The organism is Vibrio sp. Vb1729, assembly GCF_033338655.1.
GTDB lineage: Bacteria > Pseudomonadota > Gammaproteobacteria > Enterobacterales > Vibrionaceae > Vibrio > Vibrio alginolyticus.
The window spans coordinates 52,582-109,105 of sequence record NZ_JAWOTB010000048.1 but is presented as its reverse complement, the minus strand read 5'-3'; the positions used below and the strand labels follow the sequence as shown (position 1 = coordinate 109,105).

Genomic DNA, 56,524 nt, shown 5'->3' with positions numbered 1-56,524 from the left:
CATGCGGTCCATTTTTATTTGTTTGCGGCGAGGTGACGTTTTTATTACTCTAAAGCACTAAATGTATCTAGCTTACTTTTCGTTACCTAGATTAGGTGCGTATCTTGAGGTGTATTGTGGAAAGCAGAATCAGTGTAGATAGCAAAGGTCGTAAGTCAGTGGCGAACGTATGTGCGGAGCCATGTGCTATCGAGAAAGGGATGCGTCTAATTGGTGGTAAATGGAAAGGTTCTCTGATTTATCATTTGAAAGACGGCCCAGTTCGTTTCAATGACTTAGCACGCATGCTAGGCGGTGCAAGTAAAAAGATGATCGACCAACGTCTTAAAGAGCTAGAAGCGGAAGGTATGGTGGTGCGTAAAGTGATCAGCGACCGCCCAATTGCAGTCAGCTATGAACTAACAGAGTTCGGCCGTACCGCACTTAAGATTCTTGATGATTTGCGAATTTGGTCTGAAAAGCATCAAATTGAGCTTCGTTAAGACCAAAGTAGTTAATCGCAAACGTCACTCTCTTTTGAAAGCTGATTAACAATACATCGCCGTTTATACCCAAGTAACTTAGATGTGCTTCATTAAAATCGTAATTTGTTTCGTAAAACAACGTACTCTTTCGAGTCAGGCATATCGAAGCTACTTGAGCATAATCGTACTTTTTAAGTTTTTGATTTTTAGTTATTATTTTATCATACTTAATAAGTTGTAGAATAAATCATTCACTTCAGTTGAATTTAAAAAAGCACTATTTAATTCCAGTTTCTTTTCAAAATCGGAATATTTATCGAATTCCTCTTTCTCAACTAAACCTATTGGTGAGTTGTCGTTAACGTGGCTTTCATATTTTTTGATGGTATATAATTTAGACTTTTCGTCAAAATATTGAATTATCTTAATGTTAACGTCAGGTCTCTCCGTATTATACGTGATCGTAATTTTTTCATAATCTTTATTAATCGGAGTCGTAAGTCCTGTAGGGTAGATGATTTTAAACCCATTAATGTCATTCTTCTTCGTGCTTTTATAATGTTTTGAGTATGAAAAGTTTTCAATTGCACTTTTAGTGACGATAATTGACTCACCTTTCTTTAAACCGTATTCGGTACATTCATAATCGTCAACAACCGTAGAATTTCTTTTCTTTTCAATTAGGTAGGACATGCTTGCAGATGTCCCTCCGTGTTCCAGTTTTTGTTGGTTTACAGAACAATAGAAATGACCTTTGTCCACCGTCATTGCGTTGATTTGTTCCGGATTTGAAATGGTGGGATGTATATCTTTTGCTGGATCGTTGTCGCTTCCTCCTGAACCGCATCCAACTAATCCGATACAAACGGCCATATAAAGCAAAGAGATTTTATTCATACTGTATTTCTCAATTAAGATGTGTGATTGCAAATAACGATTAATTATATTTATATAAAGTGAAAATTTTTTATTTTTAATTGAACGGTGTTTTATTGATAATTTAATCGTTTGCTTTTATTTTGTCTCTTACGGTATCTATGTTTTCATTTATGGTATGAATTATTAGAATTGCACAATTGTGAGTTGCAATAGGATAATAATCGCTAGCCAACTACTTGTGTAGGTACCGTTATGATTTATATATCCGTTAAGTCTAAGTTTTTAGTCTTAATTTCATGTATTTATCGTGAAAGTGACTTAGAAGTAAATACTTAACGTCGTTTGAGGGGAGCCTGGACTTCACTGATCTTGTTTTTCATCAAGGCGTTGTATAATGAACAAGGACTCTATTTCCAACTTGTTGATACATATCAGATCTCACGGATCTGATATGCATTCCAAGTTATTCTCACTAAGGCAAGAATCCTAACTTATTTAAGGATAGAAAGTTTACTTGGGTGTAGAAGATGTTAGTAATCCAACGTGCCACGGATAGGGTAGTTATTGTTTGGATCGCGAATCCATGCCAATCCGCGTGATAGCGCGCCAAGCTCAGGGCGAACAAACGGGTTGTTTGAAATATCCACCACGTGTAAGTCGCCGTGTTCATTCACCACAAACAGACCTGGTTCTGCGAAATTATGATCGGTTTCCTGTTCAGATCGAGGAATAGATACATACAAGCCTAGCGTTTTCATTTGTTCTTCGGTCAGGCCGTAAGCGATAGGGAAGCTGATTTCGAGTTTCTCTAGATGCCCCTCTAGCTGTGCTTTTGAATCGCCAGAAACGGCAAGAATATCGACGCCAGCATCAGCGAAAGCCTGTTTGTAACTCTCAAGCTCGTTGAGGTACTTAGTACAAAGAGGGCAGTGTTTACCACGATAAACGAATACTGCTTGCCAAGTCGCATCACCTTGCGGCTGACCCAACGTTACGCTTGAACCATCTAGCAAAGTGGCTTGAAGATGAGGGAAGCTGTCGCCCGCTTTAAGTTTCACTGAAGTTGCCATATTGACTCCCGAATTGGTGGTGTATATCCATGAATGCCCCTTTCTCAACAAAGCGATTGGGGGATGAGACTTCAATGTAGACTCTGTTTTGCGGTGTTTCAACTAGTTAACTTTTAGTAACCACAAAAACTGCAATGGAGCTTTAAGGTGTAATTTGACTTAGCTTAGGGTGATAAACTACTAGCTTACCTGTTACCTTCAAAACGAGTTAGGTTTAAAGGTAAACCTTCTCATAAAACAATGAGTTTAGAGCCTTAAGGAATGACGATAAGTTAGCGGTTATCATTGAATTAAATGTTGAAGTTGGAGAGGTGCGGAGGAATAGGCATTTAAATCTATTGATTTAGGTAAAGTGTTACACCTTATCTACGTGGAAGTTATACGATTGAAATTACCTTTAATTTTCGATGGAAAGGACAAAAACTAAGACTTTTAGTGATTTTGATGTTCAAAGCACATGCTTGACATGCATAATCACTAAATTATTAGAGTTTTAGTTCTTTCTGCAAGTTCCTAATATACATTTTTTATGTTTATTATTATATTAACTCTATTTTTTAAGTGATCTCTTCATTCTTTTTTATATTTGTGAAAGTAAATAATCACGATGAATGAAATTAATTAGCAACCGATAATAATGAATAAATTTAAAATAGAAATTAAAAATGGAACATTAAATATTGATTTATTTAAGCAGATGATGCCATTTGAGGATCTATTAGACTTCGCTTCAAGAGAGAACCCTAAAAGAGGTTTTTTATTTGTTTCTAAAGTTTTAGGTAAACATATTTCAGTAAAACCAAGTACGATGAGAGATACTTATGATTTACTTGTTTCGCAGATTAATAATGATCTAGGCAGTTTTGTGATTGGTATGGCTGAGACCGCGACGGGCTTTGGTGCTGGTGTTGCGGATAGTCTAGCTAGGGCACAAAGCAGAGAAGTTTACTATCAGCATACCACTCGTTACAAGTGCGACCTGCCAATCTGGTTTACGTTAGATGAAAATCATAGTCACGCTATTGATCATATTTTGTATCAACCAAAGATAGAACTATTAGAACCTATTTCTAATTGTCAGCGTCTTATACTCGTTGATGATGAGATTTCAACTGGTCGTACGCTAAAGTTACTCGGTGATAAGATTTTACCAAAGATGCGATTTGTGAAAGAGGTTGTAATAGTCTCATTAGTCAACTGGTTAAGCGAAGAAAATCGCGCTCAGTATGAAGAGTGGGATGTTACAGTTACTCATGTTTCATTAATTGATGGTCAGTTTGACTTTCAGGCAAAGCCTAACTTAAATCTTTCTCTCCCAGAAAAAGTTGATGGAGACCTTGTCAAAAAGCCTTGTAGGGATGATTTAGGGCGATTTGCTATGAAAATGCCATTCTGTGGTCATATACCTGTATTAGATATTACTTTTCCGAGAACTGTTATCGGAGATGGAGAGCACCTATATTTGCCTTTCCTAGCTGCGGAGCTAGCAGAGAGTCGAGGAGGAGATGTGATCTTTCAATCTACAACTCGTTCCCCGATTTTGGTGGGAAATGCAATTAATACGAAAGAAGCTTTTCAGGTGGATAGCCGGGATGTAGAGCATTACATTTATAACCTTCAAGAGAATGAGAGGCTACCAGTGCTCTTTTTAGAAGACGAATCACTTAGATCTGAGCACCAATTAGCCCAGCGTTTTTCTCCACTTGAGAGAGAGTAGTTATCATGCGTACTGTGCTTTTTACAGATATTGATGATTGTTTTATGGCAACTAAAAGGAAGTTTTCAGAAAGCGATAGTCTTTCTATAGCGTCATTAGATATTGACGGCCAAGCTCGTTCATTTATGTCAGAGAAACAGCGGACTCTTTTGGAGTTATTTATTGACACTAGATCTACAATTATTCCGGTAACTGGACGGAGTTATAACACGCTCAAAAGGGTTCAAGTAAGTTCATTATTTAAGTCGTGGATGGTCGTTTCTCATGGTGCTTTAATTATTGAACCTAACGGAAAGAAGTGCAACGCCTGGGTTGAGCATATTAAAAATAAATTTCCACTTGGATTATGGTCTGATAAATTGAATTTAATAAATGAAGAATTAAAAGAATTTATACTTTCTAAAGGGTTTAATGCACAAAGTTATATTGTTTCCGAGGATGATATTGATTGTTATGTTTGTGTAAAATGCACTGAAGGTATAGATTATGATTTTATATTCGATTCAATACTTTCACAAATCAGTATAGATTTAAATGATATAAAAATACATATTAATGGCCGAAATATGGCACTTTTGCCACCTTATACCCAGAAAAAATTAGCTGTTGATTATATAATACGTCAGCTAGATGAAAAGTCATTAATTTTAACCATGGGCGATAGCCTATCTGATATCCCATTTATGAAACTTTCTGATTTTGCTTTGATGCCCACTAAAAGCCAGATCGCAGATTCATTATCTTGGTAATAATATTATGAGCTTATCTATATCTCCAATAATCGGTAGTTATAATGAGAACGACTGTCAGTTCCTCTTAGAGGTTGTCAAGTGTCAGTTCTTTTCAATTAATGAAAAAGAAAATCTAATCCAGTCTGAAGGGGTTCATTACTCTGAATTATTGAACAAAGAATCAAAACCATCAATTAAATATCAAAGACTGTTCTTTGAATTTACCGATAAGTATAAAAACAAACTAGCAAAACACATTTTTTCTCTCGCTGAAAAGATTAATAATAATCAATTGGGAGATATCACTCTGGTTTCTTTAGCTAGAGCAGGAACACCAATTGGCGTTTTAATAAAGAGAGCGTTAGAGTATTATTTTAATAGAAAAGTTTGTCATTATAGTATTAGCATTATTCGGGATAGAGGTATTGATTCGGTTGCTCTTGATTACTTGTTGAAAATTAAAAGATATGATTCCTCTTCCTTAGTATTCATTGACGGCTGGACTGCAAAAGGAGTAATCACTAAGGAATTAAAGCGATCTATTTTCTCTTATAACAAAAGAAATAATACTGATATAAAACCGCACCTTTATGTTGTCAGTGATACAGGTGGGGTTGCCGATTATTGTGCCACGAAAGAAGACTATCCAATACCTTCGTCTATGTTGAATTCTACAGTATCAGGTTTGATTTCGCGAAGTTTATGGCAAGATCCTAAAAAACAAAAATTCCATGGCTGCGTAATCAATAATCACCTAAAAGAATTTGACTATTCCCACTGGTTTGTGGAAAAGATAGCAGAATGTTTTTTGAAAGAAAACTTTAAAGATGAACCTTTTGAGCAACATGAGACAATTGTCGATTTAGATAACACTAAAGATCAAATAAAAAGATTTATATCCTCATTGACCATTAAATATTCTATTAAAGATGTAAACTATATTAAGCCTGGGATAGCCGAAGCAACTAGAGTCATGCTAAGACGTGTTCCTTCTTTACTTATTGTTCGCTCAATAGACAGCAATAAAGTCAAACATTTATTAATGTTAGCAGATGAAAAAGGAGTCAAAGTAGAAGAAGAACCAACCTTGCTATTTGAAGCATGTGCACTTATTAAGCCACTTAATATAGAGGCAATAAAATGAACATCTCTAGCTACTTCTCTTTGGGAGCAACATTGTATACTCCGTGTAATCACCCGAATCTAAAAATGTTAATGAAAGAAGGATTGGGATCAAAGAGTATGGTTTTTTGTACTGAAGATGCCATTTCTGAAGGTGAATTGAATCAATCACTTAAGAATTTGAGTGTTGCGATCGATGGATTAGATAGTTCAAATACACAGTTCAAAAGGTTTATTCGTCCCAGAAGCCCAGAAGTTCTTGAAAATATATTGTATTTTAGAGGGATTGAAAAAATAGATGGTTTTGTTCTCCCTAAATATGATCTAAAAACAAATGATGATTATCATAGAGTATTAAAATGTCACTCTATTAAGTTTAAACTAATGCCTACCTTAGAATCTCTTGATGTAATTGATGCGTTTAAATTACCAGAGATTAGAAGAAGTTTACAAAATATCTATGGAGATATAACTTGCCTTCGTATAGGAGGTAACGATTTATTCAATCTTCTGGGTATAAAACGTATGACAGGCCAAACAATTTATGAAACCCCCTTACGTTCGGTGATAGAGAATTTAATTATCGCTTTTAGGCCATACGGTTATGAGCTTTCTGCGCCTGTGTTTGATATGATCGATGACCATAAAACGTTGATAAGGGAACTTGCTATGGATGTTAACTATGGCCTTTTTGGAAAAACTGCTATTCATCCTCAACAAGTTAAAATAATTGAAGGTTTTTTTAAAAGTTATTCAAATACACATATTGTTCAAGCTGAGTCAGTTTTGGCAGATTCTTCCCCGGCAGTTTATAAAATGAATGGACAAATGATGGAAGTAGCATGCCACAGTAATTGGGCTAAACGAACTAAATTTTTGGCTAATTCATTTTAGACAACTTATGACCTCAAATTGATAATTATTATTGAGGAAGTTTTGATTTAATATCATAGTGCGAAAAGTAATGATAAAAACATTTCATCATAAAGATTTAGATCCAACTCATGTTAATGAACTTCCTGAAAATGAAGAAAAACATGAATTAGCTGTCAAGAAATTTAGCCATATAAAGTCTAATAGAAGTCTTGTATCCGAAGAGAGTTTTGAACACCTTCAGAGTGAAAAATATTGGAAAAACATAAAATATAATAATAAGAAAAAACCTTCTGTTTTATTTAGCAATAAAATAAAGTCAATTCAAAGTGACTTAGTTAATGTTGAAGAAGATTTTAAAATTGAAGTTGACAAACTGTGTAGAAGAGAGTTTAAAAATGTCAATTTAAATAATGGAGACTATTTGGTTATAATTAACATTTACAATTCTATTATTTTCAATGATCCTATGTATCAAATAGAATTTGGAAATGTAGAGTCAAAAAAATTCCAACAATTACAAGGGTTTTTGTCCGATTATGCTAAGTTAAGTAAGGTAGATAAAATTTTAGGATTAGGACAGATCATTATTAAATTGGCAAAAAGTATAGATATTGATATTTTCAATCCACATAAATTTGGTACGAAGCTATCTAAACTTTTTGGTAACCATAATCAAAAAATAAGAAAGATTAAATATGACTTTGATTATGTAAGTGATAATATTGACGAAAGAATAAATCGAGTATTTGATAACCTAGCTGAAATGCGAACGCATCTCGAAAAGTTTCAGTATTGGTCTATAGAGTTACAAAGCTTGAATAAAAACCTTATATTCAAAATTTTAGCATTGATACTAAGGATGGATAAAGAAAAAAAATCAATTCAACAAGAAAGTATTAATCTTTCTGACTCTTTTAAAAAAAACGGATTTGATTCAATTAAAAGATGGGAAAGGAAAGTACAAACTTTGCTTTCTCTAAAACAATCGATAGATTTGACTTTCCCCCAAATAGAATTATATAGCTCTAATTTGTTAGGTAGCTTTGAACAGTTAGAAAAAATTAAAGTAGATATTATTCAAGTCTGGAAACAGCAATTTTTAACAGTTATTGCTATCGACGAATCAAACGATTCAATACTTTACTATGAGCTGAACGACATTCAGGAACAATTGATTCGAAATATAGAGGAGCTGAGATAAATGGTATTCCAACCGAAGACTTTTACATCCAAAAATGTTAATTCTAGCAATATAGAAAATTCATCTAATACTAATGTTGTAAAAACAATAGAAAACTCACTAATAGTTGAAGGCACTACAGATATCTCTAAACTTCCGACGATTAAAGGACAAAATGTTAAAAGTATATACAGTTGTGTTGAAAAATCCATTGAAGTTTATCAAGCTGATCTGAACGAAGCGAACTTAAACCCGAGAGAAGCATTTCAACGTATAGTTACTCAACTTAATCAGATTGATATCTATTCGTCACGAGGTATTAGTACTCTCGGTCATGAGTCAGCTGAGAAAATAGCTGAATATTCTGACTCTATGTTGAATCAAGTTCGGACTAAAGATCTGGAAGAAATGGGAGAGAACCTAAATCAAGTTGTGGGCTTGGCTAAAGGAGTTGATTTAAGTGGGCTAATGGGGAAAGACAGCTTTTTTGGAAAGTTGATATCTAGATTCAAATATTCTAAAGAGGCTATTTTAGCTCAGTTTAACTCGGTAAGCACTCAGCTCGACAGGGTAGTAAAAGAGATTAATTCGCAGCAAGTGCGTCTCCAGGAGCGTTCTGTTCAGCTCGAAACTGTTTTTTCTCAAAACATAGCGCAGTATAAGGCGTTAACAGAAGCCATAATATACGGAGAATCAAGGCGTTTGCTCATAAAAGGTAAAGCAGAAGTCTTAGCAAAAGAGCTTGAAGATGAAAACTCTCCTTTAAAAGCGCAAGAATTAAGCGACTTACAGTCCTTTCACAATCGTATTGAAAAACGTGTTCACGACTTAAGGTCATTGCAAATGCTTGCGTTACAAACGGCTCCAATGATTCGGATGGTACAGACTAACAATATCACTTTGATTGAGAAGTTCGACAATATTAAGACATTAACGATCCCATCGTGGAAGAAGCAATTTACGCTTGCTATTTCTATGTTAGAGCAGAGAAAGTCGCTAGAACTTGCGGGCAAAATTGACAATGCTACAAATGACTTAATTAAGAGAAATGCAGATTTATTAAGACAAAATACGTTGCAAACAGCAAGAGCGAATCAACGTTCAGTTATAGATCTGGAAACACTGGAGCACGTGCAAAATACTCTGATTACCACATTGCAAGATGTTGTTTCCATTGAACAGGAGGGAGCTAGAAATCGCGAGATCGCTGATGAGAGAATGGTTAATATGAAAAAAGAATTATCTAAGCTATTAAAAAATAAGGAATAATTAATGTCGATTAATTTAGAAAAAGGTAATGCAATAAACTTAACGAAAGCTGAGCCTGCGTTGCGTAAGTTGAGGCTTGGGCTTGGTTGGGATCTAATACCCACAGAACCACCAATTGACATTGATTGCTGTATATTTATTTGCTCTTACGATGCACAAGATCAGCCTAAACTTTTGTCTGATCAGCACTTTGTTTTTTACAATAATCTGGAGTGCCCCCAGGGAGCAGTGGTACACCATGGTGATAACCGCACCGGTGCTGGCGATGGTGATGATGAGGTCATCAACATAGATCTGCAATCAATTGACCTAAGAGCAGCTGAGTTATCTATTTTTGTTACGATTCATAACGATACACGTGGTTTTTCACATGTAAATACCAGCTACATTAGGCTTTACAATGACGTAACTGGGAGCTTGATTGCTGAGTACAAACTAGGTCAAGAGTTTGCAAACGAATCTGCTGTGCAAGTAGGTTCGTTAGTTAAAAGTGGTAACGAGTGGGAGTTCCATGCAGTTGGAGCTGGCTACCAACTAGGTCTCGGCGACATTGTGGCTGGTTATCAATAAGGTAAGATTATGTCTATTAATTTATCAAAGAACTCAACGATATCGCTTACTAAAGAAGTTGAAAAATTATCTAGTATTACTGTTGGTTTAGGTTGGGACGTAGCTAAATCGAAAGGTTTCCTTGCTTCTATTTTCGGTACCGCTTCAATTGACTTAGATGCATCCTGCCTATTGATTGATGAAAATTTAAATGTACTAGATTCTGTTTGGTACGCTCAGTTGAAATCAAAGTGTAAGTCTGTTATCCACCAAGGAGATAATTTGACAGGCAAAGGTGATGGTGACGATGAGAAAATTACTATTAACCTGACAAAGTTGCCTAATTCTGTTAAATACATTGCTGTTACAGTTAACAGTTTTAGAGGACAAACTTTCGATAAAGTCGAAAACGCTTTTTGCCGTATTTTGGATCAATCTTCAAATGAGATTTGTCGCTTCACTTTAAATGAACAAGGGAGTCATACAGGAATTTATATTGGCCTTTTGACTTATAAAAATAAAGAGTGGAACTTTACTTCTAAAGGGGTTAACGCTAATGGAAGTAATGTGAATCAGATTGCAAGCACGGTTTTGCAACATATATATTAATTAGTTTATATGATATTTTAAATTTAAAATAAACAAAGCCTAACTGTTAATTTTTGTTAGGCTTTTTTAATGGTGAATTATATTTGCTAATGTTGTTTATAATGAAATGTAAAATTTAAACGATATTAAAAATTTAATATTACTTAACTTTTCTTACCAAATTCGTCTGTGCTGAGTAATTTGATGTAACTAAATAAATAAGTTGCGATTTGATAGGCTGCACTAGTTAATAACCATAACCTTATGCGTAAACCTCGTTAGAAAACCACTAAATAATGCCTTCATTAACCGGGGCTTACCCACTTTTGGGGTTGATGAATAAACCATAAGCGAATAGAAGCAAAGCAAATCGAACAAGCGTACTATGTCTCGTCGGATCTGAGACCTAGCTATTACTACCGCACTGGTGGTAAAGGGCGTTTTCTCTATACCGTTGGGCTTAGGACATTAAGCTTTCATTTAAAGCAACACTAGGAGCGCAATAGAGTATCTGGCGCAAGTTATATTTAGCCGTAGATACCAGCGCGTGCGAAATAGTCGCAGTAGCTCTGAGTTTATCTAAATAACTGGTGCCGAAGTATTGCCCCATTTACTTAGGCAGACACATTAAACGGTCCTAGAAGTATCAGATGATGACACTTATGGCACAAGAAAATGCCATGAATGTCATACGAATAAAGAGAGCAGTTCCTATCATTTAGCCAAGGGAAGGATCGGCCTTTTAGGAGCGTGGATACCTTCGTAATCTGGCTTTAGGATGTAAGACATTCTACGGTATATAAAGGAGGTCAAGAAAGAGCTCAGATGTGCACTCTCCGAAAAAGCTATGTATCGAGTGAAGCAGTTGCTGGGTTAGAAACTATAACTAAGAAACTACCACGCTCAAGTTGGTGAAACTTACACCATGATTAAAAGTGCTCAACAAGCTTAGAGGGTTTGGCATGCCTGAAGCTCAGTGTTTTATATCAAAATCATTTCTCTTTAGGCTGTTTAGCCTCTTGTAAGAATTTTGCAACAACGCTAATAGTGCATGAAATAATACTATTTCAAATAGTCAACTTTTAGTAACCTGCAATAAGGTATTGGAGTGCAAAAGATGAAAAAGCAGAACTTAAGATACAACGAAGTGGGGGTATAGTATCAGGAGCTAAGTTCTGCTTGAGGTTAGGCTATGACCACTGGAACATATCGTTAAGATAAACCAGAGTCATCACTTCTATTTTATTACTCGATTGAGCTAGGCGTTGCTGAAAAAAGTACGCCATCATTGGCTTCTTCATTTTTTTCTCCTTTAGCTGACGAGTAAATTATGTGTATAAAAGGGGATATAAAAAAGAGAGTGCTTTTGTTGGCTTTTTTCCTAATAACGTAAATATATGGGGCTTTAAAGCCGAATTTGGAGGTTAATTGTGGAAAAGGGGAACAGATAATTAGGAAGTTTTCTTATTTTATTCCCGCCAACTTAAGTAAACTATTCCTATCCACAAACTTCACAGATCTAAGGTTGATTCAGTGTCTGATCTCAATTTGTTTCGCTATTACCAACGATTACTCTCGTTTAGCGTTGGTGATGAAACAAAAACCACGTTACAGGACATTGCCGACATCATGTTCACTTCTTCTCGGCATGCTCGTAGCCTGCTAACGCAGATGCAGCAGAAGGCGTGGTTGAGCTGGCACCCGAAAGCTGGGCGGAACCAACGATCGACTCTTATTCTGAATATGGAGTTAGACGTTTTAAAAGAGAGCTTGGCTCTTGAACGTATCAAGTTAGGCAAGTATGAAAAAGCACTGGCGATATTAGATGAAGACGAAGTGGCATTTGGCCGTTTGTTAAAAACAACGTCTGGTGCTTCTGTGCAAGAAGGACAGCTCAATATTCAATTAACCTATAAGCGAATGTTTGAGCGCGTCGTTCCACATCAACTTCAGCGTAGCAGCGAACGTTTCTTATTAAGGCAAATCTATTGTTGCTTAGTTTCGAGTGATAACAATGGGAAAGTGCAACCAGAACTCGCACATCACTGGCGTTATGACGAAGACACCTACGAATGGACTTTCTACCTTCGTCCAGGTCTGACTTTTCATAATGGTAATTCCATTGATGCAGAAACAGTGGTTAGCTTGTTTGCAAAGTTGAGTTCACTACAGTACTACGAAAAAGAGTTGGCACATGTTGCTAACATTACTGCGCCAACGCCTTTGAAAGTTGTTTTTAAGCTTAATCGAGCTGACTTGGGCTTTGCTGGACTTATTTCTGGAGTGAAATACGGCATTCAACCAGTAAGCCAAGTTAACGTAGCGAATAACAAGCTGGTGGTCGGAAGTGGCCCATTCTCTGTTGTCGAGCACAATGAAAGTCGTTTAAAACTGCAAGCATTTAATGGTTACTATGCATGTAGAGTTCTAACGGATTTGGTGACTATCTGGATTGTTAATGACGAGCAAATGGAGAACCCGTCATTGGCAGCAAATACGTTGCAAAGGGATGCTTCGCCCGAGGAGGATTTGTGTGGACACTATATGTCGACGCAAAACCGAGAAAACTCATCGGCGAGCAAGCGTAGTCGAATAGAAGATGGTTGCTTATTCGCCTTATTTAATCAGCACGCTAAGCACAAACTCTCTTTAGCGCAGCGCCGTTATATTAGTGAGCTAATTCAACCTGAGCACTTGGCCGAAGTGATGCGCCGCGAGAATATTGTATTTGGGAGTATACCCGCTTATAACCTGCTACCAGGTTGGAAGCCAGTGCTCCGTCCGTTCAGTGAGCCGCTTAAGTTACCTAAACACATTACGATAGCCGGATATAACTATACCGCGTTGCGTCGCTGTGCGCGGGCTATTTCTAATCGTTTGGTGAGTGTTGGCAGTAAAGTAGAAATTGTTATGTATTCCTATCGTGAGCTGAACGAGAAAGCTAAGAATGGTGAGCTAAATGAGACGATGGTCGTGACGAACATAAACCTAGATGATAATCGTCATGCCTCAGCGTTCACGAACTTCTTCAGCAACGCTGTGCTATTCCACACTTTGGGAGAGAAGAACGCACAATGGTTAGATGAACAACTACAGAGAGTCAGATCTTTCGTTCCACTTGAGGACTACCTTAATGCATTGGAGCCAATTGCATCGACGTTGATCAGCGAATACTGGATTGCACCCATGTTCCACCATACACAAACTTTGCGTTTCCAAGGTGTTTTAGAAGACGTCGCTCTTACTAACTGGGGTTGGCCAGATATTCGCTCGGTGTGGTCTGCGGATTAACTGCCTTAGTTATATAGCAAAGTGCTGCTTCACGAATTCAATGAAGGCTCTGGTTTTCGCCGATTGATAGATAAGTTGTGGGTACACCAAGTACACCGCGTTGTGCTGGTGGTCGGTTTCTTCCGATAAAACCTGCACTAGACGGCCGTGCTCAACGTCTTGTTCGACAAAGTAACTTGCTAACCGAGCAATGCCATTGCCAGACAGGGCTGATTCTTTGAGTAAGCGGTTTTCATTGCTTGAAAGCCAACCTTGGGTTTGAACTGTTCCCGTTTTTAACGGCCACTCTTTTTGATGCAATGTGGTTAAGCATTGATGCTGTTTTAAATCCGCTAACGTCTCTGGCGTACCTTCTTCTTGCAGATACAGAGGTGAGGCAACCAGCCAGTGGTGGTAGTCCAAAAGGTGATGCGCAATCATATTCTCGGGCGGCGTTCTTGTTGCTCGAAACGCAAAGTCGACGCTGGTTTCCGTCAGATTAAACGCTTGATAGCTAGAAAGAATCTCGAACTCTACGTTTGGATGTAAAGCGCGAAACGCCACACACAAATCATGCAGCACCGCTTCGGCAAACATCTTGGGAGCAGTAAGACGAATCAGGCCGTCTATTTGCTCAGATTGTTGACTTAAACTCTTTTCCATTTCCATTACGCGGCGTTTGAGATCTTCCGCTTGTGCAAAGATCGACTCACCCTCTGCCGTCAATCTCACGCTGCGTGTGGTTCGAACAATCAAAGGCGTGGCGAGTTCCGATTCCAATCGCTTGATTTGTTCCGACAGGTAACTTTTAGAAATGCCAAGTTGCTCCGCTGCCCTAGAAAAGTTGAGTGTTTGAGCCACTTCGGCAAACAGCATCAGTTTTTCGATTCTTTTGTAATCTGCCATCTTGATTGTTCGTTAACAAGGATAATGAATTCGATTTTACGGTATTAAACTAATTATTACGAACGGTAAGATGGTTAGAGTTAACTTAAGAAATTGAAAACGCAGAAATCGGGAAAAGTGAGAATAACGATGAACAATCCAACATTACCGCTCGCCAAAACCTTACCTAACGTTAGCCGCTTGGTCTTCGGCTGCATGGGACTTGGAGGGGAGTGGAATCGCAACCCATTAACCGCCCAAGATGAAAACCAAGCTTATGCCGCTGTAGAGGCAGCATTAGAGGTTGGCATCAATCTCTTTGATCATGCGGATATCTACAAATTCGGTAAGGCAGAAGAAGTGTTTGGGTGCATCTTAGCCAATGACTCAACCTTACGAGAGCGAATTTATCTGCAATCCAAGTGCGGCATCCGTCTAGGAGATGAGCAAGGTGTTAAGCAGTATGACTTCTCTGCCAAATGGGTGACGGCTTCTGTTGAGGGCATTCTTGAGCGCCTTGGCGTGGAAAACCTTGATGTTTTGATGCTGCATCGTCCTGATCCTCTGGTTGAATTTGAAGAACTGGGCACAGCGCTCCAAGCACTGAAACAAGCTGGCAAAGTTAACCACTTCGGTGTTTCTAACATGAACAGTGCTCAAATTGATCTTCTTCAACAAGCAACGGGCGAAGTTGTTGTGGCGAACCAGTTGGAAATGAGTCTGGCTAAGTCTGACTTCTTCAAGCAAGGTATGGGGCTTCCTTCGTCGGCATCTGACTACGTTGCGGGAACATTGGAACATGCCCGTAAGCACAATATCCAACTGCAAGCGTGGGGCAGTATGGCGCAAGGAAGATTCTCAGAGCGTGGCTTACATTCTGATGATCACAACACCAGACAGACGGCGGAGATGGTGATGGCGCTAGCAGCTGAATATGGCGTGTCGTCTGAGGCGATTGTTTTAGCCTTCCTGACGCGTCACCCAAACCAAATTCAGCCTGTTATTGGTACTGCAAACCCACAGCGTATTCGCGCTTGTGCTCAAGTAGAGAACGTCACGCTATCACGCAGCCATTGGTATGGATTGTTCGAGAAAACTCTTGGTCATGAGATCCCTTAGGAGAGAAAAATGAAATACGTACAAGTTCAAACTCTGATTCAAACGGCATTGGAAATTGCTGCTGTTCGCAAGCAAAACATTGCGATTGCCGTGGTTGATACGCATGGTGAATTGCTCGGTTTTGCCCGAATGGATGATGTGAGCGTACAAGCAGGTTTGTTGGCACAGAACAAAGCTTACACCTCGGCTAGAGACCGTCAGCCTAGCGGCAATCTGGGTGCTTGGGCTCGTGAGACGGGTAAGCAGTTGAGTTATTGGACTGACCCGAAGATCACAGGCTTTATGGGTGGTGTGCCTATAGAACAAGAGGGGAAAATCGTCGGTGCAATTGGCATTAGCGGTTTGGCTGAGCAAGATGATGAAGCACTTGCGATGGAAGTATTAAACGCGCGTTGAGTATAACGTTTATCAGTAGGTGTGATGCTTTGTCCAGCTTTGTACTCACTGTAGGGACTCAAGTTCACAGGCTTCGTCGAGTCACAATGCTATCTAATAGCCTGAAGTAAGCAGAAGTTGAAATCGCGAACTATGATTAATTTATTTGAAAGCTTTGAGGCCTAAATATGTTTCATAAGGTATTCGTTTCGCTATTTTTTGTTCTCCTCTCAGGCTGTGGTACGAGTGACAGCGCGTTAAAAGAGAGCGGTTATGATGAAGCTTATATCCAAGGCTTTCATGACGGTCGGCATAGTGGTATGCAAGAGGCAGGGAATGATTTTGAACACTATATTAAGGACGAAACAAGGTATCAAACCGACTCAGATTATCGGCAAGGCTGGGATGCTGGTGAGGTAGAGGGTAACAAGTTACAAAAGCAGGCAACCGCGATAGGACAAGGCATGATTGATAATTCATATGAAGAACGTGATGTCTTTGATCCTGATAAAGTGGCGAAAGATGCAATAAAAGGCGTTGATACATCGGAATTGAAAAGCCTAGAGTAACGGACTGATATAAAGAATAAAACTCGTCATTTGACGAGTTTTATTTTTGTCTAAACGATTCATGTTTCAACGCTCAACAGGGCATTCATCGTTTGGGTATGAGCAATGTCGTTAATCACCTTTCTTGTTCTTTTGTTCAAGGACTAACGATAATAGGCGAACGAGCAGGGACTGAGCTTCCGGTGAGAGTAATCTCGCCACGGCCGTTAGGTCATTTGCTGTGACATGCTGAACATCACGTACATCTAAAGCAATATCTAGGTCAGTCAAATGAAGCGAACGCAATATGGCACGATATTGTGAGAGTTTAAGATCGGACTCTCCGCGCTCGATCCTTTGATATGTTTTTACGCTCATTCCAGCGATGTTTGCCATTTGCTCACGGGAGAGGCCATTCGATTTTCGTCTTGCGATCAGTGCTTGAATTATAGGGTCTACCTGCATGTGCTCTCCTGAAAGGACAGTTTTGACCTGAACGTAGCAAGAAGTGGACCAGTTTAACCACCACATATTTACCTGCTTTGCAATCAGTATAAAAATAACTGTCTTATAAAAACGTAAATATTTTAGTCAGTTATTAACTCAATGGAAAAGTATCAATCATACAAATCAATAGAAACGAAAGCTTCTATTCGCAAAATGCAACGCATTTTAGATCATTTATTTAGTGAAATTGATCAGCAACATCGTGAGACTAAAGAGAATGTTGTGACACTGATTCAACAGTCACAACAGCGATTGATGAACTACAAAGAGCTTTACCTTCACAAAGAATCGATAAGTGAAGTAGAGCTGCGGATCGCGCATGAAAATATGAGTGAGACTGAGAAGCAGGTCGCCGATATGGGTATTCCAGTGTTAACTTATATCATTGGCGCGCTAGATAAAGCGTATTAACACAGTCGTAAAGTCGGGCGATACAAGATTTACGCAATTTCGATCAATTGATGACATCTAAAAGAAAGGATGCAAATGCTGGGGAACCACACCCAGCATTCGGACACTCATTTACCTATATTTTCGAACCGTAAATCAGTGTTTAGAGGTATGTGAACCGAACAGTGTCGGTACGCAGCGAATAATAGCGATATTGTCCGATCTAGGCTACGTCCTTGGAATCTAACACCTTCACTTAAACTGTAAATTAATCTGTACACCCAGCCAAATTGAGCCATTGAGCACGTTCTTCCTTCTCTTTAAGCGATAAAAGACTAATTAGTGACGAAAAAAACAACACATCTTAGGTAAAAGATAAGAGTTGTTAAAATATATCGCTATAAGATTGACCTTTTGCTTTTCAATCGTCCTGCTTATGCCTTACAATCTTTTCGAACCAAATCCATTCATAACGAATGGGGTTGATGAATTAAGATGAACAATTTTGCTTCGAACCCAAAGTTGCGCACATTTCATCAACGATGACATCGCCAAAAACGACTCTCAAGTGTTCATGTGCAAATGATTAACCACCTTTTGTTGCGTGTTTTCTTAGCCATACAGGGCTCTTGTAACATAGTGCTCTTGTAACCAAATTTTGACTAAGTCGGAGCGTTTTGTTGTGTGCTTTAGATAAAGCACAACTGGCGAGAAATTAACGGATTGAATTTAGAGGTATTAACCGTGAACCTAAAACTTGTCGGCAGCTCCCTGATCGTTGCAGGTACTGCTCTTGGCGCTGGTATGCTTGCTATACCAATGGTGCTTGCTCAATTTGGCCTCCTTTGGGGCACTCTTCTTATGTTGTTCATCTGGGCTGGAACGACTTATGCTGCGCTGCTCCTTCTTGAAGCCAGTTGCAAAGTAGGTGGTGGTGTGAGCATGAATGCAATTGCTCGCGAAACGCTTGGTAAAGGAGGCCAGTTGGTAACCAACAGCTTGCTTTACGCCCTGTTAGTTTGTCTATTAATGGCTTACATCATTGGTGCGGGTGATCTGGTACAAAAAGTAACAGCCTCAATTGGGCTTCCAACATCTACGATCTCAAGCCAAGTCGGTTTTACTCTTTTAGTTGGTATCATTGTTTCGGCAGGTACAGGGGTAGTAGATAAGCTGAATCGCGGTTTGTTCCTAGGCATGATCGTAGCGCTGATCCTGACACTTTTTGCGCTTGCACCAAGCGTCTCGTTTGAAGGACTTGATGAGGTTGTGAGCGACGATAAAATGGCACTTATCAAAACCAGTTCGGTGCTTTTCACCAGTTTCGGTTTTATGGTCGTGATCCCATCGCTTGTAACTTACAACAAAGAAGCGAGTAAAACACAGCTGCGTAATATGATTATCGTGGGCTCAACTATTCCGCTTGTTTGTTACCTATTATGGTTGTTAGCGGTTGTCGGCAATCTACCACCTCATGAGCTTGTTCAATACTCCAACGTAACAGAGTTGATCTCGGTACTAGGTCAGCAATACGAGGGCTTAGAGTTCATCCTATCCATGTTTACTGGTTTGGCACTACTAACGTCGTTCTTAGGTGTTGCAATGGCGCTATACGATCAAAATGCAGACCTACTGAAAGCAAGTAGGCCAGTGATTTTTGTTACTACTTTTGTGCTACCACTATTAGGTGCTGTATTTGCGCCAGAACACTTCCTAGCTATTCTTAGCTACGCGGGGATTATTCTTGTGTTTCTCGCGGTCTTTGTTCCATTATCAATGACCATGAAAGTGCGCCGAGTGCCGGTAGAAGATGACAATATTTATGAAGCTGGTGGCGGCGCAATGGGAATGAGCATGATCTTCCTATTCGGCTGTTTCTTGCTGTTTGCCCAAGCAGTATAAAATCACGCTAGCTTATTTAAAAACTGAGCCGCTCGTAGTCAAACGGGCGGCTTTTTTGTATTCATAGCCGAACCCAGGCCACTCGAAGTCATCAGCATTTGTGGTGTTTGACGTTTCTCTGATAATCACGGTTAGCGCTGACTTTTTAGTAAAACTCCTTAGCGAAAGGCTGACATGTACAGTGATTCACCCTTCTATTATATCGATGTTGATATGAATAAGAGGCTCTGTTGTGTCAAAGCAATTATCTTTTGCCATGGTTGGCGTTATGTTGTCTTTAGGTGTGTTGAGTACAGAAGCGGTGGCTGACCCGAAGCATAAGCATGGACATCGGTACGATCACCATCATGCGCATCACCACCATCATAAACACAAGCGCAAGCATAAACACAAACATCGTGACGTTATTTATGTGGAGACCCGACGACCAAGGCGCAGTTACTATTACCATGACCGAATTCCTCGGAATAGTACCTACATAAAGATTGGAGATTTCACTTATCTAAAAGTGGACGACCGTTATTATCGTCGTTCTAATGATCGCTATATCCATGTCGAGTTCAATTAAACTTGAAAGGGTACATAGTCGGCGTTCTTGTAATGTTGAGCTTAATAGCACCAACATGGCACATGTAACATCGACCAATACTAGGGTAGAGGGTTAAAAACAAAAACAGCGAGCCGGTGCTCGCTGTTTTTGCTTAAATGAGTGTTAGACAGTAAATCTATTTAAGATTTGATCTTGTTTATGTACATCTTCTTGTTGCGCCTGCATCGCGTCGTTGGTTCGATTTGCTGATTCGGCGACTTGAGTCGATAGGTCTTTAATATTCACCGTATTGTTGTTGATCTCTTCAGCGACAAGGCTTTGCTCTTCCGCTGCTGAGGCAATTTGCAAGTTCATATCGGAAATACGCTGAATCGCGTCACGAATGCGTTGTAACGCACTATTTGCTAAATCCGCTTTTTCAACGGCCTCTATAGCACTACCTTTGCTTTGATGCATGGCATTTGCCACAGAAGAAGCGCCAGATTGTAGTTGCTCAATCATAGTACGAATCTCTGTTGTCGACTCTTGAGTACGTTGTGCCAGTGTACGGACTTCATCTGCAACAACGGCGAAGCCTCGGCCAGATTCTCCCGCACGTGCAGCCTCGATTGCGGCATTCAACGCGAGTAAGTTCGTTTGGTCCGCAATATCGTTGATGACTTTTAGAATCGTTTCGATATTGGCGGTAGCAGATTCCAACACTTGTACTTCTTCGACTGCAAGGTCAATGCTATCGGAAAGCATGTTTATCGTTTGTGTCGATTCACCAACGATAGAAGACCCCTCAACCGTTGCTTGGTCGGCTTCTTTGGCTGCACTTGCCGCACCTTGCGCATTATTAGCAACCTCTGTCGCGGTGACAGACATCTCATGCATCGCGGTAGCAAGTTGTTCTAGCTCTTGCAGTTGAGTGTGAATTGCGCCTGCCGAGTCTTTTGCGCCCTCAGCGGTGATTTGAGTTCCGTTTAAAATTTGATCAGAAATACGTTTCGACTCAATGATTTGCTGTTGTAAGTTCTCCATGAACGTATTGAAGTTTGTGGCAAGCTCAGAAAACTCTTGGTCAGTATCTGTTTCGAGGCGTTGTGTAAGGTCGCCTTTCCCTGATGCTACATCTTTAATCGCATTGTTTAGCGTGTCCAAAGGACGCATGAGAGTGCGAATCAACAGAGTTAGGGCGATAATAGATGCAATCACGGCAATGATTGAATAAATAATAGCGTTGTTACGAAGCTCTCCTACGGCAGAATAGGCAACAGCTTCATCGATCACCGAACCTACGTACCAGTTCTCGCCAGGAATGTGAGTCAGGTTAACCATGTAGCGGTTGCCATCAATCTCAACATGTTGTGCTGATTGCGTAAGTTCGATTTGCGGGAGGTAGCTACCGACTTTCTCACCGTTGTATTTACTTTGAGGGTGAGCAATGGTTGTGCCATCAGCGGTGACCAGAAATAAGTAACCAGCATCAAACAGATTCACTTGGTTGACCAGATCTGAAAGGGTAGTTAATTCGAGGTCATAAAACATACCGGCTAAAAACTGGCCATTTTCTTTTACTGGTGTACCAACAGAGATGATAACGTTTTTCGAAGACGCATCGACGTACGGATCGGTTACGACCAAATCGCCTTTGCTCTTAGCTGCAATAAACCAAGGACGCTGACGTGGGTCGTAGTCTGGACCCGCATCCCAGCCGTCGTCATTTTCAATCACAAAGCCATTACTTTCATAACCAAAACCGATGGCAAGGAAGCTGCTTTTTGGTGTGGGTCTTTCAAGTATGTTTTGAACATAGCTATGTGAACTGGGGTCAAGCTCAATCACTTCAGTAATGGAGCGAGCGAGATCCTTCTTTGCATTCATTTCTGATTGCACAGTGTTACCAACACTGGTCAATATCTCGTTGACACTTGAGTCGATTTGCTCCTGAGTTTGGGAGCGGATGGTCATAACTTGTTGTGTCGACAATAACGACACGGTAATTAGCAGCAAAAATGAAGAGGCTGTGACAACCTTATGTCTGAATTTCATGAGCTTTCCTCTGATTCTCCCGGTTGGTTCCACTTTGCTTTCGCCTCTTTTAAACCGAGCGAATTGGGCATAAAGAGAAACCTATTGTGTTTGGTTATATTTTTATCGACATCTTTGTCAAAAACATGAACTCATTTGTCGTCTTTTTTAACTAAATTTAAACAAACCGACAATTTACGTTAAAACTTGTGAGTGTGATCATGTTTGCGAGCTAAATTAATGAAATCGTCATAATGAAAAGAATTGCTTAACAAATAGTGGCATTAACTGGCTTTACAGGTGAGGTGATGAAAATTTTGTTGGTGCTGGCAGGTGTTTTGTTTAAGTTTTGTCTTTGTAAATTATAAGCTTTTTACTAAAATCCTAATGTGGACGGAGTTTTAGGTATAAAAAAGGCCCCGACGATGCGGAGCCTTTGTTAATTGACGTCTCGATTTTAGAAAATAATATGAGCAACGCCAGCAATCACAGGTAACGTGATTAGCGTACGTAAAATGAAGATTACGAAGAGCTCTACAATGTTTACTGGAATTTTGCTGCCTAACAGTAGGGCACCTACTTCCGACATGTAGATAAGCTGAGTTACTGACATTGCCGCAATAACAAAACGTGTCATTTCGTTATCGATTGAGGCCGCTAAAATTGCTGGAATAAACATATCCGCAAAGCCAACAACGATTGTCTGTGATGCTGCAACAGCTTCAGGGACTTGCAGTAGCTCTAGGTATGGGATAAACGGTTGACCCAGAATTGCAAATACAGGCGTGTATTCTGCAATCACCAATGCGACGGTACCAAGACCCATAACTACAGGTAGTACGCCAAATACCATGTCGACTGCGTTGTGTACGCCTTCTTTAAATACAGACTGAACCGATGTGACTTGACCAGCACGCTTAAGAGCTAAATCCATACCCCAAGAGAATGTGGTGTGGCCTTCTGGCACTGCATCTGCATCTTTATCTGGGTTGCTGCCGTCAATGTAGCGATCTTTCTTCAGACTAAGCGGAGGCAGGCGAGGAATGATAATCGCAGCTACGATACCAGCTAGACAGATAGCGCCGTAGAAAGGCAAAAATAAGTGCTCTAGTTTTACCTGAGCGATAACAACTAAGCTAAACGTGATCGATACTGCTGAGAAAGTGGTCCCGACAACAGCCGCTTCACGCTGAGTATAAAACTTATTTTCGTATTGCTTGCTGGTTAGCAAGATACCAACACTTCCGTCGCCTAACCAAGATGCCATACAGTCAATTGCACTGCGGCCAGGTAGGTTGAATACCGGACGCATTATTTTACTGAGTAACGCACCAAATAGCTCCAGAAGACCGAAGTTCAAAAGAAGCGGAAGCAGTAAACCCGCGAAAATGAAAACGGCAAACAGAGTAGGTAGGAGACCAGTAAGAACAAGCCCGCCAGTGTTCTCTTCCCAAATTGCTTTTGGACCCACTTGGAAGAACGTCATTAACACGGCAGCGCCGCCGATTAAACGAACAACGAGCCAAAGTGGAGATGGGTTGAAGAGACCGTTTAAAAAACCATTACGTAAAATTGCAGCTGGCTTAAAAATTTTGCAAAGAACAGAAGCAACGGCCATGAAAGCGATGATACTGGTGACGATAGCAATCAAGGTATCGCCTAACACCGCTGGGATGACTTTTGCCATCACTGCAACGGGAATGGTTAGGCCGCCATCGTAAGAGATCGGAGCCATAAAGAGTAGAAGACCAATTAGGGAAGGGATGAAAAACATCCAAAAGTTGCCCTTAGGAGCTTCAGTAGCATTAGTGGTGTTATGCATAGTTGTCTCGTGTTACTACTAGTCAATACTTGCCATTTCCATGACATAAATATTCACTAAACATCCGTATTTAATCACAGTTTTGCGGAGGGTACCCGCAAACTGCATCCATTGCAATACTATTCATTAAATACATCTAGTTATTCAGCCGATTTGTCGGGTAATTGGTCAAATAACGTCTAAGTGTATGCGAATATGTTGCTTGTGTTAGAAAATTGTAGCACGAGAGGCGAATTGCGCAGTGAATTATGGGGCGCATTGTGACAGGAATAATAAAATCGTAAACAAATGTGATTTTGATCTGACTAACTTCTTAGCCAGAAATTCAGTTAGCCTTATCTATTCTAAGGTTTTTAGCAGTGTCAAATTGCCGTTCAGCGTTTCTTGTACCGTTGCAGTGTGAACCTATTGAGCCAAATCCGATTGAAGTATGTCGCTTCAATCGGATCGAAATTTTATGCTTTTTGTTGACGGCTAAGTATGTATAGGTAACTCCAGTAAATCAGAGCTGTAGAAAAAGCCAATATTGCTGGGAAAACCAGCGTATATAAACCATATACTGTAAATAGAGCCGCTCCCGCGACGCCGCCAAACAAAAAGCCAAAGAAAATGAATAGGAATAATTTTGCTTTACGTCGGTCAAATTGACGACCTCTCAAGCTCTCTCCAATCATAATCCCTAGATCGGTGATGATTCCGGTCATATGTGTGGTTCTGACTACTGCACCGCTAAACGTGGTGATCATTGCGTTTTGTAATCCACATGCTGCTGATGCTAGATATTGGCCGTACAAATCCCCTTGCACCAAAAAGCCCAAGCTGAGTAAGAGCAAGCTCCCTTCTATGCACAGTGCAACACCATATCTTCGCCCTAGTTTTAACGCACTGCTTTCAATAAAAAAGCCGCTAAAGGCAGCGCCAATCAAAAAGCTAAATACGATGAAGAGCAAGTGAATGGAGCTATCCACACCTGTTAGCAAGCTGTTCCCTAGCTGAGTTACGGTTCCCGAAAGATGAGTTATCGCTTGGTGTTGAAAGCCGAGAAGACCAACGGCGTTGACGCAGCCCGCGAGAAGAGCTAGTAGAAACGCGCCATATTCCACCCAACGAGGAAGTCTGGAAATCACAATAAACCCCCACCAAATATTAGGAGCCGATTATAACGCTCACACCGAGTTACGAAACCCTTTACAGTAAAACTCGATTGATCATTCTCAAAAAAATCTCACTTATAGGGTGTTTGTCCGAGCCAAAGTAAATATGTGAACGTGGATTGCCCGCTAGCAGATGTGTTCCGTTGTGCATTCGAAACTCACCCACCCGTGTTTCATTTGTTCATAGACTGAAACGGTAGGTTGGTGGAACTCTTTATCGGTAAATAGACCGACGGGAATGATCATGATTTCTGGGTATGCAGCAACGAACAACCTCATTGTCGTGCCGCAGGATGGACAAAAGTCATACTGAACCTCACTGCCATCATCGCCAATTCGGGTATAGCTAGTGACTTCACCGTTTAAAGTGACGTGCTCTTTTTCAAAGCGAGCTTGTACCCCAAAAACACTGCCAGTTCGTTTTTGGCATTCGAAGCAATGGCAGACAGACGTGTGGGTGGGCTCTCCCTTACAACGGATCTCAACTAAACCGCAGGCGCACTCGCATGTATGAATGGTTTTTGTCATCGTGATTACCTATTTGTCCCAATACACCAATAGACTTAGAGCACAGAGCTTGTGTCACTAGCTCGTTATGAGCTCTGGACTTGAAACTATTTGGATATAATCAGTTTAGTTTAATTTTGAAACACTTGAAGAGGTGAAATCATTTGGGTATACAATGGTATACTCGCTTTTCGTTTATACCTTGAAACAAGGAAGCTTTCATGACTCACAAAAAAATCCTGCCGATACCACTTATTCTACTTATTCCAATCGTTTTATTAGTTGTGGTTGTGATCGCAGGTGTTTATCGTTTTAGTTTGTCTGATGACGAGATCATGGCTAAGTTTCCTCAAACAGAAGTAGAAACTAACGTTATTGTGCAAGAGACGCTTGGTATCACTGCACGTAATCCTTGGACGATACAAGTCCCCGAGCAGGGGGCGGTCACTTTTCTTGATGAGTGGGATAAAGAAAACGGCTATTTGATAGGTGACTATGATGCAGGTGCGACGAAAGGTCAGGTACTTGTCCCAACTGCGTCGATTAGTCAGCGTGAGATTGAAGGTGTTTCATGGGTTGTTGCACCGATGATTGTAACGACACAAGGTAGCGGTTCGTTTAACTATGTTGGCTTGTTCAAGTTTGACCCCGTGCCGAGCCGAGTTGTACTTTTAGACAGTATTTTTGTTGGTGACCGCGTGAAATTTACTCAGCTCGAATGGAAAAGTGATACAACTATCACGCTTTCATATTTAGCGCACGGTGACGATCAAGCAATGGCAGACACGCCAAATCAATTCAATTCATCCACATTACAGCGTGTAGGGAATAACTTACATATGCAACAGTGATGAATTTTTTTTGAGTTCTGTAAAAATTCAGTATTTTCTGCGCTAGATCTCGAAATTTCCTAGTGATTTCTTATTCGGGAATGCATAAGCTATGAGCCTTGTTTGAAAGGAGATAGTAATTCCCGTGTCTACAAATGAAATTACAAGACGGTTGCCGAATCTGACAAGTCGTAGAGCGCTGCTGTTATACTCCTTGCCAGTTTTAGTTGCGATTGGTGTTTCTCACTCTCTCAAAGAGTCATCTTTAACCAAAACCATCGCATTGAACCTACCTGAATCTCAGGTCGTTGAAAAAATTCTTGATGCGACAACTGCCGAAGTTGTCACTCCCCCGAACTTCGAATATCAAATCCAAGCAGGTGACAACCTAAGCACTATTTTTAGTCAGCTCGGTTTCGGTTACAGCTCGTTAATGAAAGTAATGGAAACGGATTTGAACTACTTGGCACTTGATACACTTAAGCCGGGCAATACGCTCCGTTTCTGGCGTGATGATGCAACAGGCGAGTTAGCGAAAATGGAACTGCAATTTTCTATTGCAGATAAAGTGGTCTACAAGCTGAATAGTGATGGTAGCTATGACTTTACTGATATTTCCATTCCTGGCGTGTGGAGCCAAGAACCTTTAGTTGGCGTCATTCAAGGCAGTTTTTCTTCTTCTGCGAGTCGTTTAGGTTTAACGTCGGCGGAAGTGAGTCAAGTCGTAAGCTTACTCAAAGAACAACTTAACTTTGGACGTGATCTTCGTGCAGGTGATCGATTTGAAGTTGTTCGCCGCTCACAAAGCATCAATGGTGTACCAACAGGTAAGAACGAAATTGAGGCGATTAAGATTTATAATCGCGGCCGCGAGATCACCGCTTACCTTCATACTGATGGTCAATTCTACAATGCCAAAGGTGAAAGCTTACAGCGCGCATTCCAGCGTTACCCTGTAAGTAGTCGTTGGCGTATCAGTTCTGGCTTCAACCCTAATCGTTTACATCCAGTAACGGGGCGTGTTGCGCCGCACAACGGCACTGACTTTGCTGTACCAACCGGTACACCAGTCGTTTCTACTGGTGATGGTACAGTGATCATGACTCGTAAACACCCATATGCGGGTAACTACGTGGTTGTTGAGCACGGCAGCAAATACAAAACCCGTTACTTACACCTAAGTAAGATTTTGGTGAAGAAAGGGCAAAAGGTTTCTCGAGGCCAGCGTATCGGTCTTTCTGGTAAAACAGGTCGAGTGACTGGGCCACACCTTCACTATGAGTTGATTGAATACGGCCGTCCAGTTAACGCTATGCGAGCAAATATCCCAATGGCGAGTTCTGTTCCTAAGAAAGAGATGGCTACTTTTGTCGCGAACAGAGATGAAATGGATAGACTATTACGCGATAAAGAGAAAGCAGTGCTGTAATAAAGTACTTCGCTTAAAAAACAAAAAGAGACTAAGCATAGCTTGGTCTCTTTTACTTTGTGCATTAACTAGATTTGAATTCTATGACAGCAGTCTGTTCAGTACGTTAGGCACTCCGCACTTCACGTTCATTTATCAGGTGTACGATTTCTTCAACACTGTGTGGACGAGAGTAAAAATAACCTTGGATGTAGTGGCAGCCCATTTCAATTAACTTTTGTAGTGCTCTATCGTCTTCTACGCCTTCGGCAATCAAATCCACATCAAGCAGCTCTGCCAATTGCGCTATCAAAAACACTACTTGTTCAGAGGTTGTATTTGAGAGCATGTTCTGCACAAAGGTAGCATCGATTTTGATGCTATCAATCGGATAATTGTGTATATAGTTCAAGCTTGAGTATCCCGTACCAAAATCATCCAGTGCGACTTTAAAACCCAAGTATCGCAACGAGTTAAGTACCATCTGTTCACGGCCACTTTGTGAGAGTAAGACGGTCTCGGTGAGCTCTATAACAAAGTCTTTTGCTTCGTGCTGATACTTTTCAACCATGTTGGTTAAGTGATTAATATAACGGTTGGAATCAACCAGCTCATACGCTGAGCAATTGATGGAGAGTTTGACTTTATAGCCTAGGTTCGCTTCGAGTTCTTGCTTTGCGATACACGCGAGTTCAATAATCCGTTCACCTAACTCGATAATCAGGCCTGATTGTTCGGCAGCTTCAATGAACTCTGCTGGAGAGATATTTCCATAGATATTGCTATTCCAACGAGTCAAAATTTCAAAGTAATTCCAGCGGTCGCTCGCGATATCGACGATCGGTTGAACCACTACATACAACTCATCGCTGTCTTGTATATCAGTACTTAGCTGGATTCGCATTGCCTCAATAAGCTGCGTCCTACGGTGGTATAAAGCACTAAGGTGTGTGTCGTAATGCTGAATCCGTGTATCGCGGTGTTTTTTACAATCTTTGAGAGCGAGACTGGCATTCAAAATCAGCTCATCGCTGTTCAACATATGTACTGGGGCACGCGCAATCCCAATACTAACGGTGAAAGAAATCCGGTTAGATTTGTCGCTGTAGCCGCTTTCAATTTTGTCGAGTACTTCCTGACACACGGCGACAGGATCTTCGTCGTACGTGATGAAGGCGAATTCATCTCCTGCAACACGGAACGCATTGTTTGGCGACGACAAGCTCTGTTGAATGGCGTTAGCTGTGAACTTAATGATTTGGTCGCCGATATAGTTTCCGTTGATATCATTGATCGATTTGAAATTATCGATATCAAGATACGCCAAACTGAATGGGCGAGTCGCCTGCTGCGTTAATGTCTCCAAGGTATCAGCTAAACAGCTACGGTTGAGCAGTCCAGTTAGGTTATCATGCGATACCTCATAGCTAAGCTGATTAAGAAGCTTATCTGAACGTTCACTGACCCACTTTTCACGTAAGCTATGAATAATGACATTGGCATAAAATCGGTGGAAGTCGAGGATATCTTGCGCTTCTTTCGCGTGGATGCTTCGGGTAAAGGTAGACAGTAAAATTCCCAGAACTTCGCCATTTTGTGTCTTCAATGGCAGGCCAATGTATGCTTGAATGCCATCTTCTTGAAACATCTTATCTTCAGGAAAACGCTTGTATACCTGGTCTTGATAGAAAATATGTTCGCCAATGTCTTTCGCCACTTTTTCACAGGGGGTGCCTGAAAGGTGGTAGCTTAGATTGTCTGTAATTTTTCCATTGCTGGCGAAGGAAATGGTATGAGCCGAATGCTGAAGATGCGCAACTTCTACAACGCAAGTGCAATGGCTCTGTAAGTGTTGATGAATATCTAGCGTGACTCGGTTTAGCTGAGCCGTGCCGTTTAGCTTCAATATCTCATCAATTTTGTGGAAACTGATTTGTACCTGACCCATCGAGCATTTCACCTAGCGTTGTTATTAACATATCGTGTAAGACACGACGAATTATTATTTGATATGCATCAAATAAACTATCGGTTACTAAGGCAGATTTTTCAAATTTTGTGAACGAACAAATCATTATTTTCATGTTTTTATGCTTGAACTTTTTAAAGGTATAGCGATAAAAACGCTAAGCTAGGCGCGCTTCTCCTCTTCTAATCGTGATTTGAGATAATCGAGGAATAGCTTAGTTCGGGTATGCTGATAATCCAGCTTTGGATAGTAGGCATATACAGTAGCTTTATCCGCTGTGATCTCGGGCAGGATAGGGACTAACGCGCCGGATTTGAGATCATCTTTGATCATGACGTTGTTCGTCATCAAAATACCCATGCCTCTTTTGGCACCATGAAACAGCGCTTCTGGGTTGGTCGTGGCAAAGTTACCGGACAAGTTGATACGCTTACCTCGATTTGTTTTGATTTCTCGTGAGGGTTTTTCACCCCAAATCAGGACATTATGCTCTGTCAGATCCTCAACGCATTGTGGTGTGCCATATTTCTTTAGGTAACTAGGCGCGGCGTAAAACTGGGCTTTATGTTCGAAAAGTGCAGTAGCTTTGAAACTTAGAGAGTTCAGTTGCTCTAATTCCCGGCTAATAAACAGGTCTAAGCTTAGCTCTGGCAATTGGCCTGGTAGCGTTGTTGTTAATTGAAGTGTGATGTCTGGATATTTATCAAGAAAATCATCAAGATAATGAACTAGAAACTTGGAACCAACGGCCAGCGTTGCCCCAATTTTTAATAGTCCCGCTGGTGATTGGTTGACTGAGCGAGTTTCATCTAATACCGATTGCCATGAATCAAGCTGACTTTTTGCTCGTTGATAAAACAGCGCACCAGCTTCAGTTTGGCTAATTGAGCGGGTCGTACGTTTGAGTAGTTGAACGCCAATTTTATCTTCTAGCCATTGAACTCGCTTACTGATAGCTGAGCTGGTGGTATTGAGTTTCCGCGCTGCGGCATTAAAGCTACCTTCTTCGACCACACGAATATAACTCTTCACGCTTTGAATCCAGTCCATTGTATCTCCTTGGGAATTAATTCCTTTCCAACTTAGCTGATTATCATCTTTGAGTATCAAATATACACTGTTTGCCATCAATCTGTCACAAAGTAGGAGGAACGTTTGCGTAAAACACCATTGTTATTAGCGATGATGATCATTGCCACAGGCCAAGTTGGCGTTAGTATTTATCTTCCTTCTTTGCCATTGATTGGTCATGACTTGAATTTGCCGCAACATTCGATTCAGAATCTCGTCACGCTATTTCTCGTTGGCTTCGGTATCTCTCAGCTTTTTTACGGCCCATTGTCTGATGCGATTGGTCGTCGGCCGGTGTTTATTCTGGGGCAAAGTGTATATTTAGTTGGTACGGTTATTTGCATCGCGTTTTCGGACAACATTGTTGCCCTTGAAGCGGGACGGTTACTGCAAGGCCTAGGAGCGGGCAGCGCTTCGGTACTTGGTCGGTCAGTACTGCGTGATAGTTATGACGGTATGCAACTAACCAAAGCGCTATCTTATATTTCAGTCACTGCTTCAGTGATGCCAATTATTGCTCCGCTGTTTGGTGGCTGGATCGCTTTTCACCTGAGTTGGCATGCTGTCTTCGTGTTTGTGCTGATTTACTTAATGGCAATTTTTACACTTGGTTTATTGGTGCTGCCAGAAACGCTGCCTTATCCGAAGAGAAAATTTAAAGTAGGCGAAGTAAGCGCGAACTATTTGCGTCTGTTAACGAATACACAAGTGATTGGTAGTGCGAGCTACAACTGGCTTAGTTATTTATCGGCTCTGGTTACGCTCTCCTTGTATCCATTTTTAATGCAACAAGAGTTAGGATTAACGGCGGCAGATTACGGCTCTTTGATGATCATACCGTCAGTTGGTTTGCTGACGGGTAGCTTAGTGCTGAATTTGATCAATGCTCGTTACAAAGCTCAGCAAATCTTGCTGATGAGTTTCGCGATTGTTGCTGTTGCTGGCTTCATGTTGTTGGTTACCCCCTTCAGTGTATTTTCATTGCTGACGGCATTCACGTGTTTAAGTTTTGCCCAAGGCATGTCATTCCCAGTATCGATCAGTTTGCTACTTTCGCCACATAAGCAACAGGCAGGCGCGGTTTCTGCGTTATCTGGCTCTATTCAAATGTGTTTAGCAGGTTTGTTTGGTGGGTACTTAGTAGACTCATGGGTTACGAATCAGCAGCAGCTTGGGGTGTTTTATTTGTTTATTGCGTTACTTTCTTGCTTTGTTCTTGTACTAAGCCAATTTCGTAAAGTGCCAGAAGGGACGGTTCAAGCAGAAACTTCCATCTGAATATACTTGCAACCAGAAGGTCGGCTTTCTAAAATGCGCAGCTAAATTAAGCTAGGCCTGTTGTGTATACTGAATGACTTGGTTTGAAAGGAAGAGGGCGAACCTTGATACTTCTCTCAAGCTTGGAATACATTTCTGCCCAATGGCTATCCGATCTCTAATCGTTAGGTGAAAGAATGCAACAAAACGAATTTGAAACACTGGTAAAAGAAATTACTCAGCAAGAAAGCATGCCAAAGGCACTTGAAATCTTGAAGGCGTGTGAGGAAGAAGAAGTTGCACAAGCGGCGCAATCCCTAACGGGTCAGTTTGGCCTTGCAGAAGTTGATGGTGAGAAACGTATTTACCATATTACCACTCAAGAAGATGAGTCCGGAGAAGAGCAAGAATACGTAGAGCACGTCATGAATGAAGGCGATCACTTGATCAAGTTTGCTGCGTGGTTCTTTGAAACATTCTTTGAAATCAAACAGAAAGATACGTACGTCGCAGCGGGAAAAACATACCAACAACCTAAGCGATAGACGCTCATTTCAAGAAATCCACGAAAATCAAACTGAAAGTTAATTACAAAATAAATGTGACTGGAGTCTTGTTTTTATCTAATTGTGGTGTAAAATTACAACATAGTTAAGTCAATACATTCAGGAGAAGGTCATGGGTAACGAACTTGGTGGTGCTTATATTGGCCAGATGATTGCAAAAGACGCGATGCACAAAGCGCTTTACGGTAAAGCGAAGAAGAAAAAAGCTTCTGTTTTTGCTCGTGTTATTAAAAAACTGGCGAAATAATTTAAAAAGCCCTGATTGAAAAATCAGGGCTTTTTGCTTTTCTCTGTTTTGTTGTTAGTAAGTAGCCAACATATTGCACAACATTGGCAAAACGCTACTCAAAGACTGATGACATTTAAATCTAGAATTACGCGGATTGGCTTGGTATCTCCACAACATTGTTAGGCACTTTATCTAGCCCCTTTGCTGATAACCACTTTTCTAAATCGTCAGCGCCTCCAATATATTTTCCATCTAACCAGATTTGCGGCACTGTTACCGGTGTTTTTTCGCCAATGATGGCTTTTACTTCAGGAATCATACGGTATAAGGCGGCGCTGTCTTTAACTACATCATGGTACTCATACTGAACGCCAGCCTCGTCAAGTAATTGTTTGGCTTTGACACAGTAAGGGCAAGTTGCTTTACCATAAACAATGTTGCCTTTTAGCTCATCGCGTTTTACCCACTCAGCAATAACAGACTGTACAAGTACACCCCGATTCAATGCTTCTCCTTGGCTGATAACTTTCCCTTCGACAAGAAGAATGGGTGCATGCCAAGCACCAGCTTTTAATGGTTCCCACCAGTGCGATAACCAATCTTTTACTTCAAGTTCAACGGGCACATCGGCTAATTCGTTTTCAAAAGTATCCTTTAAAATATCTTTGGTTAATGTACATTCACCACAAGGAATATTGACTTTGAATGGGCCCCAACTACCAGCCCAGCGATACAGTGTAATTTTGATTGGTTGACTCATATGGGTTCCTCATTTCCTTTCCTGAAAATATAGAACTTTTAAATTAGATTTTTCTTTCAACTAACTTTGTCTTTTTCGCTTCCCAATGCGTAATAAACGCAATAGATGCAATAATAATCGCAGCACCTAACCATAAACGACCAGGTGGCACCCAACCAAACACCAACCAACCAGCAACAACATTCAAAGGCAGTTTGGCGTGATCAAATGGTTGCACAAATGAGGCGTCTGCTACTGCATATGCTTTAACGATAGCCCATTGAGCGAGTGCTGTAAGTGCACCTGCGGCTAAAAGCACACCCCATATCGTCCACGTATCTGGCATAGTAAACGTCGGTATCGCTAACAAGATATTAAATGGTGTTATCAGCAGCAATAAATAGACAACCATGGTTGATGGCGGATCGTTTACCGACATTTTTTTAACCATTAATGAATACGCTGCCCAGAAAAATGCGGCGCCAACAGGGAGCAGGGTCGCCCATGTAAATGAGTCTGCCCAAGGCTCAAGAATGATCATGGCACCAACAAACCCCGTCAATGTAGCGAGCCAGCGTGCAGTACCTACTTTTTCTTTGAGTAACAAGCCAGAACCAACTGTGGCAAATAACGGGGAGGTCATGAGAAGTGCAATACCTTGCCAAATTGGAACTGGGTAAGCGAGAGCCCATAACCAAAGTTGAATCCCGATAACAGAGAGAAAAATGCGGAATGCATGCCAGCCAAAGTGTTGGGTTCTTAAAGAACGTCTAATCCCAAGTGTACGTAGGTAGGGCAGAATAACAAATAAGGCGATTGCATATTGGAATAACGCAAATGTGGTGGAGGAGACACCAAAGTTGATGCTAGCAATTTGGGCGAAGCTGTTCACTATGGCGAATGCCAAGCCAGCTGTTAGCATCCAGGACGCACCTTGAACAGGATGATGATTCAATTGAAAAATTCCAGTTTGATAGAGGTGGCGGGATCATACGTCCTATTGTTTTTCGCGCCAATAAAAAAATGCCTCCCAGAGGGAGGCGACATTACCAATTCAAAGGACGTGCCTGTTATAACAGGTACAAAGAACGAGAAGCACAAACGCTGCCATGCATTTGCATAAATAACATTGCAGAACACGTGCCAACTTTTATGTGTTTGATTTTAAATGGTTTTTTGGTTTTTCTATGTTGTCGATTAGATGAAATGCACTAACTTAGTGATCAATCGCATTAAAAGAGGGCAGAAGTAGGCGTCGTTACGGTCGTTTTTCATTGCTGAGCGATGCTTGGATAGTGTGAAAACTTATCGAGTTATGTTGGGTTACATAAAAAATGGCCAGCAAAGGTGCTGGCCAAGTGGACTCGCTCTTAGGACAAGAGTGAATTAGAAATCGTAACGTACGCCTAGGCGCAGTGTATCTTCGCCTTCTGTTACTAGACCTGTTGTTGCATCTTTTGCTTCATCAAGTTGGTTGATGTAGTAAGACAGGTAAGTACGGAAGTTGCTGTTTAGTTTGTAGTAACCAACAAGCTCGATACCTTCAACGGTGTCGTACTTTGAACCGTTGTCTGGATCATTCTCTTGAGCTGTGTATAGAGCTGCAAGTGTCACTTTGCTTGCTACTTTGTAGCTTGCGACTAGCTCGTAAGCCGTAAAGTCTTCAGAGTCAGTCAGGGAACCTTGAGAATAAGTACCTGCTAGGTAAAGGTTGTCCATCGAGTAAGCGATACCACCTAGAATTTGATCTTCAGAGTTATCTTTATCTACATCGCCACCAGAGTATGCAAGACCAAAGTCGAGGCCCATTGGTAGTGAGTACATTCCAGAGATGCCGTATTTATCTTCGTTATCGCTAGAGTTTGCTTGGTAGGTTGCTTGAAGTTGTAGTGCATCAAACGCACCACGGTATGCGAAAACGCTGTCTTGCTTATCAGAAGACGAATCAATAACTTGCTGAACACCAGAGAATTCAGTGATATCCGTCATGTCAGAGATGATGACGGCAGCCATGTCTTGACGACCTACAGAGAAAGCACCGATATCAGAGTCGACGCCTGCATACATGTAGCGGTTTTTGAATTCACTCTTGCCCGTTTTTTGTTCGGCTTCGTAAACACCGAAAGCAGAAAGGCCGTTGCCGATGTCTGTTTTACCTTTTAGGTTTAGACGAGCACGGCTTTTATCTTCCATGGAACCTTCAACTTCAGCACCGTCTGAACCGATGAAGTCACCACGAAACTCAACGCGGCCGCCAACTTTTAATTCAGTACCGTCGTTTTTGTATACAGTTGCTGCGAATGATGGTGCTGATACCAATGCTGTAAGAATTGCAGTAGTTAGTGCTGCCTTTTTCATTTTCTTATTACCCTAGTTGTAATCGATGGGCTTTCTTGCCCGATGTGTTGATGACGCTAAGGTAAAGGCTGAAAATGAAAGATAGATTTCTGTTAAGTTATGATTTGATTGCACTTTTATTGCTGGAAAGAATAAGTTCCCCTTCTCATACCACTTATAAAAAGAAAGGTTTATCTTTTTTGAGGTTTTTTCCTCTCCGTTAAAGACTGTGTTTTTTTCAAAAAGTTCCTGAATTGCTTCTTGACCCTAAATGTAAGTAAACATTTCAATTTGGCAGGGAAGTTTGGCCTAAAAATAGCGAATCATCAGCTATTTGTGAGCTAACTCTCTCTAAAGCATTTCTTATTGTAAGGTTTTTATTTCTCGATTTCTTAAAGACTAAGTAAACGATTGCTTTTTAGGTTTTGTCTGAGATCTTTTCACTCGGTTGTCAGGAACTAATCAAATAAAGTGTCGGCAGTTGTTACACAAAGGTAAAAGTAATCTGGTGGAAACGATGCCTCGGATAGCCTTTGTATTCCTCTCTTTGTTCATCATTTCGTTTTTACGAAAGTGAACCAAAGCCGGGTCTAAAACTGACTAACCAACTAATAAGTAATGGATTTAGAAATGAATAAAAAATTATTAGCAGCGGCAATCGCGGCAGCAACCTTCGGTACTCAAGCAGTTGCAGTGGAACTATATAATAACGATGGCACAACATTTTCGATGGGCGGCCACGTTTCTGTTAATTTAAATGGATCAGAGCAAGGTGACACGGATGTGGGTACTAACTCTCCTCGTATCAATATCTCTGCGACACAGGATTTGGGTAATGGCTTCACCGCAGACGCACGTGGTGAATGGGCGCTAAACTACTTAGACGGTGGTGAAGAGTCGTTTAAAACTCGTCTAGGTTACTTAGGTATAACACATGAGGTTTATGGTCGTGCAGTAGGTGGTACGCAATGGTCACCTTACTACGATGTCGCAGGTATTGCAGATATGCCAATCGCGTTTGCCAACGACTTCATCTATGACGATCATGGAAACCTTGGCACTGGCCGTGCGGATAAAATGCTTTCTTACCGTAATGCCATCGAGCTGGGTGAAGCGGGTGTGATCAACTTTGGTCTTGGTTGGCAGGGTGCAAACGATGATTACACGCGCAACGATGCTGGAGTTATAACTGGCGGTGCTAAATACGATGACCGTGTGCAAGCTGCGCTTTCTTACTCAATCATGGGCGCTAAAATCGGTTACTCTTACAATGGCGGTGATTTCCAGCACCCTGCATATGCAGGTAAGCACACGGCGGAATCACACGTTGTATCAGCATCTTACGGTGCGTACGGCCAAGGCCTATTCCTTGCTGCAGTTTATGGTTCAAACGAAAACATGAACTTCAGTGCAAAAGGTGACCGTTTAGAAGAAAGTGATGCGTACGAGGCGATCATCGCATACGCTCTGGCGAACAGCCTAAACTTGAGTGTTAACTATGAGATGGTGGAAGGTAAAGAGTTTAAGAACTCTAAAACAGAAACTGCTCGTGAAGAAATGGCACTACAAGCAGAATACAACTTCACGCCTAAATTTGTTGGTTACGCGGGTTACCAGTTTGACCTAAATGACGACAATGGTCGTGAAACTGATGACAAATGGGCGTTAGGTGCTCGTTACTACCTATAATAGGGTTTAGCGAGAACTATTATTCAAGCTCATTGATCTAAAGCCAGCCTCGTGCTGGCTTTTTTGTCTATTTGTTTTACAAATACTTTGCTGTTTCAATTAGATGATACAAAACTCAAAACGGGGTGAATGTCTTATTTTTTACACTAGAGGTTGCTATTTAGTGTCGTTAAGTCAATAGGTTAGATTATGATGGGATTTTTGTTTTGCAGGGAAGAATGATGAGTGTTATTCAAGTTGAAGAAAAGAAAGTAGAAGTGGGTAAAGTGCTTTGTGTTGGACGAAATTACGTTGAACACATTCATGAGCTTAATAATGCAATGCCTGAGCAAATGGTTGTATTTAATAAACCCGCAACTTCCGTATCAACAACTCTGCGTTCATTCCATCAAGAGCCCCTTCATTATGAGGCTGAAATCTGCTTTTTGATCAAGGATGGACGTTATTCAGCGGTTGGTTTGGGATTGGATCTGACCAAGCGTGGTTTGCAATCCTCGCTTAAAAATCAGGGGTTGCCGTGGGAGCGAGCTAAGGCATTTGATGGCTCTGCTGTGTTTAGTCGGTTTGTCTCTTTGGATAACATTGATATCAATGATCTTAACCTTGAGCTCTTAATCAACTGTGTTCGTGTACAAAAAGGTCACGTTAACCAAATGCTCTATCCGCCGCTAACTATCCTGGATGAATTAACCAGTTACACAACACTTCAAGATGGCGATGTAGTGATGACTGGTACACCAAAGGGCGTTGGTGAGGTACATGAAGGTGACATCTTCCTTGGTCGATTAAAGTGTGGCGATGTCACCTTGTTGGAGATTGAGTGGTTGGCGGATTAAAGCCAAATTCGTAGAACGAGAAATACCACCATACTGATAACCGTCGTTAAAAGAACATTTTTAGTAAAATACGCGATTAAAGCAGCCAGTACGGCAGCCAGTAAAAATGGGTTTTGCACATTGACGCTGAGCTCCCCATCGGGAATGAAAACGATCGGTGCCCAGATCGCAGTCAGTACTGCGGGGCTAGCGTAATTGAGTACTTTTTGAGTGCGCGTCCCTAATCGCAATGGTAGCTTGGGTTCTAAAAACAAGTAGCGGCTGGTGAAAACAAGTACCGTCATCAGCAAAATAGCCAACATGATCATTAGCGTTTCTCCTTTACTTGTTCCACAAAGTAACCAGTAAGCATGGCTAAAATGCTCGAAATCATCAAACTTCCCTCAATTTGATAATAGGTTAGGGCAACTGAGCTCACCAAAGCCACAATAACACTCGCGAGCACCGCTGCATTTTTAATGGTGGGTACTACTATCGCGATAAAAGTAGCGGCTACAGCAAATTCCAAACCCATTTCGTTCAGTTCAGGGATTAGACTTCCCGCAATAATGCCCGTCAATGTCGCGACATTCCAAAACAGGTAAAAACTCAGACCAGCCCCAAGTGCATACCAGCGATTAAATTGTTTATCGGAATGGTGGCCTACAATCGCAAACAGCTCGTCAGTAAGTAAGAAGCCGAGTGATAATCGCCATTTTAGAGGGAGCGGTGCAATTTTACTGCGCATCGATACACTGTAGAGGAAGTGTCGAGAGGTGATAAAAAACGTTGTCAGTAACATGGTCACTAGACCTGCTCCCGTTTTAATCATACCCATCGCGACGAGCTGTGCAGAACCTGCGAACAGAATGGCGGATAGTGCTTGTCCTTCCAAAGGGTGAAGCCCAGTATCAATTGCGAATGAGCCTGCGAGTAAGCCCCAAGGGAGCACTGCGATACTCAGAGGCATCATCGCAAGTGTACCTTGCCAAAATAGCGTGGCTTTTGATTCTTTTTGTAACGGCAAAGTGTGGTCCATAGTTTCTTCTTATTTATTCCTAAATCAGATTACCAAGATAGCTCGGTAGTCGCATAACGCCTTGTACAATATTGCTGCTTTAGCTGTGACGGACGTATTGGCCGGGAGTGACGCCCATGGCTTTTTTAAAGTGTCGATGCAGATGGCTTTGATCATGGAAGCCGCATTCTTGTGCCACGTCTGAAATTTTTTGTCCCATTTTTAGTAGCTTCTTCGCCATACGTAAACGTTGCTGAATTTGATAGGCATGAGGCGGAAAGCCAAATTGCTTTTGAAACTCTCTCAGCAGATGAAAAGGGCTTAATCCAGACAGTTTGGCGAGTTCTTCTAGTGAGACGTCCGTTTGTGGAAAGTCTTCCAAAAATTCTCTGACTAGCTGCACTTGTCGCTGAGCTCTGGTTGACTCTTTCAGTGGTGCCCGATGAGTGCTGTGTTTACTGGCTAGCTTGATCAACGTGCCGTAAACCAAAGTTTCTCTCAATAAACGGTTGTCTGATTGTTCTAGTGTTTCAAATACCAATCGTAACTGACTAGCCAGCTCAGGATCGTAAACCACAGGTTGAGGGAAATAGGGCAGAGCTACATTTGGTGAACCAAGCTCTTGTCCTAAAGTTTGAAACTGCTGAGGTACAGGGTACATTGCTTTGTATTCCCAACCGCCTTCCGAGGCTGAATGCCCGTTGTGTACTTCATCTGCATTAACAAGGATGATGCTGTCCTGTGGCGCGATATGATTCCCGCCCGTCCTAAAAAATTGTTGTGCCCCTTTTTCGATGACACCAATAGTGTAACCTTCGTGGCTATGGCGTGAAAAATTCTGCTTCTCATACTTTGCATCGAGAAGTTCTAAACCGCCGAGCTCTTGAGCTATCTTGAAGGTAGCGATTTCCTTATTCTTTTCTTTCATCTTTATCCGGTCTGCTCAAGAAAATCATTTTAGAAGTGTAACGGATCCATCGTGCTTATTTTTGTACAAAATTGCTATTCGATTTTGATAAACAGGCGAATTGATTGCTACTTTTCAACTGGGCAAACTATGATTTTTATTTTTTGACTTATCTTGGCTATTTTGGGCTGGATGATGTTATTTTGTTGGTATAACATTCGCCGCCTTGTTGTAGAAAAGCGGTTCCATCATGATTGATTTATCTGTACTTCCTGTTTATCTCACCGCAGTAGTGGCTTTGTTGCTGTTACCAGGGCCCGATATGTTGCTGATAGCGAGCTCTAGTATGAGTTACGGTAAGAAGGTCGGTCTTTTTGCTAGCTTAGGCAATGCGACGTCTGGTGTTATTCTTACTTTGCTTGCTGCGATGGGAGTATCTACCCTGATTGCCATGAGCCCAATAGCCCTTAAAGTCCTTCATCTACTAGGTGGCGCTTACTTGTTAAAAATGGGTTGGGACTGCTTACGAGCTGAGGCATCTTCGGCTCCAGAGCTTGATGGTCAAAACAAAATGGCATCAACTTATTATCAACGTGCTTTGATGAGTAATTTGCTCAACCCTAAAGCCTTGGTCTTTTTTGTAATGTTTTTGCCGCAGTTTGTCTCAAGCAATATCACGGCATCTTCCGGTGAGCAGATGCTAGCGCTAGGGTTATTGTTGAACGTTCTTGGCTTGTCATTCAATTTATTACTTGTTGGGTTAGCAGGCACATTGGGCAAAGGGCTGCTCGAGAACGAAAAATTCCGCACGTATCAACATAAACTAATGGGGTTAGTGTTTGTTATTCTGGCGTTGTGGATGCTGAGTAGTTTCGCCTTGTAAAGTTATCATATTCCATCAGAAAGCCAGCAATTGCTGGCTTTTTGTTTTAGGATATTGGTGTTTCCTAAGGAGAGGATATATGAAGCTTGAATTTTGTTTAAATCCAGATCAAACAGACCTTGATTTTGTTCGTGAAGGTATTCGATCTTATAACCGACTGCATTTACCTGAAGGGGAAGTGCATGCTGTAGGCTGTTTCGCAAAAGATGAGAATGGCAAGATCATGGGTGGCTTGACTGGCGAAATGTTTAAAAATACGGTGTTTGTTGAGTTTTTGTGGGTAGACGCTGAAAGTCGAACCTCTGGTCTCGGTAGCCAATTAATGTCGATGCTAGAACAAAAAGTAAAGCCTCATGGGGTTACCCATGTTTATTTGGATACCTACAGCTTTCAAGCTCTTGAGTTCTATCTCAAATTGGGTTTTGAGAAAGTGGGGCAGTACTCAGGCTATCCTGCAGAGGGCATCCACAAGTACTTTCTACAAAAGGAAATTGTAGGCTAGGGAAAGCACGGGTTAGCTTGACTTGTTCTAGTGAAAATCAAAAAAGAGGCGCGAATTTGCGCCTCTTGTTGTATCAAATATCTATGTTTCTCTTTGACTTACAAACTTTGCTGGTGCGCGTCGATAAGTTCGTTCATCTTCGCTTCTGCTGCTTGCTGTGCTTGTTCATAGCTCATATCCGCAGGGAAGAGGTTGATGACTTCGTAGTAACATTTTAGTTTTGGCTCAGTACCAGAAGGACGAACAATCACGCGTGATTGATCTTCTAGGTGATAAATCAATACGTCACTTGCTGGTAAGTCAATGGATTCTTCAGAGCCGTCGTCAAACATGCGAACCGATGTTTTAAGATCTTCGGTTACTGCAACTTTTTTACCAGCAATCTCTGTTGGTGGATTGGCTCGGAGTTTGTCGCCGATTGGTGGAGAGTTCGGGTCGAGAGCGATGCTGCGTTGTGCGTTGAAGTAGAAACCGTGCTCGCGGTACAGCTCTTCCAGTTTATCCCACAGTGTTTTGCCTTGCGCTTTAAGCTTGCCTGTTAGCTGTGAAAACGCGACGATTGCAGATAAACCATCTTTATCCCACACCTTGTTACCCACGGTATAACCGAGCGCTTCCTCATAAGCAAACAAGAATGGGTTGGTTTCTGTCTCTTGTTCCATGGCAACGTTAGTAAGCCATTTAAAGCCAGTTAATGTTTGATAGTATTGTGCGCCATGTGCCTTAGCGATGCTGCTCAGCATTCTTGAGGATACGATGGTGTTGCCAACCAAAGCGTTAGGTTGCTGTTCCAGCAAGTAATCGCCAAACAGTGAACCCACTTGGTCGCCGGTTAACATCTGATACTCGCCATCTGGGCGTTTAACTGCCACGGCAAAACGGTCTGCATCTGGATCGTTCGCGCAAGCGATATCGGCATCTACGGACTTACCTAATGCTATCACCATGTCCATTGCACCGGCTTCTTCAGGGTTTGGGAAGTTGACGGTTGGGAAGCTTCCATCAGGTTCGCGCTGTTCCTTAACACTTGCCACTTTTTGGAAGCCTGCGTCGGCAAGTAGCGTTTCCGCCATATTCGCGCCAACGCCATGCATCGCAGTGTAAGCGATAGAAATATCGGTGTTGTTGTCAGGAGTAAGCAGCGCGTTTTCATTCATTGTCTTACGGTAAGTTTGGTAGTAGTCGTCTTCCAACCAAACTAACAAACCGTGCTGTTTTGCATCATCGAGAGACATTAAAGGTAATGGCTTCGTTGTTGCGTCATCAATTTTCGCTGCGATTCCAGAGTCGTGTGGAGGAATAATCTGTGCGCCATTTTCCCAATATACTTTGAAGCCATTGTATTCTGGTGGATTGTGGCTGGCAGTAACAACAACAGCGGCCGCAGCATTCAATGTACGGACACCAAACGCAACAATTGGGGTTGCTGCAACGTCATACGTTAGGTAAACCTTGATACCAAGGGCCGTCAGTACGGATGCGGTATCATGCGCGAATTGTTTTGAATCGGGACGACCGTCGTAGCCAATAACGACACCACGACTCGCGGCATCTTTGACTTGCTCAAGCAAATAGTGCCCTAAACCAGTGGCGGTCTCTTGAATCACCAAGCGGTTCATTCGGTTTGGACCTGCGCCCACTTTGCCACGTAAGCCTGCAGTACCAAAGGCAAGGCGTGAGCCAAAGCGATCAGTAAGTTCTTGTTCATTGTTCGTATCGACGAGGTGTTGTAGCTCTTCACGAGTCTTAGGATCAGGGTCTCGTTCTAGCCATTGAGTAATTAGTGCTGTCATATCAGTCATTCCTTAGTAGGTGGAGCCTACTTTCTTGGACACTTCGTTTGGTAAGTATCTCAATGTTTTCTTTTAAATCAATGTAAATGGTTCTCAATTACATTTCAAAGAGGGCAATCGATAAACCGAATTAATTTTTCTTATCCGAACAAAATTTAATCATATTTAATTTCTTGAAGAACCTTGGAACTATAACTAGCCTTTTAACATAAATATAACAAACCGTGTCGAAATCGTAGTTTTTGTGATTTTTCGTAAAGTTGTTCGATATTTGCATCGGGACGCAAGGAAGCTCGCGTAGGCGCAGCGGCTGAGCAGAGGAGAGATCTTTTGAAAAGATTAACGACTACTCTAGCCTTATCACTGAATGTGATTTTAATCACATTTTCCTCTTTTGGTTGGTCAAAGGAAAATGACTACAACATGACAAAAGGGGTCACAGAGATAAGTGGGCAAGTGTATGAATTACATATGCTGATTTTCTATATCTGCTGTGTAATTGCTTTGATTGTTTTTGGTGTGATGTTCTATTCCATCTTCCGTCATCGCAAGTCAAAAGGAGCAGTTGCCGCACATTTCCATGAAAGTACAAAAGTGGAAATTATTTGGACGGTCATACCCATCATCATTCTTGTCGCTATGGCGATTCCCGCAACAAAAACTCTAGTAGCAATGGAAGATACAAGCCAATCGGATATCACGGTCAAGATCACAGGCTCGCAATGGAAATGGCATTACAGCTATTTTGGCGAAGATGTTGAGTTTTTTAGTTTGCTTGCCACCAGCCAAAAACAAATTGATGGAATCGAAGCTAAAGGCGCACATTACTTACTGGAAGTAGACAATCCTTTGGTGTTGCCTGTGAATCGCAAAGTGCGTTTTTTGATGACTTCTGATGATGTCATTCACTCTTGGTGGGTACCGGACTTTGCCGTCAAGAAAGACACCATTCCAGGTTTTATTAATGAAGCATGGACAAGAATTGATGAGCCAGGCGTATATCGCGGCCAATGTGCGGAGCTATGTGGTCGTGCACACGGATTTATGCCAGTGGTGGTGCATGCGATGGAAGAAGAAAAGTTCGATGAATGGCTAGCGAGTAAGAAGCAAGAACTCGCACTTCAAAAAGCGGCGGCACAAGAAGCGCTCTCTCAAGACTTATCTATGGACGAATTGATGTCGCAAGGCGAATCGATATACACGGCGCGTTGCGCTGTGTGTCATCAGGCAAATGGTGAGGGGATTCCGGGTGCATTTCCCGCGATTAAAGGCAGTCCTATTGCAACCGGAGATGTTACAGAGCACATAGATATTATTGTCAACGGTCGCCCTGGCACCGCAATGCAGGCTTTTTCTAATCAGTTAAGTGACAAAGAAATTGGCGCGGTTATCACATATCAACGAAATGCATGGGGCAACGATACTGGCGATACAGTGCAAGCATCCGATGTGAATGCCTTTAAGGCACAAGGCAGTGCTAAGGAGGAAATATGAGTAAGCCAATAGATAAGGCAGTGAAGTCTGCGCCAGCAGAAGCCAGTGCGAACAGTACGATTGCGATTGATGATGGTCACGAGCATCATGCACCCCAGGGCATCACTCGTTGGTTGTATTCTACAAGCCATAAAGACATAGGCACCCTCTACCTTTGGTTTAGCTTTGCGATGTTTCTAACAGGTGGTGCGATGGCTATGATCATTCGTGCCGAACTGTTCCAGCCAGGGCTACAGCTAGTCGATCCGCAGTTTTTTAATCAAATGACCACGGTACACGGTTTAGTAATGGTATTTGGTGCGGTGATGCCAGCATTTACGGGTCTTGCTAACTGGATGATCCCGATGATGATCGGCGCTCCAGATATGGCGCTGCCGCGTATGAACAACTTGAGCTTTTGGATCTTACCTTTTGCATTTCTTATTTTGTTGAGCTCGTTGTTTTTACCTGGTGGCGGTCCTGATTTTGGTTGGACGTTTTATGCTCCGCTGTCCACGACTTATGGCCCGGATAGCACTGCGCTGTTTGTATTCTCTGTTCATATCATGGGTATCAGCTCCATTATGGGCGCGATCAACGTTATCGTGACGATCGTAAATATGCGAGCTCCGGAAATGACTTGGTTCAAGTTACCAATGTTTGTTTGGACTTGGTTAATTACCGCTTTCTTGTTGATCGCGGTTATGCCGGTATTAGCGGGTGCGGTGACCATGGTTCTTACTGACAAATATTTCGGGACTAGCTTCTTTGACGCAGCTGGTGGTGGTGACCCGGTAATGTTCCAACACATCTTTTGGTTCTTTGGTCACCCAGAAGTGTACATCATGATTTTACCGTCGTTTGGAATCATCTCCGCCATTCTGCCTGCTTTCAGTGGTAAGAAGCTGTTTGGTTATCATTCGATGGTTTACGCGACGTGCAGCATTGCATTGTTATCTTTCCTTGTGTGGGCGCACCACATGTTTACCACGGGGATGCCAGTTTTTGCTGAGCTCTTCTTTATGTATTGCACTATGCTGATTGCGGTACCAACGGGAGTTAAAGTCTTTAACTGGGTTGCCACCATGTGGCGTGGAGCTCTGACATTTGAAACGCCAATGTTGTTTGCCATTGCCTTTATTGTGCTTTTTACTATTGGCGGCTTCTCGGGACTGATGTTGGCGATTGTGCCGGCGGATTTTCAATATCATGACACTTACTTCGTGGTTGCCCATTTCCATTATGTGTTGGTATCTGGTGCGGTATTCTCGATCATGGCAGCGGCATACTACTGGCTACCTAAGTGGACGGGCAATATGTACGACCACAAGCTGAGTTTATGGCATTTCTGGTGCTCAATTATTTCCGTCAATGTCCTGTTTTTCCCAATGCACTTCCTAGGCTTAGCGGGCATGCCAAGACGCATACCGGATTACGCCATTCAGTTTGCTGATGTTAATCAAATAGTATCAATTGGTGGGTTTGCATTCGGGTTGTCACAACTGATCTTCTTATGGTTGGTGATCAAGTGTATTCGTAGCGGGGAGAAGGCTTCTGCAAAACCGTGGGAACGTGCGGAAGGCTTAGAGTGGACAGTGCCAAGCCCTGCGCCGCATCATACGTTTACTACACCGCCTAAGATTGACTAGCAAAGAGTGGGGTGAGTGACATGAAACCGAATCCATCAAACAAGAAGCTCACAGTGAAGTTGCTTTTGGCGACCCTGTTAATGTTTGGCTTCGGCTATGCACTGGTCCCACTTTATGACGTGATGTGCGACGCACTGGGAATCAATGGAAAGACAAGTGAAGTGGCCGCCATTCAACCGACAGGTATGCAACCGGACATGAGCCGAACTATTCGCGTGGAGTTTATGGCGCATGTCAGCCCAGATATGCCTTGGGAGTTTAGACCCAAAGTGATTTCGATGGATGTTCACCCAGGTGAAGTCGTACAAACCGAATACCTTGCATTTAATGAAAGCGGGCAGAAGTTGGTGGGGCAAGCCGTTCCTTCTGTTTCTCCCGGGACTGGGGCTGCTTACTTCAATAAGATTGAGTGTTTTTGTTTTAACCAGCAGCCTCTGGATGGTAAACAGCAAGCTCAAATGCCGTTGATTTTTTATATCGAACCGGACTTGCCGGAGTCTATACACACGTTAACGCTGTCTTACACACTCTATAAACTTCCCCCTCCTACAGGCTCTTAGCCACTCAGGGAGAGAGAGACAGACCAAGGTTGGTCAGTAAGGAGAGAAATTATGAGTAACAAGCCAGGAACATATTATGTTCCCGCTCAAAGTAGCTGGCCGATCATCGGTGCATTTGCTCTGTTTTTGGTTGCTGTTGGCGCGGGCATGACCGTCCAGGGGACACAAAGTGACGGTGCAGTGGGAACCATTGGTGGCATTGTGCTAGCGGTGGGCTTCTTGTTCTTGCTTTACATGTTGGCTGGTTGGTTTAGTAATGTGATTACTGAATCACTGAGTGGAAAATACAGCTCGCAAATTACTCGTTCTTTTCGCCAAGGAATGAGCTGGTTTATCTTTTCTGAAGTGATGTTTTTTGGTGCCTTTTTTGGTGCCTTGTTTTACGCCAGAATGATTTCTGTGCCTTGGTTAGGTGGGGCAGATAATAACTTCATGACCAACGAAGTCCTGTGGCCAACCTTCGAAGCGATGTGGCCACTCACACTGACACCGGGGGGAGAAACAACACAAGCTATGCCGTGGCAGGGCATACCCCTTACCAATACTATCTTGCTGCTATTGTCGTCTATTACGCTACATATGGCGCATATAAGCCTTGAACAAGACAAAAGAACGGCACTGATTGTTTGGTTAGAGATAACCATCGTACTTGCTGGCTTTTTCCTATATTACCAAGCGGTTGAGTATGTTCATGCTTATCAAGACATAGGGCTCACGTTGCAGTCCGGTATTTACGGTAACACGTTCTTCATGTTGACGGGGTTCCACGGTTTACACGTTTGTCTTGGGACTATCTTCTTGATCGTGCTGCTGTTCAGAATCGCTAAAGATCACTTTTCGCCAAAGAACCATTTTGCCTTTCAAGCCGGCAGCTGGTATTGGCATTTCGTGGATGTGGTTTGGTTATGTCTGTTTGTGTTTGTTTACGTACTTTAGGCGCAGTGTGAACTCTTGGTTCGACTAATAAGGGCGAGGGTTTGGTGCTAGCCAACCCGAGCTGAGCGCAATAAGCAAAAGGACGACCACCAAAGCGGAGAACATGACTCGACGGCCTAAGTAATGACTCATGGGTTTGTCTCTTTTTTCAGGATTATCTGGGTCTTCACGAACCATTTCGATAAGCGCTTTTGCGAGGTTGAAGATAATGAAAAGCAGCAAAAGGACAAGCGTCAGTTTGAATAGAAATACGGTGGACATGGCACCTCCGGTTTCATCATTGTTGTTATCAAGACAATTATGGCTATCGAAACGGTTTTGGGTTGCAGTTGGTTTAACTGTGGTTGTGTTTTCTCTTTTGGTCAAACTGGGTTTTTGGCAGTTTGAGAGAGGGCAAGAAAAACAAGCATTGGAACAAGCCATTCTCGCGCGTGCGGATAGTGCGTACCAAGCACTAAGCGTCGTTCTTGAAGACAATGACTGGCGCGAGGAAAGTATCCTCGGGAAAAAAGTGGAAGTTAATGTTGTTCCTCAGGCGTTTCCCGTAATTTTGTTAGACAACCAAACGCATCAAGGCAGTGTGGGATATTTAGCATTTCAGATTGTATTGACGATCGATGAGCCTAGTGCCTATGCGTTATTGGAGCTTGGTTTTGTCGAGGGAAGAGCAGAACGCTCAATGTTACCAACGGTCACCAAACTCGATAATTCGACTTTCATCACAGGACGCCTGTACCGAAAATCTACTAATCCACTGAGTTCAGAGTTAATGCCGGAAGTTGGCGATGTTATTCGCGTGCAAAACCTAAACATCGCGCAATTGAATCAGCTACTGAATATTGAACTTATGCCCGCAGTCTTGCAGCCAGACAATTTAACTCGTTGGCCCTATGACTTTCCTTGGAATCCATTGCCACTCAATAGTGCCAAACATTTTGGCTATTCGATTCAATGGTTTTCGATGGCAGGTGTTTTCTTATTACTGACTTTAATTGTTTTTGTTCGTTGGCAAAAAAAGTTGCGTCACATGGAGGTGAAGCATGACATCTAAAGTAACCAAAGGACGACTAATGTTGATTGCGCTGGTTTGTACGTTCGCGCTTCCCGCTGTCATTGCAAAAGTCATTCTCACACAAGGGTGGTATCAAAGCGGAGTGACCAATAGAGGCGAGTTAGTCGAACCATACACGACGTTAGAGCAACTTGGTCAAGAGTCACCTCTCAAAGACCATGGTTGGCAACTCGCTTATGTATTGCCTAACGAATGCACTGAACAGTGTAAACAGCAGCTTTACCTGCTTCAGCAAAGCCATGTTGCTTTAGGTAAGTATCAAGAGCGAGTAGTGCCAGTCGTTTGGCAGACTGAGCATTCAGATCCCATAGAAGTATCGATGTTAGCGATGCAAATGAATGAATTGGTTACCGCAAAAGTGAAACCTGGGCAAATGTTGATCGTTGATCCTCTTGGGCAACTGGTGATGTCTTACTCGCCGAAACCAAATGAGGACTTAGTCCTATTGAATAAAGGTATGTTGGCGGACTTACGCAAGCTCTTAAAACTGTCACGAGTCGGTTAGAGGAAGTGCATATGAAATTAATTCAGTTGGTTAGATTCAGTTTGCTGCTAACTCTCGTGGTGATCATGTTAGGGGCATATACTCGCCTTTCAGATGCAGGGTTAGGTTGCCCGGATTGGCCTGGTTGTTATGGGCACTTTTCTGTGCCGCATCAAGAAGAAGACGTCATACGTGCTAACCTGAACTTCCCCGAGCGGGCAGTAGAGCATGAGAAAGCATGGCTTGAGATGATTCATCGCTATTTTGCGGGAACGTTAGGTTTAGTCATTTTTGCGATGGCAGCGATATCAGTAAGGTCTGAGCGTGTAAATTCAACCATTCCGATGTTGCTAAGCGTATTGGTGATTGGGCAGGCACTTTTGGGAATGTGGACAGTTACTCTTAAATTAATGCCCGTCATCGTGATGCTTCACTTGCTCGGTGGTTTTGTTTTATTGGCGTTACAGGCGATTTTTTACTGCCAATTAAAAGCGCAAAACAATCTCTATTTCTCTCCATCTTCTAGCTCTCTGAGAGGCTTTTCATTGTTGGTTTTCCTGGTTGTTTTGGTGCAAGTGCTCCTTGGAGGATGGACTTCGTCAAATTATGCTGCGCTGATGTGTACCACACTGCCGATTTGTGAGGGAGACTGGATGAGCCATCTCTCATGGAAAGAAGCGTTTTCTTTCTGGCAAACTGGATTCGAGAATTATGAATTTGGTGTTTTGGAGTATCCGGCAAGAATGACTATACACGTCACTCATCGTATAGGCGCTATTGTTACCGCCACCGTGGTATTGGCTTATAGTATTGGGCTTATGAGGCAAGATTCTCATCATTCACAGAGAATCGGAGGGTGGTTGTTATTCACTCTGGTGTGCCAAATTATGCTGGGTGTAAGCAACGTAGTATTTCAACTTCCTATCTATGTCGCAGTGGCGCACAACCTTGGTGCCGCTGTTATGTTGAGTCTCGTTTGTGTTAGCCAGTTTTACTTGTGGCAGGGTAAAACGGCTTGGAATTACACCGCGAAAGGAGTTCGCTATGAGTAAAGAAATCGCGCTGTCGTTAAATGGGCGAAAGCGACTAAGTTCCGTTTATTTGAAGTTAACGAAACCTAAAGTGGTGGCGTTAATGTTGGTGACGGCAGTAGTAGGGATGAGCTTAGCCCCGGTTGATGATTTCCCCTGGTTGCAGGCGGTAGTTGGCCTAACGGGGATTGGTCTGATGGCAGGGTCTGCGGCAGCGTTTAATCATCTAATTGACCGCCGAATTGATGCGAGAATGGCACGCACACACAAACGACCATTGCCATCGGGTGAGACTAAGCCATCATCGGTGATAGCCTTCGCTACAGTTTTAGGTGTCTTAGGGTTTGTACTTCTCTATGCGATAGTCAACCCGCTGACGGCATGGTTGACTTTGATGAGTTTGCTCGGCTATGCGATGGTATACACAATGTACCTCAAACGTGCTACGCCCCAAAATATCGTCATTGCAGGGATTGCCGGTGCGATGCCGCCTCTTCTCGGTTGGACTGCTGTAACAGGGCAATTACATGCGAATGCTTGGCTGCTCGTGATGATCATTTTTATCTGGACGCCACCACATTTTTGGGCTCTGGCTATTCATCGTGTCGAGGATTACCGCAAGGTAGATATTCCCATGCTGCCAGTGACACACGGCATTGAGTACACCAAAACTTCTATTCTGTTGTATACGGTGCTATTGACTTTGGTTTGTGTCCTACCGGTTTTGGTTGGTATGGTCGGCGTGGTGTATCTTTTTGCCTCGCTACTCCTCAATGCTGGCTTTATGTACCATGCATGGAAGCTAAAATATGCACCAGAGCCAAATACCGCGATGGAGACGTTTAAATTCTCTATCTATCATCTTTTGGCGTTGTTCATTGCATTGCTTTCGGATCACTATATTGGTTTTTAACCTTTCTTAAAACAGAAAACGCCGCGTGGTTCGCGGCGTTTTTGGTTTTGATACTTTGGCTTTAAGACAAAGCTTTCTAGATTTATTGAATTTCTAGCAGTTCAACATCAAAGATCAAAACACTTGCTGGTGGAATTGGGCCAGAGCCACTCTTACCATAGCCAAGCGTGCTTGGTACGAAAAGGCGGATTTTCTCACCTTCTACCATGTATTGTAGACCTTCTTGCCAGCCTTTAATGACTTGGTTAAGACCAAATGAAATCGGCTCACCACGATTAACAGAGCTATCGAATACCGTGCCATCAATCAAGGTGCCGTGGTAGTGTACTTTTACTTTACTTGTTGCCGTTGGGTGAACCTCACCTTCGCCTTTTTCAAGAACCATGTATTGAAGGCCACTTTCTGTTGTGATGACGCCTTCTTTTTTCGCATTTTCTAGTAAGAATGCTTGGCCTTTGGCAAAGTTTTCATCTGCTACTTTATGGTTTGTCCAAGTACGGTAAATGAAAAAGCCCGCCAAAATAAAAATAATAAGAGGAAACAAAAATTTAGACACGTAATCTCCTTGTCTATTTAGGTTGTTTTAGCAAAAAGTTGATGGTTTCTGCCATGGCTTCAACGCTGTCATGACCACCAGTAATTACTTGATATTTTCCGTTTACGATAAAGGCTGGAACGGAGTTAATTTGGCCTCGCGTGGTGATCGCTTCTGCCTTAGTGATGTACTCAAACAGCGCTTTTTGCTGTGCTTCATCTAAATGGTAAGGGCTGATAAGGTTGCGAGACTCAAAGGCTTTCTCAACAGCGATTTGGCGTTCCTCAGCCGTTGCATCGGCACCCATTTGCACAGCAGTAAAAAGATCTGCCATAAACGCTTTATCTGGTGTTGATTCAAGCTGCATTACGGCAGTATAAAAGATGATGGCGCTCACTTGTGCACTTTCATTGAACGTTACATGCATTTTTTCAACGCTTTGATCGGTCAATGATTCAATTTGAGGGACAAACTCTTCCATTGAGCGGCAGTGGCCACAAGTTAAAGAGAATGCTTCAGTCAGGGGAGCTAAATCATATTCTTCAAGGGATACTGGCAAAACTTCGTATTGTTTGCCTTGCTGAGGCTGACTCTTGCCGCTATCGCATGCCGACAAAGCCATTACGGCAACAACAACAGCAAAGCCTTTCGATATGGTTTTTAACATAGTAGTGCTCTAAATGAGAAATTTGCGTTAGTTTATCGGTTAACGATAGTGACTAAAACCATTAAATAACAATAAAGTGAGACCATTGGTAACAGACTTTGCCTGACGTATGGGCTGTAAGGGTAGGGTATTTTAGTGTTGCTTTTTATTTGAGAGATGATTTTGCATTGACTCCAGTGGCATGAACGCTGCATAGACAAACCAATCGGTGGACAAAAGCGCTAAAGATTCGGCGTGTTTTGTCGACACAATGAACAAGAGTTTTTCTACGTTGGTAATGGTATGAAGCATTGGTTTTTAATTGTTTGTGGCATTCTGGCCGGGTGCAGTAGCCTCGATCAAGATATGGTCCCAGGTGGGAACATTTTAGATACAGCTCCTAAATCAAACACTGAGCTGAGACACCCAGAATGGGGATACCCGAGCGCATCCAATGTGGCTTCTTCCCCTCGTTCATATCAAACGGCGAGGGCGTCAGTAAAAAAGTCGCAAAACGTGACCTCTCTGGAAATGTTCCTGAGCAGGCATAACATTCCTCACGAGACGCTCAGTGGTGGTCACCTGATGATACGTTTGAAAGAGCATGTGCATTTTCAAACGGGCTCTGCACGGTTATCTGCTCAATCTCAAGATTGGATTCGAAACATTGGTCACTATCTGGCTGGAAGAACTGATGTTGATGTCGTGATTGATGGTCATGCGGATAGTACGGGAGCTGAAAGTTTCAACGACACGCTATCTGAAAAGCGAGCTCGTGAAGTAGAAAAACAACTATTGGCGACGAGTATTCCACGTCAACGAGTGTTTTCTAGAGGCTTCGGAGAGTATGTACCGAAGTGCAGCAATGCGACAGCAAGTGGTAAAGCTTGCAATCGGCGCGTAGAGCTAACATTGATCGTGGATGAATAACGCAGACGTTGGGCGGTAATCTTCGTTGTGTTGTTCTCGCATACCCGTTATTTGCTTAGTGGAGTTTAAGTTCGGAGTTGAGTAAGAAGACTGAATAAGGAAAGCTCGCACGGCAACATTTAGCTAGAAAAAATAGAAAAGAGGCACCGTTAGGTGCCTCTTTTACATCCGCCAATGTTCATAGGGGGAACTTAGGCAAATTCTTTTTCAACGTAAGCGACGATGTCAGATGACTCGTATAACCACTGTGTCTCGCCATCTTTTTCGATACGAAGACAAGGGACTTTAACTCGCCCACCACCTTGCTCTAGTTCAGCTCGATGAGTCGGGTTATTTTTTGCATCACGTAGCTCAATGTTCACCGATTGACGCTTCATTGCACGGCGGACCTTTACGCAAAAAGGGCAGGCTTCAAATTGGTAAAGTGCGTATTGTTTCGCTTTTTCATCAATACGTTGCTGTTCTTCTGCGGTGCGCTTAATACCACGAGGTGAGAACACCACGTTCAGCAATAAGATAACCTTGCCTAAAATCCAACGGATAAACTTCATAATGATCCCTTGATGTTCATTGGGTAATTGTCCTTTAAGAATGCAATCATGATGCTTGTTGCACTGAGCGTGAAGTCTATCAGTTGTTTGAAATGGATAAAACCATGTATTTTATATGGAAAATAGACGTTTAAACCAACCCCAAAAGCCACTTGCTGAAGCCGGACGGGCCTCTTTACCTTGATAAAAACTTTGCATGAGTTCGGTTCTGAATGCATCAACGTCCATGCGTTTCATGACAAGCTCGTGCTGCAATGTATTTTGAGTCTGCTCGGCATGATCGTGCGCCAAGCTGAAATCCATATTTAAATAGCCTTGCGTGTATAACCAAAGGTGGGTGACTAAGATTAGGTCTTCAGCAGATTGGTTAGTAAACTTATCCGCGTGCTCATTACCCAAGGAGTCAGTCAGAACTTGCTGCATACGCTGGGTAGAGTGAGCATGTTGCTCGTAGTTAGCACTTGCTTCAATATGTGATTTGGTCAAAAGGCCAAGCAGGTGAAGAGTAGGTGCTGTTGTGGGTTTGTTCTCACAAACTTTTGTAAATAGTTGTGACTGTTCTTTTAACCAACGTCGCTTTGCTGCTTTATGTTCTTTAACAAAGGGGATTTCTTCAAATCCCATCTCTTGACTCAGTTCACTAAGAGACGTCATGGTTTTTTAGTTCCTTCACCGTTACTTCGATATGTTGATCATTGATATCAACAAAAATTGAGCTGCCAGTAATCATAACAGAAAGGCTAGTACCTCGGTCAAGGTGCTGACAAATCAAGTCGATAGCGTCATAGTCAAAGCTCTCTACGTTGACGGGAAGCATTGAGAACTTTCCTGACATTTTGTCCCACCAGACAGCCGCTTTGGTGTTATAAGTGTAAACTTTTACATGCTTTGCGAGGCGAGAAGCTTTCTTAATTCTGTCTGGTTCTGGTTCGCCAATTTCAATCCAGTGAGTAATGCTTTGATCATCGCCAACATGCCATAAATCAGGCTCTTCAATCGTAGAGAGTCCTTTTGTAAACTCCAGATTGCTTTGAGCATTTAAACAGTAAGCTAGAATGCGAGCCAACATTCGTTGCGGCTTTTCAGAAGGATGAAGGGCGATAGTTAGATTTTTAGAATCGTAATAGTCATTATTCATATCGGAAATGGCGATACGAAATTTGTAAATGGTTGGTTTAAGAGCCATAGATTTATATCGTTTTGTTGGCAAAATAAGTTTTAGGCAAAAAAATAGCCAGCTTTAAAAGCTGGCTATCGTATCAAATTCTTTAAGAATTAAAGTACTTTGATTTGCTCTGCTTGAGGGCCTTTTTGACCTTGAGAGATAACAAATTCTACTTTCTGGCCTTCAACTAGAGTACGGAAGCCGTCACCAGTGATTGCAGAGAAGTGAGCAAATACGTCAGGACCGTTTTCTTGTTGAATGAAACCGAAGCCTTTAGTTTCGTTGAACCACTTAACTGTGCCAGTAGCTGTGTTAGACATGTCTATTTCCTAAATATCTAAATAATGTAATCTTTCGCCTCAACGGCGCTTATAGCGTGGAAAAATAAATTGCTATTGCGTACCACAGGACGACGGGTTACAAGTAATCCAACGAAATGTGAAAACAAAGAACTTTCTTTCTAGCCGTGTTTGAGTCTAGGTTAATTCCACGAAGAGTCAACATATATTAGTGCTTTATGGACAAATATTTGTATTTAGTCACTATTTAACCAGCATGTTTTTGATTAAATTTCAAATAAATGACGGTGATGTGAAGTTTTTTAGCATAAAATTCAACTAAATCTATAAATTTGACTTATTTATATAATTATTGTCCAATCTGGTTCGACCATTAAGGAGGATTTATGGCAAAGCGTAAAATCAGTCCTCAACCGAGTGGCTCACAACATGAGACCGACTTCGGCAGAGGTGAAATCAAAGACAACGCGTTAAAAGCGGTTGTTACCAGTCAGCTGTTCCAAACACGAGTCGTTAAAGCGAAAAAAGGTAAAGGTAGCTTCAGCCGTAAAATGAAGCATAGAGGCAAAGAGCCCTATTCAAAGTTCTCCCCAAGGTGGATTTTGAATAGGGCTTTTTTATTGGTACTAGGTGTTTGCAAAACTGATGATATTCAATTTTTTAGTACCAGATAAGTTTTCCTAATTTATCATGTACTGCTTCAACTGCTTCAACTGCTTCAACTGCTTCAACTGCTTCAACTGCTTCAACTGCTTCAACTGCTTCAACTGCTTCAACTGC

General features: G+C 42.0%; 59 protein-coding genes and 1 pseudogene. 36 read left to right on the top strand and 24 right to left on the bottom strand.

Going from position 1 to position 56,524, the window contains the following annotated elements:
• Positions 1-116 precede the first annotated feature (116 nt).
• Positions 117-482 (top strand): winged helix-turn-helix transcriptional regulator, encoded by a 366-nt coding sequence (locus R7E29_RS19835; RefSeq protein ID WP_005375456.1) that lies wholly within the window; start codon positions 117-119, stop codon positions 480-482.
• Between the two features lie 195 nt (positions 483-677).
• Here the strand turns inward: R7E29_RS19835 and R7E29_RS19830 are convergent, their stop codons facing one another.
• Both R7E29_RS19830 and R7E29_RS19825 read right to left on the bottom strand, forming a co-directional pair.
• Positions 678-1,361 carry a hypothetical protein gene (locus R7E29_RS19830; RefSeq protein WP_054577095.1) on the bottom strand — a complete coding sequence of 228 codons (684 nt, stop codon included), beginning with the start codon at positions 1,359-1,361 and terminating at the stop codon, positions 678-680.
• A gap of 512 nt (positions 1,362-1,873) precedes the next feature.
• Entirely contained in the window at positions 1,874-2,413 is a 540-nt protein-coding gene (locus R7E29_RS19825) for a redoxin domain-containing protein (protein ID WP_005385152.1), read from the bottom strand.
• Between the two features lie 637 nt (positions 2,414-3,050).
• Here R7E29_RS19825 and R7E29_RS19820 point away from each other — a divergent pair.
• The 10 genes and pseudogenes from R7E29_RS19820 to R7E29_RS19775 all read left to right on the top strand — a co-directional run bounded on the left by R7E29_RS19820 (position 3,051) and on the right by R7E29_RS19775 (position 13,736).
• On the top strand, positions 3,051-4,130 hold the full coding sequence (locus R7E29_RS19820; protein WP_017635225.1) for a phosphoribosyltransferase domain-containing protein: 1,080 nt from the start codon (positions 3,051-3,053) through the stop codon (positions 4,128-4,130).
• 5 nt (positions 4,131-4,135) lie between these two features.
• Complete coding sequence (locus R7E29_RS19815; RefSeq protein ID WP_053303784.1) at positions 4,136-4,879, top strand: HAD family hydrolase; 744 nt, start codon at positions 4,136-4,138, stop codon at positions 4,877-4,879.
• A 7-nt stretch (positions 4,880-4,886) separates the two neighbouring features.
• Positions 4,887-6,005, top strand: a complete 1,119-nt coding sequence (locus R7E29_RS19810; RefSeq protein WP_054577097.1) for a cysteine protease StiP family protein — start codon at positions 4,887-4,889, stop codon at positions 6,003-6,005.
• The gene (locus R7E29_RS19805) at positions 6,002-6,877 is read left to right on the top strand and encodes an HpcH/HpaI aldolase/citrate lyase family protein (RefSeq protein WP_053303782.1); all 876 of its coding nucleotides are present in this window, start codon (positions 6,002-6,004) and stop codon (positions 6,875-6,877) included. Before R7E29_RS19810 ends, R7E29_RS19805 begins: the two co-directional genes overlap by 4 nt.
• Positions 6,878-6,947: 70 nt before the next feature.
• Positions 6,948-8,060: a hypothetical protein gene (locus R7E29_RS19800; protein ID WP_085569300.1), complete on the top strand. Its 1,113-nt coding sequence runs from the start codon at positions 6,948-6,950 to the stop codon at positions 8,058-8,060.
• On the top strand, positions 8,061-9,308 hold the full coding sequence (locus R7E29_RS19795) for a toxic anion resistance protein (RefSeq protein ID WP_054577101.1): 1,248 nt from the start codon (positions 8,061-8,063) through the stop codon (positions 9,306-9,308).
• 3 nt (positions 9,309-9,311) lie between these two features.
• A complete protein-coding gene (locus R7E29_RS19790) occupies positions 9,312-9,878 on the top strand; it encodes a TerD family protein (protein WP_053303780.1) in 567 nt (188 codons plus the stop codon).
• 9 nt (positions 9,879-9,887) lie between these two features.
• Positions 9,888-10,466 (top strand): TerD family protein, encoded by a 579-nt coding sequence (locus tag R7E29_RS19785; RefSeq protein ID WP_017635838.1) that lies wholly within the window; start codon positions 9,888-9,890, stop codon positions 10,464-10,466.
• 488 nt (positions 10,467-10,954) lie between these two features.
• Positions 10,955-11,470, top strand: a pseudogene (locus R7E29_RS19780) (IS5/IS1182 family transposase); the annotation flags it as partial.
• Between the two features lie 508 nt (positions 11,471-11,978).
• Positions 11,979-13,736 (top strand): SgrR family transcriptional regulator, encoded by a 1,758-nt coding sequence (locus R7E29_RS19775; RefSeq protein WP_054577102.1) that lies wholly within the window; start codon positions 11,979-11,981, stop codon positions 13,734-13,736.
• Between the two features lie 9 nt (positions 13,737-13,745).
• On the opposite strand, the gene R7E29_RS19770 is transcribed toward R7E29_RS19775, so the two are convergent.
• Positions 13,746-14,621 carry a LysR family transcriptional regulator gene (locus R7E29_RS19770; protein WP_053350499.1) on the bottom strand — a complete coding sequence of 292 codons (876 nt, stop codon included), beginning with the start codon at positions 14,619-14,621 and terminating at the stop codon, positions 13,746-13,748.
• Between the two features lie 129 nt (positions 14,622-14,750).
• On the opposite strand from R7E29_RS19770, the gene R7E29_RS19765 reads away from it, so the two are divergent.
• The 3 genes from R7E29_RS19765 (at position 14,751) to R7E29_RS19755 (ending at position 16,663) form a co-directional block, all read left to right on the top strand.
• Entirely contained in the window at positions 14,751-15,719 is a 969-nt protein-coding gene (locus tag R7E29_RS19765; protein WP_054577103.1) for an aldo/keto reductase family oxidoreductase, read from the top strand.
• Between the two features lie 9 nt (positions 15,720-15,728).
• Complete coding sequence (locus R7E29_RS19760; RefSeq protein WP_054577104.1) at positions 15,729-16,115, top strand: GlcG/HbpS family heme-binding protein; 387 nt, start codon at positions 15,729-15,731, stop codon at positions 16,113-16,115.
• A gap of 167 nt (positions 16,116-16,282) precedes the next feature.
• Entirely contained in the window at positions 16,283-16,663 is a 381-nt protein-coding gene (locus R7E29_RS19755; RefSeq protein ID WP_005375467.1) for a hypothetical protein, read from the top strand.
• A 111-nt stretch (positions 16,664-16,774) separates the two neighbouring features.
• Here R7E29_RS19755 and R7E29_RS19750 read toward each other — a convergent pair whose 3' ends face one another.
• Entirely contained in the window at positions 16,775-17,107 is a 333-nt protein-coding gene (locus R7E29_RS19750) for a helix-turn-helix transcriptional regulator (RefSeq protein ID WP_031780945.1), read from the bottom strand.
• A 141-nt stretch (positions 17,108-17,248) separates the two neighbouring features.
• Between R7E29_RS19750 and R7E29_RS19745 the strand changes: the two genes are divergently transcribed.
• From R7E29_RS19745 to R7E29_RS19735, 3 genes are all read left to right on the top strand, one after another.
• Positions 17,249-17,560 carry a hypothetical protein gene (locus tag R7E29_RS19745; protein WP_054577105.1) on the top strand — a complete coding sequence of 104 codons (312 nt, stop codon included), beginning with the start codon at positions 17,249-17,251 and terminating at the stop codon, positions 17,558-17,560.
• 723 nt (positions 17,561-18,283) lie between these two features.
• Entirely contained in the window at positions 18,284-19,441 is a 1,158-nt protein-coding gene (locus R7E29_RS19740; RefSeq protein ID WP_053307848.1) for an amino acid permease, read from the top strand.
• 232 nt (positions 19,442-19,673) lie between these two features.
• Positions 19,674-20,009 carry a hypothetical protein gene (locus R7E29_RS19735; RefSeq protein ID WP_080996217.1) on the top strand — a complete coding sequence of 112 codons (336 nt, stop codon included), beginning with the start codon at positions 19,674-19,676 and terminating at the stop codon, positions 20,007-20,009.
• 144 nt (positions 20,010-20,153) lie between these two features.
• On the opposite strand, the gene R7E29_RS19730 is transcribed toward R7E29_RS19735, so the two are convergent.
• From R7E29_RS19730 to R7E29_RS19715, 4 genes are all read right to left on the bottom strand, one after another.
• The gene (locus tag R7E29_RS19730; RefSeq protein ID WP_054574423.1) at positions 20,154-22,025 is read right to left on the bottom strand and encodes a methyl-accepting chemotaxis protein; all 1,872 of its coding nucleotides are present in this window, start codon (positions 22,023-22,025) and stop codon (positions 20,154-20,156) included.
• 436 nt (positions 22,026-22,461) lie between these two features.
• A complete protein-coding gene (locus tag R7E29_RS19725) occupies positions 22,462-23,826 on the bottom strand; it encodes a YjiH family protein (RefSeq protein WP_213872381.1) in 1,365 nt (454 codons plus the stop codon).
• Between the two features lie 455 nt (positions 23,827-24,281).
• Positions 24,282-24,953, bottom strand: coding sequence for a YoaK family protein (locus tag R7E29_RS19720; protein WP_005375484.1), 672 nt, complete (start codon positions 24,951-24,953; stop codon positions 24,282-24,284).
• A 153-nt stretch (positions 24,954-25,106) separates the two neighbouring features.
• Positions 25,107-25,508 (bottom strand): GFA family protein, encoded by a 402-nt coding sequence (locus R7E29_RS19715; RefSeq protein ID WP_025768472.1) that lies wholly within the window; start codon positions 25,506-25,508, stop codon positions 25,107-25,109.
• Between the two features lie 200 nt (positions 25,509-25,708).
• On the opposite strand from R7E29_RS19715, the gene R7E29_RS19710 reads away from it, so the two are divergent.
• Positions 25,709-26,338: a hypothetical protein gene (locus R7E29_RS19710; RefSeq protein WP_017635850.1), complete on the top strand. Its 630-nt coding sequence runs from the start codon at positions 25,709-25,711 to the stop codon at positions 26,336-26,338.
• A gap of 124 nt (positions 26,339-26,462) precedes the next feature.
• Complete coding sequence (locus R7E29_RS19705) at positions 26,463-27,746, top strand: peptidoglycan DD-metalloendopeptidase family protein (RefSeq protein WP_025768471.1); 1,284 nt, start codon at positions 26,463-26,465, stop codon at positions 27,744-27,746.
• 106 nt (positions 27,747-27,852) lie between these two features.
• Here R7E29_RS19705 and R7E29_RS19700 read toward each other — a convergent pair whose 3' ends face one another.
• Positions 27,853-29,673: a putative bifunctional diguanylate cyclase/phosphodiesterase gene (locus R7E29_RS19700; RefSeq protein WP_054577108.1), complete on the bottom strand. Its 1,821-nt coding sequence runs from the start codon at positions 29,671-29,673 to the stop codon at positions 27,853-27,855.
• Positions 29,674-29,856: 183 nt separating this feature from the next.
• Positions 29,857-30,744 (bottom strand): LysR family transcriptional regulator, encoded by an 888-nt coding sequence (locus R7E29_RS19695; protein ID WP_054577109.1) that lies wholly within the window; start codon positions 30,742-30,744, stop codon positions 29,857-29,859.
• Between the two features lie 105 nt (positions 30,745-30,849).
• On the opposite strand from R7E29_RS19695, the gene R7E29_RS19690 reads away from it, so the two are divergent.
• The 3 genes from R7E29_RS19690 to R7E29_RS19680 all read left to right on the top strand — a co-directional run bounded on the left by R7E29_RS19690 (position 30,850) and on the right by R7E29_RS19680 (position 32,835).
• Positions 30,850-32,043, top strand: coding sequence for a multidrug effflux MFS transporter (locus R7E29_RS19690; protein ID WP_017821607.1), 1,194 nt, complete (start codon positions 30,850-30,852; stop codon positions 32,041-32,043).
• A 176-nt stretch (positions 32,044-32,219) separates the two neighbouring features.
• Complete coding sequence (locus tag R7E29_RS19685; protein WP_005375501.1) at positions 32,220-32,567, top strand: hypothetical protein; 348 nt, start codon at positions 32,220-32,222, stop codon at positions 32,565-32,567.
• Between the two features lie 133 nt (positions 32,568-32,700).
• The gene (locus R7E29_RS19680; RefSeq protein ID WP_017635854.1) at positions 32,701-32,835 is read left to right on the top strand and encodes a hypothetical protein; all 135 of its coding nucleotides are present in this window, start codon (positions 32,701-32,703) and stop codon (positions 32,833-32,835) included.
• 127 nt (positions 32,836-32,962) lie between these two features.
• Here R7E29_RS19680 and R7E29_RS19675 read toward each other — a convergent pair whose 3' ends face one another.
• From R7E29_RS19675 to R7E29_RS19665, 3 genes are all read right to left on the bottom strand, one after another.
• Positions 32,963-33,577, bottom strand: coding sequence for a glutaredoxin domain-containing protein (locus tag R7E29_RS19675; RefSeq protein WP_005385185.1), 615 nt, complete (start codon positions 33,575-33,577; stop codon positions 32,963-32,965).
• A 43-nt stretch (positions 33,578-33,620) separates the two neighbouring features.
• Complete coding sequence (locus tag R7E29_RS19670; RefSeq protein ID WP_005375542.1) at positions 33,621-34,478, bottom strand: DMT family transporter; 858 nt, start codon at positions 34,476-34,478, stop codon at positions 33,621-33,623.
• Positions 34,479-34,942: 464 nt separating this feature from the next.
• On the bottom strand, positions 34,943-35,914 hold the full coding sequence (locus R7E29_RS19665) for a porin (protein WP_005375535.1): 972 nt from the start codon (positions 35,912-35,914) through the stop codon (positions 34,943-34,945).
• Between the two features lie 609 nt (positions 35,915-36,523).
• On the opposite strand from R7E29_RS19665, the gene R7E29_RS19660 reads away from it, so the two are divergent.
• A complete protein-coding gene (locus R7E29_RS19660; RefSeq protein ID WP_017821605.1) occupies positions 36,524-37,582 on the top strand; it encodes a porin in 1,059 nt (352 codons plus the stop codon).
• Between the two features lie 221 nt (positions 37,583-37,803).
• Positions 37,804-38,418, top strand: a complete 615-nt coding sequence (locus R7E29_RS19655) for a fumarylacetoacetate hydrolase family protein (RefSeq protein ID WP_017635857.1) — start codon at positions 37,804-37,806, stop codon at positions 38,416-38,418.
• Here the strand turns inward: R7E29_RS19655 and R7E29_RS19650 are convergent.
• The 3 genes from R7E29_RS19650 to R7E29_RS19640 all read right to left on the bottom strand — a co-directional run bounded on the left by R7E29_RS19650 (position 38,415) and on the right by R7E29_RS19640 (position 40,343).
• A complete protein-coding gene (locus tag R7E29_RS19650; protein ID WP_005385193.1) occupies positions 38,415-38,726 on the bottom strand; it encodes an AzlD domain-containing protein in 312 nt (103 codons plus the stop codon). The two genes, R7E29_RS19655 and R7E29_RS19650, sit on opposite strands and share 4 nt — an antisense overlap.
• On the bottom strand, positions 38,726-39,436 hold the full coding sequence (locus tag R7E29_RS19645) for an AzlC family ABC transporter permease (protein WP_005375526.1): 711 nt from the start codon (positions 39,434-39,436) through the stop codon (positions 38,726-38,728). Before R7E29_RS19645 ends, R7E29_RS19650 begins: the two co-directional genes overlap by 1 nt.
• A 79-nt stretch (positions 39,437-39,515) precedes the next feature.
• Positions 39,516-40,343 (bottom strand): AraC family transcriptional regulator, encoded by an 828-nt coding sequence (locus R7E29_RS19640; protein ID WP_017821604.1) that lies wholly within the window; start codon positions 40,341-40,343, stop codon positions 39,516-39,518.
• 229 nt (positions 40,344-40,572) lie between these two features.
• Here R7E29_RS19640 and R7E29_RS19635 point away from each other — a divergent pair, with 229 nt between their 5' ends.
• Positions 40,573-41,205, top strand: a complete 633-nt coding sequence (locus tag R7E29_RS19635) for a LysE family translocator (protein ID WP_005375522.1) — start codon at positions 40,573-40,575, stop codon at positions 41,203-41,205.
• Between the two features lie 79 nt (positions 41,206-41,284).
• Positions 41,285-41,707 carry a GNAT family N-acetyltransferase gene (locus tag R7E29_RS19630; protein WP_005375519.1) on the top strand — a complete coding sequence of 141 codons (423 nt, stop codon included), beginning with the start codon at positions 41,285-41,287 and terminating at the stop codon, positions 41,705-41,707.
• Positions 41,708-41,805: 98 nt separating this feature from the next.
• Here the strand turns inward: R7E29_RS19630 and R7E29_RS19625 are convergent, their stop codons facing one another.
• Positions 41,806-43,500: a phospho-sugar mutase gene (locus R7E29_RS19625; protein WP_054577110.1), complete on the bottom strand. Its 1,695-nt coding sequence runs from the start codon at positions 43,498-43,500 to the stop codon at positions 41,806-41,808.
• 330 nt (positions 43,501-43,830) lie between these two features.
• Here R7E29_RS19625 and coxB point away from each other — a divergent pair, with 330 nt between their 5' ends.
• The 4 genes from coxB to R7E29_RS19605 are packed head-to-tail and all read left to right on the top strand — an operon-like array spanning position 43,831 to position 48,118.
• Positions 43,831-44,994 (top strand): cytochrome c oxidase subunit II, encoded by a 1,164-nt coding sequence (coxB, locus tag R7E29_RS19620; RefSeq protein ID WP_017821602.1) that lies wholly within the window; start codon positions 43,831-43,833, stop codon positions 44,992-44,994.
• The gene (ctaD, locus tag R7E29_RS19615) at positions 44,991-46,622 is read left to right on the top strand and encodes a cytochrome c oxidase subunit I (protein ID WP_054577111.1); all 1,632 of its coding nucleotides are present in this window, start codon (positions 44,991-44,993) and stop codon (positions 46,620-46,622) included. Before coxB ends, ctaD begins: the two co-directional genes overlap by 4 nt.
• A gap of 20 nt (positions 46,623-46,642) precedes the next feature.
• Positions 46,643-47,182, top strand: a complete 540-nt coding sequence (locus R7E29_RS19610; protein ID WP_017821600.1) for a cytochrome c oxidase assembly protein — start codon at positions 46,643-46,645, stop codon at positions 47,180-47,182.
• 51 nt (positions 47,183-47,233) lie between these two features.
• A complete protein-coding gene (locus tag R7E29_RS19605; RefSeq protein WP_005385214.1) occupies positions 47,234-48,118 on the top strand; it encodes a cytochrome c oxidase subunit 3 in 885 nt (294 codons plus the stop codon).
• Positions 48,119-48,142: 24 nt separating this feature from the next.
• Here the strand turns inward: R7E29_RS19605 and R7E29_RS19600 are convergent, their stop codons facing one another.
• Positions 48,143-48,379 (bottom strand): DUF2909 domain-containing protein, encoded by a 237-nt coding sequence (locus R7E29_RS19600; protein ID WP_005375504.1) that lies wholly within the window; start codon positions 48,377-48,379, stop codon positions 48,143-48,145.
• On the opposite strand from R7E29_RS19600, the gene R7E29_RS19595 reads away from it, so the two are divergent.
• The 4 genes from R7E29_RS19595 to cyoE are packed head-to-tail and all read left to right on the top strand — an operon-like array spanning position 48,378 to position 51,618.
• Positions 48,378-49,169, top strand: a complete 792-nt coding sequence (locus tag R7E29_RS19595; RefSeq protein ID WP_031780952.1) for an SURF1 family protein — start codon at positions 48,378-48,380, stop codon at positions 49,167-49,169. The genes R7E29_RS19600 and R7E29_RS19595 overlap by 2 nt on opposite strands.
• Positions 49,159-49,695: a hypothetical protein gene (locus tag R7E29_RS19590; protein WP_031780953.1), complete on the top strand. Its 537-nt coding sequence runs from the start codon at positions 49,159-49,161 to the stop codon at positions 49,693-49,695. Before R7E29_RS19595 ends, R7E29_RS19590 begins: the two co-directional genes overlap by 11 nt.
• 11 nt (positions 49,696-49,706) lie before the next feature.
• On the top strand, positions 49,707-50,726 hold the full coding sequence (locus R7E29_RS19585) for a COX15/CtaA family protein (protein ID WP_017635865.1): 1,020 nt from the start codon (positions 49,707-49,709) through the stop codon (positions 50,724-50,726).
• Complete coding sequence (cyoE, locus tag R7E29_RS19580) at positions 50,719-51,618, top strand: heme o synthase (RefSeq protein ID WP_042521489.1); 900 nt, start codon at positions 50,719-50,721, stop codon at positions 51,616-51,618. Before R7E29_RS19585 ends, cyoE begins: the two co-directional genes overlap by 8 nt.
• Positions 51,619-51,700: 82 nt before the next feature.
• On the opposite strand, the gene R7E29_RS19575 is transcribed toward cyoE, so the two are convergent.
• Together R7E29_RS19575 and R7E29_RS19570 are read right to left on the bottom strand one after the other, a co-directional pair.
• Entirely contained in the window at positions 51,701-52,174 is a 474-nt protein-coding gene (locus R7E29_RS19575; protein WP_005375638.1) for an FKBP-type peptidyl-prolyl cis-trans isomerase, read from the bottom strand.
• Positions 52,175-52,187: 13 nt separating this feature from the next.
• Complete coding sequence (locus tag R7E29_RS19570; protein WP_042521488.1) at positions 52,188-52,820, bottom strand: thiol:disulfide interchange protein DsbA/DsbL; 633 nt, start codon at positions 52,818-52,820, stop codon at positions 52,188-52,190.
• A 282-nt stretch (positions 52,821-53,102) separates the two neighbouring features.
• On the opposite strand from R7E29_RS19570, the gene R7E29_RS19565 reads away from it, so the two are divergent.
• Positions 53,103-53,729 (top strand): OmpA family protein, encoded by a 627-nt coding sequence (locus R7E29_RS19565; RefSeq protein ID WP_031780954.1) that lies wholly within the window; start codon positions 53,103-53,105, stop codon positions 53,727-53,729.
• 191 nt (positions 53,730-53,920) lie between these two features.
• Here the strand turns inward: R7E29_RS19565 and R7E29_RS19560 are convergent, their stop codons facing one another.
• The 4 genes from R7E29_RS19560 to R7E29_RS19545 form a co-directional block, all read right to left on the bottom strand.
• A complete protein-coding gene (locus R7E29_RS19560) occupies positions 53,921-54,280 on the bottom strand; it encodes a glutaredoxin family protein (RefSeq protein ID WP_042521486.1) in 360 nt (119 codons plus the stop codon).
• Positions 54,281-54,391: 111 nt separating this feature from the next.
• Positions 54,392-54,934: a hypothetical protein gene (locus tag R7E29_RS19555; RefSeq protein WP_042521484.1), complete on the bottom strand. Its 543-nt coding sequence runs from the start codon at positions 54,932-54,934 to the stop codon at positions 54,392-54,394.
• Positions 54,921-55,466: a YaeQ family protein gene (locus R7E29_RS19550; RefSeq protein WP_005375627.1), complete on the bottom strand. Its 546-nt coding sequence runs from the start codon at positions 55,464-55,466 to the stop codon at positions 54,921-54,923. Before R7E29_RS19550 ends, R7E29_RS19555 begins: the two co-directional genes overlap by 14 nt.
• 89 nt (positions 55,467-55,555) lie before the next feature.
• Entirely contained in the window at positions 55,556-55,765 is a 210-nt protein-coding gene (locus R7E29_RS19545) for a cold-shock protein (protein WP_005375625.1), read from the bottom strand.
• 365 nt (positions 55,766-56,130) lie between these two features.
• Here R7E29_RS19545 and R7E29_RS19540 point away from each other — a divergent pair, with 365 nt between their 5' ends.
• Positions 56,131-56,418 (top strand): alternative ribosome-rescue factor A, encoded by a 288-nt coding sequence (locus R7E29_RS19540; RefSeq protein ID WP_017821594.1) that lies wholly within the window; start codon positions 56,131-56,133, stop codon positions 56,416-56,418.
• Positions 56,419-56,524 lie beyond the last annotated feature (106 nt).

Excerpts from the sequence above, each read along its gene's own strand:
- R7E29_RS19830 (WP_054577095.1), bottom strand. The coding sequence starts at position 1,361 with ATGAATAAAATCTCTTTGCTTTATATGGCCGTTTGTATCGGATTAGTT.
- R7E29_RS19825 (WP_005385152.1), bottom strand. The coding sequence starts at position 2,413 with ATGGCAACTTCAGTGAAACTTAAAGCGGGCGACAGCTTCCCTCATCTT.
- R7E29_RS19820 (WP_017635225.1), top strand. The coding sequence starts at position 3,051 with ATGAATAAATTTAAAATAGAAATTAAAAATGGAACATTAAATATTGAT.
- R7E29_RS19815 (WP_053303784.1), top strand. The coding sequence starts at position 4,136 with ATGCGTACTGTGCTTTTTACAGATATTGATGATTGTTTTATGGCAACT.
- R7E29_RS19810 (WP_054577097.1), top strand. The coding sequence starts at position 4,887 with ATGAGCTTATCTATATCTCCAATAATCGGTAGTTATAATGAGAACGAC.
- R7E29_RS19805 (WP_053303782.1), top strand. The coding sequence starts at position 6,002 with ATGAACATCTCTAGCTACTTCTCTTTGGGAGCAACATTGTATACTCCG.
- R7E29_RS19800 (WP_085569300.1), top strand. The coding sequence starts at position 6,948 with ATGATAAAAACATTTCATCATAAAGATTTAGATCCAACTCATGTTAAT.
- R7E29_RS19795 (WP_054577101.1), top strand. The coding sequence starts at position 8,061 with ATGGTATTCCAACCGAAGACTTTTACATCCAAAAATGTTAATTCTAGC.
- R7E29_RS19790 (WP_053303780.1), top strand. The coding sequence starts at position 9,312 with ATGTCGATTAATTTAGAAAAAGGTAATGCAATAAACTTAACGAAAGCT.
- R7E29_RS19785 (WP_017635838.1), top strand. The coding sequence starts at position 9,888 with ATGTCTATTAATTTATCAAAGAACTCAACGATATCGCTTACTAAAGAA.
- R7E29_RS19770 (WP_053350499.1), bottom strand. The coding sequence starts at position 14,621 with ATGGCAGATTACAAAAGAATCGAAAAACTGATGCTGTTTGCCGAAGTG.
- R7E29_RS19765 (WP_054577103.1), top strand. The coding sequence starts at position 14,751 with ATGAACAATCCAACATTACCGCTCGCCAAAACCTTACCTAACGTTAGC.
- R7E29_RS19760 (WP_054577104.1), top strand. The coding sequence starts at position 15,729 with ATGAAATACGTACAAGTTCAAACTCTGATTCAAACGGCATTGGAAATT.
- R7E29_RS19755 (WP_005375467.1), top strand. The coding sequence starts at position 16,283 with ATGTTTCATAAGGTATTCGTTTCGCTATTTTTTGTTCTCCTCTCAGGC.
- R7E29_RS19750 (WP_031780945.1), bottom strand. The coding sequence starts at position 17,107 with ATGCAGGTAGACCCTATAATTCAAGCACTGATCGCAAGACGAAAATCG.
- R7E29_RS19745 (WP_054577105.1), top strand. The coding sequence starts at position 17,249 with ATGGAAAAGTATCAATCATACAAATCAATAGAAACGAAAGCTTCTATT.
- R7E29_RS19730 (WP_054574423.1), bottom strand. The coding sequence starts at position 22,025 with ATGAAATTCAGACATAAGGTTGTCACAGCCTCTTCATTTTTGCTGCTA.
- R7E29_RS19725 (WP_213872381.1), bottom strand. The coding sequence starts at position 23,826 with ATGCATAACACCACTAATGCTACTGAAGCTCCTAAGGGCAACTTTTGG.
- R7E29_RS19715 (WP_025768472.1), bottom strand. The coding sequence starts at position 25,508 with ATGACAAAAACCATTCATACATGCGAGTGCGCCTGCGGTTTAGTTGAG.
- R7E29_RS19710 (WP_017635850.1), top strand. The coding sequence starts at position 25,709 with ATGACTCACAAAAAAATCCTGCCGATACCACTTATTCTACTTATTCCA.
- R7E29_RS19700 (WP_054577108.1), bottom strand. The coding sequence starts at position 29,673 with ATGGGTCAGGTACAAATCAGTTTCCACAAAATTGATGAGATATTGAAG.
- R7E29_RS19695 (WP_054577109.1), bottom strand. The coding sequence starts at position 30,744 with ATGGACTGGATTCAAAGCGTGAAGAGTTATATTCGTGTGGTCGAAGAA.
- R7E29_RS19685 (WP_005375501.1), top strand. The coding sequence starts at position 32,220 with ATGCAACAAAACGAATTTGAAACACTGGTAAAAGAAATTACTCAGCAA.
- R7E29_RS19680 (WP_017635854.1), top strand. The coding sequence starts at position 32,701 with ATGGGTAACGAACTTGGTGGTGCTTATATTGGCCAGATGATTGCAAAA.
- R7E29_RS19675 (WP_005385185.1), bottom strand. The coding sequence starts at position 33,577 with ATGAGTCAACCAATCAAAATTACACTGTATCGCTGGGCTGGTAGTTGG.
- R7E29_RS19670 (WP_005375542.1), bottom strand. The coding sequence starts at position 34,478 with ATGCTAACAGCTGGCTTGGCATTCGCCATAGTGAACAGCTTCGCCCAA.
- R7E29_RS19665 (WP_005375535.1), bottom strand. The coding sequence starts at position 35,914 with ATGAAAAAGGCAGCACTAACTACTGCAATTCTTACAGCATTGGTATCA.
- R7E29_RS19660 (WP_017821605.1), top strand. The coding sequence starts at position 36,524 with ATGAATAAAAAATTATTAGCAGCGGCAATCGCGGCAGCAACCTTCGGT.
- R7E29_RS19655 (WP_017635857.1), top strand. The coding sequence starts at position 37,804 with ATGAGTGTTATTCAAGTTGAAGAAAAGAAAGTAGAAGTGGGTAAAGTG.
- R7E29_RS19650 (WP_005385193.1), bottom strand. The coding sequence starts at position 38,726 with ATGATCATGTTGGCTATTTTGCTGATGACGGTACTTGTTTTCACCAGC.
- R7E29_RS19645 (WP_005375526.1), bottom strand. The coding sequence starts at position 39,436 with ATGGACCACACTTTGCCGTTACAAAAAGAATCAAAAGCCACGCTATTT.
- R7E29_RS19640 (WP_017821604.1), bottom strand. The coding sequence starts at position 40,343 with ATGAAAGAAAAGAATAAGGAAATCGCTACCTTCAAGATAGCTCAAGAG.
- R7E29_RS19635 (WP_005375522.1), top strand. The coding sequence starts at position 40,573 with ATGATTGATTTATCTGTACTTCCTGTTTATCTCACCGCAGTAGTGGCT.
- R7E29_RS19630 (WP_005375519.1), top strand. The coding sequence starts at position 41,285 with ATGAAGCTTGAATTTTGTTTAAATCCAGATCAAACAGACCTTGATTTT.
- R7E29_RS19625 (WP_054577110.1), bottom strand. The coding sequence starts at position 43,500 with ATGACAGCACTAATTACTCAATGGCTAGAACGAGACCCTGATCCTAAG.
- ctaD (WP_054577111.1), top strand. The coding sequence starts at position 44,991 with ATGAGTAAGCCAATAGATAAGGCAGTGAAGTCTGCGCCAGCAGAAGCC.
- R7E29_RS19610 (WP_017821600.1), top strand. The coding sequence starts at position 46,643 with ATGAAACCGAATCCATCAAACAAGAAGCTCACAGTGAAGTTGCTTTTG.
- R7E29_RS19605 (WP_005385214.1), top strand. The coding sequence starts at position 47,234 with ATGAGTAACAAGCCAGGAACATATTATGTTCCCGCTCAAAGTAGCTGG.
- R7E29_RS19595 (WP_031780952.1), top strand. The coding sequence starts at position 48,378 with ATGGCACCTCCGGTTTCATCATTGTTGTTATCAAGACAATTATGGCTA.
- R7E29_RS19600 (WP_005375504.1), bottom strand. The coding sequence starts at position 48,379 with ATGTCCACCGTATTTCTATTCAAACTGACGCTTGTCCTTTTGCTGCTT.
- R7E29_RS19590 (WP_031780953.1), top strand. The coding sequence starts at position 49,159 with ATGACATCTAAAGTAACCAAAGGACGACTAATGTTGATTGCGCTGGTT.
- R7E29_RS19585 (WP_017635865.1), top strand. The coding sequence starts at position 49,707 with ATGAAATTAATTCAGTTGGTTAGATTCAGTTTGCTGCTAACTCTCGTG.
- cyoE (WP_042521489.1), top strand. The coding sequence starts at position 50,719 with ATGAGTAAAGAAATCGCGCTGTCGTTAAATGGGCGAAAGCGACTAAGT.
- R7E29_RS19570 (WP_042521488.1), bottom strand. The coding sequence starts at position 52,820 with ATGTTAAAAACCATATCGAAAGGCTTTGCTGTTGTTGTTGCCGTAATG.
- R7E29_RS19565 (WP_031780954.1), top strand. The coding sequence starts at position 53,103 with ATGAAGCATTGGTTTTTAATTGTTTGTGGCATTCTGGCCGGGTGCAGT.
- R7E29_RS19560 (WP_042521486.1), bottom strand. The coding sequence starts at position 54,280 with ATGAAGTTTATCCGTTGGATTTTAGGCAAGGTTATCTTATTGCTGAAC.
- R7E29_RS19555 (WP_042521484.1), bottom strand. The coding sequence starts at position 54,934 with ATGACGTCTCTTAGTGAACTGAGTCAAGAGATGGGATTTGAAGAAATC.
- R7E29_RS19550 (WP_005375627.1), bottom strand. The coding sequence starts at position 55,466 with ATGGCTCTTAAACCAACCATTTACAAATTTCGTATCGCCATTTCCGAT.
- R7E29_RS19545 (WP_005375625.1), bottom strand. The coding sequence starts at position 55,765 with ATGTCTAACACAGCTACTGGCACAGTTAAGTGGTTCAACGAAACTAAA.
- R7E29_RS19540 (WP_017821594.1), top strand. The coding sequence starts at position 56,131 with ATGGCAAAGCGTAAAATCAGTCCTCAACCGAGTGGCTCACAACATGAG.